Genomic DNA, 57,671 nt, shown 5'->3' with positions numbered 1-57,671 from the left:
CTTTTCCAGCTGGTGGTATTTGCCATCCTTGTCCCACTGGTAAACCACGTAGTCGGAGACTTTCAGGTCACCCTTGGCGTCCCAGGTCTTCTCGCCCATCACGGTTTTGACCGGATTTTTCTTCAGCCACTCGGCGGCTTTCTCGCCACTGTTGGATTTGGAACCATTGAAGGCTGCGGCCAGGGTCTGGACCGAAGCATAGGCGTACAGGGTGTAGCCTTCAGGCTCGGTGCCCTTCTTGCGGAACTCGTCCACTACGGTCTTGCTGTCTGGCAGCAGGCGTGGGTCGGCACCAAAGGTCATCAGTACGCCGTCAACGAATTGCGGACCGCCAGCGGTGGTCACCAGTTCGTCGGTTACGATACCGTCGTCGGACATGAACTTGACGTCTTTGAGGCCTTGCTCACGCAGTTGACGCACCAGAGGACCGGCTTCCGGGTGAAGGCCACCGAAGTAAACGACGTCGGCGCCAGCGCCGCGGATTTTGGTGACGATGGTGCTGAAATCTTTTTCGCCACGGGTCAGGCCTTCATACAGCACCGGCTTCACGCCGCGTTTCTCCAGCTGGGCCTTGGTAGCATCCGCCAGACCTTGGCCGTAAGTGTCCTTGTCGTGCAGGACCACCACTTTCTTGCCCTTGAGCACGTCGACGATGTAGTCGCCGGCGACGATGCCTTGCTGGTCGTCACGCCCGCACATACGGAACATGGCACTCAGGCCGCGCTCGGTAACAGCCGGGTTGGTGGAACCTGGAGTGATCGCGATGATGCCCGCTTCGTCGTAGATCTCGGAGGCCGGGATGGTCGACGAGGAGCAGAAGTGACCGACTACGCCAGCGACTTTCTGGTTGGTCAGGTCCTTGGCGACCGTCACAGCCTGTTTCGGTTCGCAGGCGTCATCGCCTTTGACCAGTACGATTTTTTCCCCGTTGACACCGCCAGCGGCGTTGACTGCATCAGCCGCTGCCTGCGCACCCTTCATGTACTGCTCGCCAAATGCCGCGTTGGCGCCCGTCATTGGACCCGCTACGCCGATCTTGATGTCAGCCTGAGCAAACGCAGAAACACCCAACGCAGTTGCCACTGCGAGGGCCAGAAAGCCTTTCTTGTAAAACGTCTGGGACATGAGGTGGTGCTCCAAGGTTTTTTTTAGTTGGCACTGCGACTTCACTGAATGCTCAGAGCAAGGGCCGTGCCATCGGTTTTTTATTCTGGGAAAAGTCGCTGCCTTATTGTTTTTTCGACTGTTTCGGGCCCATTTTCATTGGGCGTGCAACCGTCTAAACCGCGGGAGGTGAAACCTTTTCTATTTAAAGGCGCAACCCGCATGCGCCATCATTGCAACCGCAGCACCAAACAATGTGCAACCAGCCTGTAACAGCCCGCGTCACCGAACTGCACACTGCTGGTGCGGGGACTGCTACAACCCGCACCATTACAGGCTAGCCGCTTCGCTGAAAAGCGCCGCTTCCAGCAACATATTTCAACAATCAGATGACGATCCGCAGGCACTGGCCCGCGTGATACAGCGAAAATCCAGCCTCATACAGGCAGCTTCGCAGCCCCACACCCGCTAATGGCTGCATGGGCGCGAAAGGAATCGGCAGGGCCTGAGGATTTCCATTACACAAATAATCGGCAAAGGCTTTGCCGACGACTGTACCGGTGGTCACGCCTCGACCGTTGTAGCCGGTGACGGCCACCAGACCCGGTGCCGGCTCGAACAGGCGCATCAAATGATCGGGAGTGAAGGCGATACAACCGGTCCAGGTGCACTCCCACTCCACCGGCTTCAAGTACGGAAAGTAATGCTGCTGAACCCGGTCGGCCCAGGCTTTCAGGAACCAGGTCGGTTTCTGGTTGCCATTGCCGAGACTGCCGAGCAACAACCGCCCTTCAGCATCGCGACGGATGCTGCTGAGCACTTGTCGGGTATCCCAGGAACCCTGGCCGCCGGGCAGAATCTGCTGCGCGGCGTCTTCGGTCAGCGGCACCGAGGCCACTTGATAGTAATAACCGGGGAAAAAATTGCGCCGCAGCTCCGTCCAGTCACCTTCGGTATAGGCGTTGGAGGCGATGACCACCTGCTCGGCCAGCACCGAACCCTGGGCGGTTTGTACCGACCAGCGCTGGCCCTGACGTTCGAGTCGAGTCACCGGTGAATGATCGAACAGCTGACCGCCGAGGCTGATGGCCGCGTTGGCCAGCCCCGTGGTGTAAGCCATCGGGTTAATCGTGCCGGCGCGCCGATCGAGCAAGGCGGCGGCGATCTTTTTTGTGCCGGTGGCTTGTTCGCAGGCTTGACCGGTTAACAGTTCCACCGGTGCACCACGACGTTTCCATTGTTCTTCGCGACTGCGCAGATCCGCCTCGCCACGTGCGTTGTGCGCCATATGCAGCGTGCCTTCGCGGCGTAACTGGCAATCGATGTTGTATTTGTCGACCAGGCTGAACACCAGCGACGGCGCTGCACCGAGCATGCGGTTGAGCTGACTGCCAACCGCCTCGCCGAAACCGGCTTCGATTTCATCCGGTGGAATCCACATCCCGGCGTTGACCAGCCCGACGTTACGCCCCGAACCACCATGACCCGCGCGATGGGCTTCCAGCACACAGACACTTTTACCTTGTTCCACCAGATGCACCGCCGCCGACAGACCGGTGAAACCGGCACCGATGACGCAGACATCCACCGTCACCTCGCCCTTGAGCGCCACGTTGTCGGGCCTTTGCGGCGTCAGTTTTTCCCACAGACACTCTTCGCGTAACGGCATTGCCAGACTCCAACAGAAACCTAACCAACACACCATTCAATGTGGGAGCGAGCCTGCTCGCGATAGCGTCGGCACATCCAGTATCTATGTGACTGATAAACCGCTATCGCGAGCAGGCTCGCTCCCACAGGGGATCACTGCTTGGCTCAACCTCAGTCGAACGTAATCCCCTGAGCCAACGGCAACTCCAACGAATAGTTCACGGTATTGGTCTGACGACGCATGTACCCGCGCCATGCATCCGAACCGGACTCACGACCACCGCCCGTCTCCTTCTCGCCGCCAAACGCGCCGCCGATTTCCGCGCCGCTTGGGCCGATGTTGACGTTGGCAATCCCGCAATCGCTGCCCACCGCCGACATGAACCGCTCGGCTTCACGCACGTCGGTGGTGAAGATGCACGACGACAGGCCTTGTGGCACGGCGTTGTTCAGGCGCAATGCCTCTTCGAAATCGTTGTAACCGATCACGTACAGAATCGGCGCGAAGGTTTCGCTGCACACCACATCGCTCTGCTCCGGCATTTCGACGATCGCTGGCGAAACGTAGTAAGCGTTGGGGAATTTGTCTTCCAGCTGACGCTCGCCGCCGAACACCCGGCCGCCTTCGCTCAGGGCCTGCTCCAGCGCGTCCTGCATGTTTTCGAAACTGTGTTTGTCGATCAGCGGACCAACCAGATTGCCTTCTAGCGGATGGCCGATGCGCACTTTGGAGTAAGCGGCTTTCAGGCGGGTGATGATTTCTTCCTTCACCGACTCATGGGCGATCAGGCGACGTAAAGTGGTGCAACGCTGACCGGCGGTGCCGACGGCGCTGAATAGAATCGCCCGTACGGCCATGTCCAGGTCGGCGCTTGGGCCGAGGATCATCGCGTTGTTGCCGCCCAGCTCGAGAATGCTGCGGGCAAAACGCGCAGCGATTTTCGGCGCCACTTCGCGGCCCATGCGGGTGCTGCCGGTGGCACTGACCAGCGCGACACGTGGGTCATCGACCAGCGCTTCGCCGGCATCGCGGCCGCCGATAATCACTTGGCTCAGGTGCGGTGGTGCGTCGCTGAAATTTTTCAGGACGCGGTCGAACAGCGCCTGGCAGGCCAACGCGGTCAGCGGGGTTTTCTCCGACGGCTTCCAGATCACCGGGTTGCCGCAGACCAGCGCCAGCGTGGCGTTCCAGGCCCAAACGGCGACCGGGAAGTTGAACGCACTGATCACGCCGACGATTCCCAGTGGGTGCCAGGTTTCGCGCATGTGGTGGCCAGGACGCTCGGAGGCGATGGTCAAACCGTACAGCTGACGGGACAGACCGACCGCGAAGTCGCAGATGTCGATCATTTCCTGAACTTCACCCAAACCTTCCTGAGTGATCTTGCCAGCTTCCCAGGACACCAGCTCACCGAGGTCGGCCTTGTACTCGCGCAGGATGTCGCCCAATTGGCGCACCAATTCGCCGCGGCGTGGCGCCGGAACCTTGCGCCACAGTTCGAACGCATGATCTGCGCGACTGATGTGCTGCTCGACTTCAGCGGCGCCTTCCCAGTTCACGGCAGCGATACGGCTGCCATCGATCGGCGAATGCACCGGCACTTTGCCGTTCTGGTACAGGGCCGGGTTCACACCAAGACGATCAAGCAATGCGGCAACCATGGGTCACTCCTCAAGCAAAAAACAGAAAACGTTCAACCGAATTAACTCGGCTGATCAGGCCTGTAGTTTTAGCTCCCCGGAGGTTACCCAACAAACGACCTTTAAGAGAGATATCATTCCGTTTATTCATGCTGCGAATCTGCCGGTAAAAAAGAGCATAGAGAAACAAGAAAAAGGACCACCCATGCTGAATAAACGCTACTTGCCGTCGATCACCGCGTTGCAGTGCTTCGAGGCCGTGACCCGGCATTTGAGCTTCACCCGTGCCGCCGAAGAGCTGAACCTGACGCAGAGCGCCGTGAGCAAACAGGTCGCGCAACTCGAAGAGTTGTTGCAACACTTGTTGTTCCGCCGGGTGCGCCGACGCCTGCAAATGACCCCCGCCGGCGATTTGTACCTGGTGGAGGTGAGAAAGATCCTCACCCAAGTCGAAATGTCGACCCATTACCTACGTTCCTACGGCGGCGATACCGAAGTCTTGCGAGTCTCGACACCTCCGACCTTCGGTGCACGCTGGCTGGTGCCGCGCCTGAAAGGCTGGCGACTGCGTCATCCGTCGATCCATCTGGACCTGTGCAGCGAACAGGAAGCGGATGATCTGTTGCAAGGTCGCAGCGACCTGGCGTTCTACTTTGGCCAGGGCTCACGGCCCGGCACCGAATGCCTGAAGCTGTTTGGCGAGGAGCTGGTGCCGGTCTGCGCGCCGGGTAGTCTGCCGGATACGCCGTTTACCGACCCTACGCAACTCACCGACCTGGTCCTGCTGCAAAACGCTTCCCGGCCTCAAGCCTGGCACGACTGGTTCGACAGCCAGGGCTACCATACCGAACACAGTTACCACGGCCCGCGTTTCGAAACCTTCTACATGTGCATCCGCGCCGCCCAGGTCGGCTGCGGCGTGGCACTGCTGCCGAAGTTTCTGGTGGAAGAGGAATTGGCTGACGGCAAACTGGTCATTCCCTGGAAGCATGCGATGCCCAGCACCGACGCCTATTACCTGGCGTATCCGGAGCATTCGGCGGAAGTACCCAAGGTGCGGGATTTTGTGAAGTGGATGCTGGAGCAGATCGATAATCCAGACATACCGCAAATTTAGGGTTGCACCCAATACCTGTGGGAGCGGGCTTGCTCGCGAAGGGGCCGGCACATTCAACATCAATGTTGACTGGCATTACGCTTTCGCGAGCAAGCCCGCTCCCACAGGGATCTGCTGCGTTCTAAAAAATCGCTGGCAATCCTCACCGCTGATATGCGCCACTAGCCCCATTCATTGAAACAGCTGCAACGTCGCTGCCACGGGCCGCGGCCAGCCTGGAGAACCCGTTATGAGCGAGAGTGTGTTTGCCGATCGCATCGTGCAGAACCTGCTCGACACCGACTTCTACAAACTGACGATGATGCAGGCGGTGCTGCACAACTACCCGAACGTGGAAGTCGAATGGGAGTTTCGTTGCCGTAACAGTGAGGATCTGCGCCCGTACCTGGCGGAGATCCGTTTCCAGATCGAGCGCCTGGCCGAGTTGAGCCTGAGTGCCGATCAATTGAGCTTCCTGGAGCGCATCAGTTTTCTGAAGCCGGACTTCCTGCGTTTTCTCGGTCTGTTCCGCTTCAATCTTCGCTACATCCACACCGGCATTGAAAACGGTGAGTTGTTCATCCGTCTGCGCGGGCCGTGGCTGCACGTGATTCTGTTCGAAGTGCCGCTGCTGGCCATGGTCAGCGAAGTACGCAACCGTTATCGCTACCGGGAAATCATTCTGGAACAGGCCCGCGAACAGCTCTATCGCAAGTTCGACTGGCTGACCGCCAACGCCAGCGCGGACGAATTGTCCGAATTGCAGGTAGCCGATTTCGGCACTCGCCGTCGCTTCTCGTACCGTGTGCAGGAAGAAGTGGTGAACGTGCTCAAGCATGACTTCCCCGGTCGCTTCGTCGGTACCAGCAACGTGCACCTGTCCCGGGAGCTGGACATGAAGCCGCTGGGCACCATGGCTCACGAATGGATCATGGCCCACCAGCAACTCGGTCCACGGCTGATCGACAGCCAGATTGCCGCCCTCGACTGTTGGGTCCGCGAATACCGGGGTTTGCTGGGCATCGCCTTGACCGACTGCATCACCTCCGATGCCTTCCTCAACGATTTCGACCTGTTCTTTGCCAAGCTCTTCGACGGCTTGCGCCACGATTCCGGTGACCCGGTGCAGTGGGCGGAAAAAGCCATCGCCCACTATCACAAGCTTGGCATCGACCCGATGAGCAAAACCCTGGTGTTTTCCGACAGTCTGACGCTACCCAAATCTCTGGAGATTTTTCGGGCATTGCGCGGTCGGATCAATGTCAGCTTCGGTATCGGTACTAACCTGACGTGTGACATTCCGGGTGTCGAACCGATGAGCATCGTGCTTAAAATGACGGCCTGCAACGGCCAGCCAGTGGCCAAGATTTCTGATGAGCCTGGTAAGACTCACTGCAAAGACCCGAATTTCGTCGCCTACTTGCGACATGTTTTCCAAGTACCTGCCGCCATTTCCAGCCCATCTAGCAAGGAGTGAATTCATGCAAGCCGTACAGCGTGAGATTGCTGAACAGCTCAAGGTCCAACCGCCGTTCGCCGACCAGGCCGCCCTCGAGGCCGAAGTCGCCCGGCGGATTACCTTCATTCAGGACTGCCTGGTCGATTCCGGGCTCAAGACCCTGGTGCTCGGCATCAGCGGTGGCGTCGATTCCCTGACCGCCGGCCTGCTTGCCCAGCGTGCCATGCGTGAACTGCGCGAACGCACCGGGGACAGCAACTACAAGTTCATCGCCGTGCGCCTGCCATACGAAACGCAGTTCGATGAACACGACGCCCAGGCTTCGGTGGACTTCATTGCCCCGGATGAGCGCCACACGGTGAACATCGGCCCTGCAGTCAAATCCCTGGCCAGTGAAGTGGCGGCCTTCGAAGGCAAGCACGCGGTCTCGGTGGACTTCGTGTTGGGCAATACCAAGGCGCGGATGCGCATGGTCGCGCAATACACCATCGCTGGCGCGGCTCATGGCCTGGTGATCGGCACCGATCACGCGGCAGAAGCTGTGATGGGGTTTTTCACTAAGTTCGGTGACGGCGCCTGCGACCTCGCACCGCTGAGCGGCCTGGTGAAAAATCAGGTTCGGGCGATTGCCCGCAGCTTCGGCGCGCCGGAGTCGCTGGTGGAAAAAATCCCGACCGCCGACCTTGAAGACCTGTCGCCGGGCAAACCGGACGAAGCATCCCATGGCGTGACCTACGCCGAGATCGACGCCTTCCTGCATGGTGAGTCGGTGCGTGAGGAAGCGTTCAAGATCATCTGCGACACGTACAAAAAGACCCATCACAAGCGCGTGATGCCGTTTGCGCCATAAGGACGTCGGCGTCTGTACCGACGCCTTCGCGGGCAAGCCACGCTCCCACAGATTTTGTGTCGGATGCCGGTAATGGGCACGACGCAAATCCTGTGGGAGCGAGGCTTGCCCGCGAAGAACGATGACGCGGTCAACCGTCAGATACAAAAAAAGCGTCCCTAGCGGACGCTTTTTTTATGCGCTTGATTCGATTACTTCAGGGTAACCGTACCTTTCATCATCGAGATGTGGCCTGGGAACGAGCAGAAGAAACCGTATTTTTCAGCAGCATTGAGCTTCGACACATCGAATGTCACCGAGTCGGTTTCCTTCGCGCCGATGACTTTGGTGTGAGCAATGACGCGAGCATCACCTTCTTTCAGGTAGTTCTTGTCGATGCCAGCCGACAGGCCGTCAGTGGCGATCGGCTGCATGTCGGCTTCTTTGCTCAGCACCCAGTTATGACCCATGACGTTTTTCGGCAGGCTGCCAGAATGTTTCAATTCCACGGTGAACGTCTTGCAGCTCTTGTCGATGGTGATGTCCTTGGTATCGAAGGACATCTGGTCAGTGGAGTCGACAGTGACCTTGCATTCGGCGGCCATCAATTGGCTGCTGGCCAGTGTCAGCAGGGATACCGCAACAAGTTTGGCAAACATGGTGAATCTCCAAGGCAGGGTTAACAAAAGTGCTAATGGACAGAAGACTGCCTGAAATCTTCGCAAGTTCCTATGACCTGAATCAAAAATTGTATACAACTTTCGGGCTATGACACTCATCGAAACAATCTACCAGCCAGACGTCTGGCACGGCCCTATCATCAGGGCCGTCATCTCTCATCTGGAGCGTCTGTCATGTCTTTCAACAGCTTGTTGTGCAGTTTGCTCGCCGCCTACGCCTGCGGCGCCAGTGGCACCTGTGAAACACCAAAACGCGAGGTTTAACCCTTGGAACGATACAAGCCTGCCTTTACTCTGTGGCCCTGATGACCATGGAGTAAGGCATGTCTTTAGCGTCCGTTTGTGTATTTTGCGGTGCCAGCACTGGCACTAACCCGGCCTATCGTGAAGCCGCTGTCGCCCTGGGGCGAGCGTTGGCCGAGCGCAAGCTGACTCTGGTCTATGGCGGCGGCGCCGTCGGGCTGATGGGGATCGTTGCCGATGCCGCGCTGGCGGCCGGCGGTGAAGTAATCGGGATCATCCCGCAGAGCCTCAAGGACAAGGAAATCGGCCACAGCGGCCTGACTCGCCTGGAAGTGGTCGAGGGCATGCATGCGCGCAAAGCGCGAATGGCCGAGCTCAGCGATGCCTTCATCGCTCTGCCCGGCGGCCTGGGCACGCTGGAAGAGCTGTTCGAAGTCTGGACCTGGGGCCAGCTCGGCTATCACGGCAAACCGCTGGGTTTGCTGGAAGTGAACGGTTTCTACAGCAAGTTGACGTCTTTTCTTGATCATATCGTCGGCGAAGGCTTCGTTCGCGAAGCGCACCGTGACATGCTGCAAATGAGCGAATCGCCGCAAACCCTGCTCGATGCACTGGATGCCTGGCAACCCTCGGTGCCGCCAAAATGGACCGAGCAAAAACCCAGCTAACGGCTCGGTGCCGATACAGGGCAGAATATGCGCCGCTCAACCTCACCTTCGACCCCAGAGGATCGCCCATGGCTAAACCTAATTATTCCTTCGCCAAACGTCAGAGAGACTTGGCCAAGGAGCAGAAGAAAGAGGAAAAGCTTCAGCGCAAGAAAGCTACAGCTGAAGAAGAAGCAGCAGCACTGAACCCGGATACCGAAGGCGAAGTGGCTACAGACGAAACTGAAGCACCGAAAGATCAGGCGCCCGACGCCTGAGACCCTCAGGGCCCGATGATCTGATCAGGCCCACCGGATCTGTGTCCAGGGTCAGCAACGATGTTGCTGACCCTCACAGTCCCATCTGAAATCCCTCTCCAAAAATTGCACATTCCCTGTGGGAGCGGGCTTGCTCGCGAAGGCGGCGGCACATCCAACATCTAGTGGCTGACTGACTGCTTTCGCGAGCAAGCCCGCTCCCACACTGGATTTTCGTTACTCCAACGGCATTACCGTCACACGAACCTCCGGATCGTGGCTGCCACCGCCCAGGATCACCCCACGCAACGGCGACACATCGGAAAAATCCCGGCCCCAGGCCAGGGTGATGTGCTCCAGCGCCGGCTGCACATTGTTGGTCGGGTCGAAATCCACCCAGCCCAGCACTGGGCAAAACACCGACACCCAGGCATGAGACGCATCGGCGCCGATCAGCCGTGGCTGGCCCGGTGGTGGCTGGGTCAGCAGGTAACCGCTGATGTACCGCGCCGCCAATCCCCGGGAGCGCACACAAGCGAGCATCAGATGCGCAAAGTCCTGACAAACCCCGCGCCGCCTCTCCAGCACTTCCACCAGCGGCGTTGCCACTTGGGTCGCTTCGGCGTCGAAGGTGAATTCGCTGAAAATCTTCTCCATCAACGCCTGAACTCCCAGCAGCAATGGCCGGCCAGGAGGAAAGCAACTTTCGGAGAACTCGACGAAGTTGCGCTTCAAGTGCACGTAAGGTGATTCGAACCGGTAACGACAGGCTTCCAGCAGTTCAGGAGAGAGCGGCTGACTGCTGTAGGTCAGTGCGTTGCAGGTCTCTTCCCAGGCCGGCGATTGATTGAAATCCAACGATGGCCGGGCCAGCACTTCGACCGTCAGGCTGGCATTGACCAGCAACTCATCGTGCGGCCGCTCGAATGCCAACCGGGTCAGCGGATTACCAAACACGTCCAGCTCATCCCGGCGCGAGGTCGGATCGGGACTGATCTGCAATTGCTGATCGGTGCAGCGCTGCCAAACGCAAGCCCGCGGCCACAGGTGCGCCAGTTGCTGGGCCAGGGACACCGGGCTGTCATAGTGATAGTGGGTGTCGTGGAAAATCTGGTAACGGGCATTCATCAGACGGACACCGTACGTTGGCTGACATCATCGACATGGGCGAAATGGCGCAAGGCCAGGCGATCCGATACTTGTCCGCTGGCATCGGCGATCTCCTGCAACAGATCGGCTAGCCCCTCTATGGCGGCGCGAACACTGGCCTCGCCAAACAGTGGGTTTTCCAGGCAACCCAGATCGAAGCGCGCCAACCGCTCCACCAACTGCGGCAGACCTGTTTCGCGCGGCGCGCCAAAGTCGTCGTTCAAGCGTTTCAACGTGCGGGTCACCAGTTTCAACTGGAACAACACCGCGTGAGGGTTCTGCTCGTCGAGCAACAACAGGTCCAGCACCGGGATCAATTGCGCCACCGCCAGATACCGCGAGCGGTAGGTGATGCTGCTGTTGCCCAACTCCAGCAGCCACTCCAGCCCGGCCTGATCGAAAGCCCCGGCGCCCCGCAGAAACGCCGCCAGACTGCCGCTGAGAAACTGCAGCCGTTCGATCCGCCGACCGATCATCAGGAAACGCCAACCTTCGTCCCGAGTCATATCGTCAAGGGCAAAACCGGACAGCGCCGCCAGCGACATCACCAGTCGGTTGAGGAAATCCAGCAGCTCGCCGAAATCCGGCTCTTCGGTTTCCAGTTCCATGGCCTCGCGCTGCAATTCCACCAGCGCTTGCCAGTTCTCTCGCGAGAGCTTGCCGCGTACTTGCGAAGCGGCCCACTGCAAGCGTTGCAGGTTGGAGCGCAGGCTGAACGGCCAGTCATCGCCGAGCAGCGCCGCCAGCAACCGCTCCGGCAACTCGCCGTCCTCCGGCAACAGATTCAAGCGTTCACCGAGATTGACTGCCGCCTCCAGGGCTTGCGGATCATCGCCATCGACATAGCGCGCCAGCATGATCCGCAGCAGTCGTGCACTGTCATCGCAGCGCTCGCAGTAACGGCCGAACCAGAACAGGTTCTCGACCACCCGCGATGGCAGATACGGATCGCGTCGCACCAGATCGTGAACGCCAATATTGCGCTGGGCTTTCCATTGTTCGCCGCTGGGCGGGCGATCGCCCAACACCCAAGTGTCCTTGCTTGCACCGCCGCGCTGCATCGACACCACTTCGGCGTCGGCTTCGGCGGCAACCCGGGTCAGCCCGCCGGGCAGTACCCGATAGCCATCCCGACTGGCCACCGCATACACGCGCATGCCAATGGCCCGCGGTTGCAACTGACCACCTTCGGCCTGCCAGATCGGCGCCTGAGACAGTTGCGCCAATTCTTGCGCAACATAGGCGTAAGGCCGTGCCTGCATGCGCTCGGCCAGTGCCTGGCGCTGTTTTTCACTCAAGTCACGACCAAACACCGGGGCGAAGCTTTGCGACGGGAACGCCGGTTTGATCAACAGCTCCGGCAGTTTTTCGAGGGCCTGGGCCAGCACCGGCGCTTCGCCGCACCACCAGGTCGCGATGGACGGCAGAATCAGTTCTTCGCCGAACAGATACTGATTAATCTTCGGCAGGAAACCCAGCAACCCCGGTGACTCCAGCACGCCGCTGCCGAGGGCGTTGGCCACCAGCACCCGGCCCTGACGCACCGCTTCGAGCAGCCCTGGCACGCCGAGGGCCGAATCGGTGCGCAGCTCCAGCGGGTCGCAGAAATCATCGTCGAGCCGACGCATGATCGCGTGGACCCGACGCAGGCCGCTCAAGGTTTTCAGGTAGACCGTGGCATCCCGGACGGTCAGGTCGCCGCCCTCCACCAACGGATATCCGAGCTGGCGAGCCAGGTACAGGTGTTCGAAATAGCTTTCGTTGAAACGCCCCGGCGTCAGTAGCACCACCAGTGGCGCTTCGTCATCGCTCGGCGCCTGACGAGCGAGCGTTTCCTGGAGCGTGCGAAAGAATCCGGCCAGGTGCTGAACCTTCAAATCGCGGTACAGCTCGGGAAAGGCTCGGGACACGATGGTGCGGTTTTCCAGCGCGTAACCGGCACCGGATGGCGCTTGAGTCCGGTCCGCCGTCACCCACCAGCGACCGTCAGGGGTGCGCGCCAGATCCACGGCGTACAGATGCAAAAAGGCCCCGTCGGGCGGCGAAATGCCCTGACAGGGCCACAGGAAGTTGTTGTGACCGAACACCAGCTCAGCCGGCAGCAGGCCTTCGGCGATCAAGCGCTGAGGGCCGTACAAATCCGCCAGCACAGCATTGAGCAAGCGCGCCCGCTGGGCGATCCCGGTCGATAACTGTTCCCACTCATCGGCGTCAATCACATGAGGCAGCAGGTCCAGCTCCCATGGTCGGTCAGCGCCCTTGGGGTCGGCGTAGACGTTATAGGTCACGCCGTTTTCCTGGATCTGTCGGGTCAGCAGCGCCTGACGCTGCACCAGTTGCGCTGGCGTGCTGCGTTGCAATTGATCGAACAGCCGCCGCCAGTGCGGGCGCACGGCGCCGCTGTCGTCGAGCAGTTCGTGGTAAGTGCCCGCGGTCAGCGGGTAGCGGTCAAGCAGGTCAGGCATGGAAAGCTCGGCAGACAGCAAAGAACGGTCAGACTAACGCAGGCTCATGACGCCCGGATATACGAAAAATCCGAGCGTCGCGTACGGTTTAGAAACGTCGCAAATCGAGAGTCATCGGCAGCTCGTCGTTAATTTCCAGATTCGGTATAGGAAGTTTCCCTGGCGTGTGTCCGAGACGGAAGAAACGCGCCATCCGCCGGCTCTCGGCTTCATTGGCGTTCACCGGCAGGCTGTCGTAGTTGCGCCCGCCCGGGTGGGCGACGTGGTACTGACAACCGCCCAGCGAACGCCCCATCCAGGTGTCGAGCAAGTCGAACACCAGCGGCGCGTGGACCGGGATGGTCGGTTGCAGGCAATTGGCCGGTTGCCAGGCGCGAAAGCGTACGCCGGCGACGAACTCACCGACCCGACCCGTGGGTTGCAATGGCACCGGGATGCCGTTGCAGGTCAGCAGATAACGCTGGGGCGGCAGACCGCTGAGTTTGACCTGCAAACGCTCCAGCGACGAATCCACGTAACGCACCGTGCCACCCGCCGCGCCTTCCTCGCCCAGTACATGCCAAGGCTCCAGCGCCTGACGCAATTCCAGTTGGATGCCGCTGACGGCATAGTCGCCGACCTTGGGGAAACGGAATTCCAGATGCGCCGCGAACCACTCGGCCCGCACGGGGTAACCGGCGGCATTGAGGTCGACGATGACGTCAGCGAAATCCTGCTCGATAAAGTGCGGCAACAGGAACCGGTCGTGCAGCTCTGTGCCCCAACGCGCCAGTTTCGGCGGTGCATAAGGCTCGCGCCAGAACCGTGCCACCAGCGCCCGCAGCAACAATTGCTGAGCCAGGCTCATGCGCGCATGGGGCGGCATTTCAAAGGCTCGCAGTTCCAGTAACCCGAGGCGCCCGGTGGCGCCGTCCGGCGAATAGAGTTTGTCGATGCAAAACTCGGCGCGGTGGGTGTTGCCGGTCACGTCGATCAGCAAATTGCGCAGCAAGCGATCCACCAGCCAGGGTGGACACTCCTCGCCCGGCTTCGGCATCTGTGCGAAGGCGATTTCCAGCTCATACAGCGAATCGTTGCGCGCTTCATCGACGCGCGGCGCCTGGGACGTCGGGCCGATGAACAATCCGGAAAACAGGTAGGACAAGGACGGATGGTTGTGCCAGTAGCTGATCAGGCTGCGCAGCAGATCCGGACGGCGCAGAAACGGTGAGTCAGCCGGGGTCGCGCCACCCAAGACGAAATGGTTGCCACCGCCGGTGCCGGTGTGCCGGCCGTCGATCATGAACTTCTCGGTGGTCAGTCGAGTCTGGCGCGCCTCTTCATAAAGAAACTCGGTGCGCTCCACCAACTCATCCCAGGTGGCGGACGGCTGGACGTTGACCTCGATCACGCCCGGATCCGGAGTAATGCGAAAGTTGCTCAGGCGCGGATCGCTCGGCGGTTCATAGCCTTCCAGCAACACCGGGCAATGCAGCTCCTCGGCGGTGGCTTCGATGGCGGTGACCAGTTCCAGATAGTCCTCGACCCGCTCCAGTGGCGGCATGAACAGGTACAACCGGCCTTCTCGCGCTTCGGCGCAGAAGGCGGTGCGGGTCAGCCAGTCGGCGGACTCGTCGATCTTTGGCGCACGCTCGTCGGCGGTTTGCGGTTGAGCGTGATTCTGTAGCTGGTCGGTGCCCGGCAGCTCAGGGAAATCCTGATTCGGGTCGACCGGGTGAATGAACGGATACTCCGCTGCCTTCACCCAGGGCTGCGAACCGAGTGGCAAGCGATACCCCAGCGGCGAATCCCCCGGCACCAATCGGCAATGCTCTTCCCGCAGATACCAGCGACCGCTCTGCCACTGATCGCCCTTGGCGGTGCGCGCCAGCGGCAGGACCTGGCCAATCACCTTGTCCAGGCCCTGACTGAAGACTTTGCGCAGGCGCGCCCGCTCCAAAGGTTCTTCCAGCCGTGAGTCTTCGGCGGTGACGTTCTGCGGCAAAGCGCCTTCGCGCCAGAGGTAATAGAAATTGTCTTCGTAGGCTGGGAACACAAAGCGTGTCGGAATTTTCAAGCGTTCGGCGACACTCGCCAGAAAACGCCCGGCCAACTCGCCATCGGCACCGTAGTCTTCCTGCTCATCGGCGATCAGCGCGCTGTTGTGCCAGATCGGCACGCCATCGCGGCGCCAGTAGCTGTTCAGCGACCAGCGTGGCAGTTGCTCGCCCGGGTACCACTTGCCCTGACCGAAATGCACCAGGCCTTTGGGCGCGTAATGCTTGCGCATGCGCTGGAACAGTTCGGCGGACAGGCGACGTTTATTCGGGCCGAGCGCGGCGGTATTCCATTCGGCACCGTCCGGATCATCGATGGAAACGAACGTCGGCTCGCCACCCATGGTCAGGCGCACATCGCCCTCGAGCAGGTCGGCATCGATCTGCCGGCCCAATGCCTGAATCGCCAGCCATTGATCTTCGGTGTAGGGTTTTGTTACCCGCGGTGCTTCCCAAATCCGTTCCACGGACATCTCGTGGGTAAATTCGCACTCGCACGGTTCCACCAAGCCACTGATCGGTGCCGCAGAGGACGGATCAGGACTACACGCCAACGGAATGTGCCCTTCACCGGCAAACAACCCAGAGGTTGCGTCCAGGCCGATCCAGCCAGCACCAGGCAAATAGACCTCGCACCAGGCGTGCAGGTCAGTGAAGTCCACTTCGGTGCCCGAGGGGCCGTCGAGGCTTTTGACATCGGCGGTCAACTGAATCAGGTAACCTGACACGAAACGCGCCGCCAGGCCGAGGTTGCGCAGCAATTGCACCAGCAACCACGCGGAGTCGCGACAGGAACCGGAGGCATGCTCGATGGTGTATTCCGGGGTCTGTACGCCTGGCTCCATGCGAATCAGGTAGCCGATGTCTTCGCTGAGGCGCTGGTTGAGCGCAACCAGGAAATCCACGCTGGGTAGCGGCGTGCGATCGATGCCATCCAGATAGGCCTTGAATTTCGGCGTCAGGGGCAAGGTTTCCAGGTACGGCGCCAGCTCTTTGCGCTCATCCGCGGCGTAGGCGAATGGGATCTTTTCGGCGTAGGGCTCGAGGAAGAAGTCGAACGGATTGAAGACCGCCATCTCCGCCAGCAAGTCGACCTCGATCCGCAGCTCATCGGTTTTCTCCGGGAACACCAACCGCGCCAGGTAGTTGCCCTGGGGATCCTGCTGCCAGTTGATGAAATGCTGCTCGGGCGAGACTTTCAGCGCATAGGACAGTATCCGCGTGCGGCTGTGGGCAGCCGGGCGCAGGCGAACGATCTGCGGACCGAGCTCGACGGCGCGGTCGTAGCGGTAATGCGTGACGTGATGCAATGCGACATGAATCGACACGGCGTGCCTCCTGCGAGCCTGGACGTTATCGAAAGCGGCGCAAGACTTATGCCATACCGGCAGGTCTGACCCTTTCTTCGGTTACTCAAGGCAGTAGAGCACTAAAAGCGCGCATTGCTCGCTTTCGTGTGCACAGGGGCGCACATAAATGTGGCGGATCGATGGGCGAGTCGACTTAACGGCGGCGCGATGCCTTGAAGCTCTGTTTCATGCGCTCTCGCTCATGGCGAATATCCACCAGCTTGCTTCGCATTTCTCGTTGTCCGTTGCTATTGAGAAAAAGCAGCCCCAGTAAAGGGGACAGCAAGGCCAACACATAAATGGCTCTGGGGGGGGCGTAATAGATCATCGGCAATACGAACAGCAGGCATGCCACCAAAACCCCGACCACCACCCACACCCACCACGGCCTTCCACGCACAATCATGAAATTGCTATGAACAACCAGAAGCGTCAGTGCTGCGCCTGCCAGAAAAATGTGCAACCCGCTGTCAGCAAGCGGCGCATTCTGGAAATAGGTGACGAACGACAGTGCAACTGCAAAGGCGAGTGAAAAGTAGGCGGCAAAAATACCGCCAAGAAATGCCAGAAAGTAACGTCTGAAAAATGCCTTGAGTGTTAGTTGTTCGCTCACTCGTCGATCTCCTCATACAGGCCGATCGCAACAGTTTTGACATTGCCTGACAACGCACTTCCAGTAAGGCCGATCGCAGCCCCTAACGAATCTTTGATCTGGGTAACCGTGCCATGCTTGAGTTGAGTTGGCGTGAAGCGCTTAGGCAGTTCTCCCGCCAATTGCTTCAATTTCAACATTTCGATGTCAACCTTGGATCATTGATGCTCAGAAGTTCCTTGGTCAGCTTCGCCCGTTCCTGCCTGTTCAGCCCACGAAGTACATCGCGCAGGCTTTTCCCAGTAGTAGCTTTGGCGACCCTGACCAGCTTGATGGTGGTCAGAGCAGATGCCCCAACACCCACCAGTGAAGCGGCATCCAACCCGATAGATGCATTCTGGTACCACGCCTCGCTGTCCAGCCAATCGTTCACTTCAGGTTTGGCCACTTCAAGGGTGGTTCGTGCGATGCCATTGAGGCACTGAAGACTGCTTGCACCGGCGGCGGTATAAGCAATAGCTACAACGACCGAACTCGCACCCGCGCTGAACGGAACCAGGATCGTTCCGCTGGCAATGACAGCCCAACTGATCACCGCCCCGGCGCACGACAGTGTGGTATTCACTGCCTCTGCTACCAATCGCGATTCCCGCGGATTGTTCTGCACCTGATCAGCGAATTGAGCCGGCGCAATGTACTTCTGCGCCTCGCGCAAAATGATTCGCTTGGGCTTGATGCTGCAAATCGGCTTGAACTCGCGCAGGGTCACTACGTTGAACTCGGCGTCGACGTACACCACGCCCGCGCCGACGATTCCGGGGTCGGCGTCGATGGCGGCGAACAGGCGTGGCAAGTTGATCAGGCTTTCGATGCGTTGGCGGGCCATGAACCGGGAGGGGCTGTAATCCATGCCGATGCCCGGTAAGGGGTTGCTCATGTGAATCGTCCTTGAAGATCGGGGGGGAGAGATCTTTATTGCCTGTGCCGCCATCATCGCGAGCAAGCCCGGCTCCCACAGGGTTTGGCGTCGTATAGGGAAATCAGTTTCCCGGGCAGCCATTGAAGTGCGCGTCACCTTAGCAAACAGGCCGCACACTCGCTAGAAAACAAAACGCCAGCACTGAGGCTGGCGTTTTGCGATTTGGCACGCAGATTAACGCGGCACGACTGGCTTGCGGGCCGGTTTAGGCCCCTTGCCTTTGGCCGCGTCCTTGCGCTCCTTGGCCGCCTGCTGGTTGCGGGCGAATGCCGCAGCCTTGGCCTGTTCACGCTTGTCCCACGGGTTACCGCCATCACTGGCACGCGGTGGCAGGCCGGTGTGCTGGGTCAGGATCTTGGTGGTCTTTTCCCCTGCCACTTTATGGCTGCCGGCCGGTGTCGAGTTCTTGCGACGGGCGCTCTGGTAGCTGTCGGTCGCCGGCTGATGCAGCGGGATCAACTGGTTCTTGCCCGGCCCGATCAGGTCGGCGCGGCCCATGCGGGTCAACGCTTCGCGCAGCATCGGCCAGCCTTTCGGGTCGTGATAACGCAAGAACGCCTTGTGCAGGCGACGCTGTTCTTCGCTCTTGACGATGGTCACGCCGTCACTCTTGTAAGTGACCTTGCGCAACGGGTTCTTGCCCGAATGGTACATCGCGGTAGCGGTAGCCATCGGCGACGGGTAGAACGCCTGCACCTGGTCGGCACGGAAACCATTGCCCTTGAGCCACAGGGCCAGGTTCATCATGTCTTCGTCGGTGGTGCCCGGGTGAGCGGCGATGAAGTACGGAATCAGGTACTGCTCTTTCCCGGCTTCCTTGGTGTACTTCTCGAACATGCGCTTGAACTTGTCATAGCTGCCGATGCCCGGTTTCATCATCTGGTTGAGCGGACCTTCCTCGGTGTGTTCCGGGGCGATCTTCAGGTAACCACCGACGTGGTGAGTTACCAGTTCCTTGACGTATTCCGGCGACTCGACCGCGAGGTCGTAACGCAGGCCGGATGCGATCAGGATCTTCTTCACACCCGGCAAGGCACGGGCGCTGCGATAGAGCTGGATCAGCGACGAGTGATCGGTGTTGAGGTTTTCACAGATGCCCGGGAACACGCAGGACGGCTTGCGGCACGCGGATTCGATGACCGGGCTCTTGCAGGCGATGCGGTACATGTTCGCGGTCGGGCCGCCGAGGTCGGAAATCACCCCGGTGAAGCCTGGCACCTTGTCGCGGATCTCTTCGATTTCGCGAATGATCGATTCTTCGGAACGGTTCTGGATGATCCGGCCTTCGTGCTCGGTGATCGAGCAGAACGTACAGCCACCGAAGCAGCCGCGCATGATGTTCACCGAGAAGCGGATCATGTCGTAGGCAGGAATCTTTTCCTTGCCATACGCCGGGTGCGGAACCCGTGCGTAAGGCATGCCGAACACGTAGTCCATTTCTTCGGTGGTCATCGGAATCGGAGGCGGGTTGAACCAGACGTCCACTTCGCCATGCTTCTGCACCAGCGCACGGGCGTTGCCCGGGTTGGTTTCCAGGTGAAGCACGCGGTTGGCGTGGGCGTAGAGCACCGAGTCGCCACGGACTTTTTCCATCGACGGCAAACGGATGACCGTTTTCTCGCGGGTAAGGCGCGGGTTCGGCAGCAATTGCACGACCTTCGCTTCGTTCGGGTCTTCAACCGGCCCCTTTTCCTGCTCGATGGCACAAGCCTGGGTGTCTTGGGTGTTCACGTACGGGTTGATGATCTTGTCGACCTTGCCCGGACGGTCAATGCGCGTGGAGTCGATCTCGAACCAGTCTTTTGGCGTGTCACGACGAATGAACGCGGTGCCACGCACATCGGTGATGTCTTCGATCTTGTGACCGAACGACAGACGCTGGGCGACTTCGACAATCGCACGCTCGGCGTTGCCGTAGAGCAGGATATCGGCGCAAGCGTCGATCAGGATCGAGTTGCGCACCCGGTCCTGCCAGTAATCGTAGTGGGCGATGCGGCGCAGGGAGGCTTCGATGCCACCGAGCACGATCGGCACGTGCTTGTAGGCTTCCTTGCAGCGTTGGCTGTAAACCAGGCTCGCGCGGTCCGGACGTTTGCCCGCCAGGCCGCCGGGGGTGTAGGCGTCGTCGGAGCGGATTTTCTTGTCGGCGGTGTAGCGGTTGATCATCGAGTCCATGTTGCCGGCCGCGACGCCGAAGAACAGGTTTGGCTCGCCGAGCTTCATGAAGTCGTCTTTGGACTGCCAGTTCGGCTGCGCAATGATCCCGACGCGGAAGCCCTGGGCCTCCAGCAGCCGGCCGATGATTGCCATGCCGAACGACGGGTGGTCAACGTAGGCATCACCGGTGACGATGATGATGTCACAGGAATCCCAGCCAAGCTGATCCATCTCCTCCCTGCTCATCGGCAGGAATGGCGCTGGCCCGAAACATTCGGCCCAGTACTTGGGATAGTCAAATAACGGCTTGGCTGCTTGCATGTCGATAACCGGTGTTGGCTTTCATTGAATTTCGCGGGCGCGGAATATAGCACAAAATTTGATCAATTCCGACGGCTATGGTCGGAAATTGCGGCGACCGTTTCGCACAAAGATCCTGAGATCAGGCGCAACCCCTGTGGCGAGGGAGCTTGCTCCCGCTGGGCAGCGAAGCGGCCCCAAAACCTGCGACCGAATTTTTCCAGACGGACTGCATTTCTCAGCTTTGCGACTGCTGCGCAGTCGAGCGGGAGCAAGCTCCCTCGCCACAGGTTCTATCGGGTTACTCGTCGTCGAAATTGTAGCTGCCCGGCGCCAGGTTTTCGAAGCGGGTGTACTTACCGATGAACGCCAGTCGTGACGTGCCGATCGGGCCGTTCCGCTGTTTGCCGATGATGATCTCGGCGATGCCTTTATGCTCGGTTTCCGGGTGGTACACCTCATCCCGGTACACGAACATGATCACGTCAGCATCCTGCTCGATCGCTCCGGATTCCCGGAGGTCGGAGTTGATCGGGCGTTTGTTCGGTCGTTGCTCCAGGGAGCGGTTGAGCTGGGACAGCGCCACCACCGGGCAGTTGAATTCCTTGGCGAGGGCTTTCAAGGAACGGGAGATCTCGGAAATCTCGTTGGTCCGGTTGTCGCCGCCGGAACCTGGAATCTGCATCAACTGCAGGTAGTCGATCATGATCAGGGCGATGTCGCCGTGCTCACGCACCAGACGCCGGGTCCGCGCGCGCATCTCCGAGGGGCTGATACCAGCCGTGTCGTCGATGAACAGCTTGCGATCGTTCAGCAAGTTGACCGCCGAGGTCAGGCGCGGCCAATCGTCGTCGTCCAGGCGACCGGCCCGGACCTTGGTCTGGTCGATACGCCCAAGGGACGAAAGCATACGCATGATCAGCGATTCGCCTGGCATCTCCAGCGAGTAAACCAGTACGCACTTGTCGCTGCGCAACACGGCGTTTTCCACCAGGTTCATCGCAAAGGTGGTTTTACCCATGGACGGACGGCCGGCGACGATGATCAGGTCGGAAGGCTGCAAGCCGCTGGTCTTCTCGTCGAGGTCGGTGTAACCGGTGGACAGGCCGGTGATGGCGTTGTCGGTGTTGAACAACGTGTCGATGCGGTCAATAGCCTTGGTCAGCAGGTCATTCACGCTCACCGGGCCGCCGGTTTTTGGCCGGGCCTCGGCGATCTGGAAGATCTGCCGCTCAGCTTCGTCGAGAATCTCTTCAGCCGTTCGGCCTTCCGGGTTGAAAGCGCTGTCGGCAATTTCGGTGGCGATGCCGATCAGTTGCCGTAAGGTCGCCCGCGCACGAACGATCTGGGCATAGGCCTTGATGTTGGCGACGGACGGCGTGTTTTTCGCCAACTCACCCAGGTAGCCGAGACCACCGACTTGCGAGGTCTGACCTTCCTTGTCCAATTGCTCGGCGAGGGTCACGACGTCGATGGGGGAGTTCTGGTCGGCGAGCTTGGCGATCGCGCGGAAGATCAAACGGTGGTCATGCCGATAGAAATCGCCGTCGGAGACTTGATCCAACACGCGTTCCCAGGCGTTGTTGTCCAGCATCAAACCACCGAGCACAGCCTGTTCGGCCTCGATGGAATGCGGCGGCACCTTCAGGGCAGCGGTTTGCAGATCGTATTGCTCGGGAGCGGAAATATCGTTCATGGCCACTTGGAATTAGTTTGTAGAAAATCAGGAACCGCAGAAAGACAAAGGGCACGACCTGTAAACAGGATCGTGCCCGATGTTACCGGCAAGCACCCGAGGGTGCCAGCCGACAAGTGCTGCTTAAGCTGCTACCACGACAACGCGTACGGTGGCTTCAACTTCGGCGTGCAGGTGCACGGCTACGTCGAATTCGCCTACGTTGCGGATGGTGCCGTTCGGCAGACGAACTTCGCTTTTTGCAACTTCAACGCCAGAGGCGGTCAGTGCATCAGCGATGTCGTGGGTGCCGATCGAACCGAACAGCTTGCCTTCGTCACCAGCGGTGGCAGTGATAGTCACTTCCAGCTCAGCCAGTTGGGCGGCACGGCTTTCAGCCGAAGTTTTACGGTCTGCTGCGGCTTTTTCCAGCTCAGCGCGACGCTCTTCGAACGCAGCCAGGTTGGCAGCGGTCGCAGCGGTAGCTTTGCCGTAAGGCAGCAGGTAGTTACGACCGTAACCAGCCTTTACGTTCACTTTGTCACCCAGGTTGCCCAGGTTGGTGACTTTTTCCAGAAGGATCAGTTGCATGTGAAAATCCTCTTAACTTTTAACCTTCACCGTTCGCGTTATCGGCATCTTTCGGTGCCGAACGACCGCGAAAATCAATCAGGCTGTCGACGATGGCCAAGACCACCAGCAACGGATAGATCAGTTGCATGAACAGCAACAGCGTGACGTACAACCCCACCAGCCAGAATTTGGCCAGTCGCTTTTGCGCCACCAGCCCGTGAATCAGGGCCAGCCCGGCGAACACCAGCGGTACGCTGCACAACGGTGTCAACATGGCCATCTGCGAGCCTAAGTTAGGCCCCAGAAGCATCAACACCAGCAGCAACATCGCCGGTAAAAGCGGGATTCGGATGGCGCGAAACTCGCGACCAAAACCACCCGGGTTGTACAACAACGCCTGCCAGTAGCGCCCGACAATCAGGCTCAGCACACTGACGATTTGCAACAAGGCCGCAATCAGGCCGGTCAGGACCGGTGCAATCAGGGACGCGAAACGCGCTTGCTCGTCTACCGACAATTGCTGATAGACATCACCGAGTAGCGACGGCATGACTTTTATCAAAGCCTGCGCCAGCATCTCGATCTGGGGCGCAAAAGCCGCCCCCAGCACCACTGAAAACACCAACCCCATCGCTATGCTGACCAGCAGCACGCGGTTCCAGGACTCGCTTGCGCGCAAAACCAACGCAAGGCTCGAAGACCCCAGCAGCACCAGAAGTGCCCGTGGGTCGTCGGAGTAAAGCCACCAGATCAACGCCGGCAGCAGTCCCAGAGCAAGAACGCCCAAGGCGTCCTTCAATCCGCGCCGCAGGAGCACAAGGCATCCGGCGGCAGCACCCAACCAATACAACAACGGCAACGTTGCGCATCCGGCCACTACCAGAGTGGCCTGCATACGGCCGCGCATGATGAACTCAGCTAAGGCGCGCATGCATTCAATCCTTTGCTACGTGTCGACTGCCCGGTCTCAGCGGCCGTGGCTGTCGGTGTAGGCCAGCAGGGCCAGGAAGCGGGCGCGCTTGATAGCGGTGGCCAGCTGACGCTGATAACGAGCTTTGGTACCGGTGATGCGGCTTGGAACGATTTTGCCGGTCTCGGATACGTAAGCTTTCAGAGTGTTGAGATCTTTGTAATCGATCTCTTTCACGTCTTCAGCGGTGAAGCGGCAGAATTTACGACGACGGAAGAAACGTGCCATGTAATAGGCTCCTCAAAAGGTCCGTGGATTACTCGTCAGCGTTATCGCTGGCGTCGCTGTCATCACCATCAACGCCTTCGGCGTCGGAGTGCTCAGGACGGTCGCGACGCTCACGGCGCTCACTGCGGTTTTCTTCAGCCTTGAGCATCTCGGATTGGCCGGTAACGGCTTCTTCGCGACGGATGACCAGGTTACGGATCACTGCATCGTTGTAGCGGAAGTTGTCTTCCAGCTCGGCCAGGGCCTTGCCAGTGCATTCAACGTTCAGCATCACGTAGTGAGCCTTGTGAACATTGTTGATTGCGTAGGCCAGTTGACGACGGCCCCAATCTTCCAGACGGTGGATTTTGCCGCCGTCTTCTTCGATCAGCTTGGTGTAACGCTCAACCATGCCGCCGACTTGCTCGCTTTGATCCGGGTGGACCAAAAAGATGATTTCGTAATGACGCATGAATGCTCCTTACGGGTTGTAGCCTGCCGCTCAAAAGCGGTCAGACAAGGAGTGAATGACACTTATGGACTTGCTTGCGATAGACACATGCGTGCCTGCCGTCACAGCAAGGGGCGCAATTGTAGAGAAGGGACAAGAGAGGCGCAAGGCAATTGGTGATTATTTGAACAACCACGATTATTTGCCCAAAACACAAACCACTGTGGGAGCTAGCCTGCTAGCGATGAGGAAATAACATTCAACATTGATGCTGAATGCTACTCCGCCATCGCTAGCAGGCTAGCTCCCACAGGAGAGGTTTACCGCTGAATCAGGACTTCTTGGCAGCAACCTTGGCCTTGGCGCCACGCTGGCGCAGGGCCTCGAACAGGCACACGCCAGTCGCCACGGACACGTTGAGACTGCTGACACTGCCCGCCATTGGCAGACGCACCAGGTAATCGCAAAGATCGCGAGTCAGGCGGCGCATTCCGCTGCCTTCCGCGCCCATGATCAGGATGGTCGGGCCGGTCAGGTCTTGCTGATACAGATCCTGCTCAGCCTCGCCCGCCGTACCGACGACCCACAAGCCACGCTGCTTGAGTTTTTCCAGGGTGCGCGCCAGGTTGGTTACCGCCACCAACGGAATCACTTCTGCCGCGCCGCAAGCCACTTTACGCACCGTTGGGGTCAGCGTGGCTGACTTGTCCTTCGGCACGATCACCGCCAGCGCGCCCGCCGCATCGGCAGAACGCAGGCAAGCACCGAGGTTGTGCGGATCGGTCACGCCGTCGAGCACCAGCAACAGCGGCGCGCCTTCGGTACGATCGAGCAATTCGTCAAGCATCGCTTCGCCCCAGACCTGACTCGGACTCACGTCCGCGACCACGCCCTGATGCACGCCATCTACCCACGCATCCAGCTCACGACGCTCAGCCTGACCGACCGATACGCGATTTTCGGCAGCGAGTTCGATCAGCGTCTGCACCCGCGGATCACTGCGGCCTTCGGCCAGCCAGATCTGCTTGACGCGTTTTGGGTGGTGACGCAGCAACGCTTCTACAGCGTGCACGCCATAGATCTTTTCCAACTGACTCATGACTTGGCCTTAGGTTTGCGCGCCCCGCCGCTTCTGGCGGCTGGAGCGGAACCCGCTTTTGGCGGGCCTTTACGGTGTTTGCTCGGTTTCGCTGGCTTGCCGCCGGAGGCCTTGTCAGGCGCCGACCGCCCGGTCTTTCCCCCAGACGCCGCTTTACCGCCGCTTTTCGCTTCAGACAGCAACGCCTGTTTCAATTCACGACTTTTGCGCAACTCGGCATTTTTTGCCGCGGCATCGCTCGGGCGATAGGCTTCGACAGCCTTTTCCTTGGCAGGACGACGGCCGGTTTTCGCCGGTGCCGGTTCTGCGGCTGTTTTTGTAGAAGGGGCAGCCGGAGCAGCGGTTTCAGTGCCACGCTTCTTGCGGCCGATTGGCGCGCTGATGGTTTTTTCAGCCATCTCGAAGTCGATCTTGCGCTCGTCGAGGTCGACGCGCATGACGCGAACTTCAACGGTGTCGCCAAGGCGGAAGCTGCGACCGGTACGCTCACCGGCGAGGCGGTGGTGTACAGGATCGAAGTGGTAGTAATCGCCCGGCAGCGCGGTGACGTGCACCAGGCCCTCGACGTAAATATCGGTCAGTTCGACGAACAGACCGAAACCGGTCACGGCAGTGATCACCCCCGGGAACGACTCGCCCACACGATCTTTCATGAACTCGCACTTGAGCCAGTTCACGACATCGCGGGTCGCTTCGTCGGCCCGGCGTTCGCTCATCGAGCATTGCTCGCCGAGCTGCTCCAGGATCGCTTCGTCGTACGGGTAGATGCGTGCTTTCGGAATGGTCATCGCGCCGGCACGGCGAACGTGCGGGGTGTCCATTTTCGAATGAATAACGCTGCGGATCGCCCGGTGCGTGAGCAAGTCCGGGTAGCGGCGAATCGGCGAAGTGAAGTGGGTATAGGCTTCGTAATTCAGGCCGAAGTGGCCCTGGTTATCGGCGCTGTACACCGCTTGGCTCAACGAACGCAGCATGACGGTCTGGATCAGGTGGAAATCCGGACGGTCCTTGATGCCTGCCAGCAAAGCCTGGTAATCCTTCGGCGACGGACCATCCTTGCCTTTGTGCAGGGACAGGCCGAGCTCGCCAAGGAAGGCGCGCAGTTTTTCCAGACGCTCCGGTGGCGGGCCGTCGTGAACGCGATACAGCGCAGGGATTTCGTGCTTCTTCAGGAATTCGGCAGTGGCCACGTTGGCCGCCAGCATGCATTCCTCGATCAGCTTGTGGGCGTCATTGCGAACGGTCGGACGGATTTCGGCGATCTTGCGCTCGGAGCCGAAGATGATCCGGGTTTCCTGCGTTTCGAAATCAATCGCGCCACGCACGTGACGGGCCGCCAGCAGAACCTTGTACAGCGCATACAGCTGCTTGAGGTGCGGCAGGACGTCGGTGTACTCACCACGGAGCTGACGCGCTTCGGTAGCTTTCGGCGTCTCCAGCATGGCACTGACCTTGTTATAGGTCAGGCGGGCGTGGGAGTGAATCACCGCTTCGTAGAAGCAGTAGTCGGTCATTTCGCCGGATTTGGAGATGGTCATCTCGCAGACCATGGCCAGGCGATCGACGTGCGGGTTCAGCGAGCACAGGCCGTTGGACAGCTGCTCAGGCAGCATTGGCACGACGCGCTCGGGGAAGTACACCGAGTTGCCACGAACCTGGGATTCGTTATCCAGCGCCGAACCGATTTTCACGTAGCTGGAAACGTCGGCAATCGCCACGTACAACTTCCAGCCACCGGAGAACAGGCGCAGTTTGCCTGGCTTGGCTTCGCAGTACACCGCGTCATCGAAGTCGCGCGCATCTTCGCCGTCGATGGTCACGAACGGCAGGTGACGCAGGTCGATGCGCTTCTCTTTGTCTTTCTCTTCGACTTCCGGCTTGAGCTTGGCGGCTTCCTTGAGCACCGCTTCAGGCCAGACGTGAGGAATATCGTAAGTGCGCAGGGCGACATCGATTTCCATGCCCGGCGCCATGTAGTTACCCACGACTTCGACCACGTCGCCTTGCGGCTGGAAGCGTGGCGTCGGCCAGTGAGTGATCTTCACTTCGACGAATTGACCGATCTGGGCATTGGCGTTACGGCCCGGCGTCACCAGCACTTCTTGCTGGATCTTCGGATTGTCCGCGACGACGAAACCGATACCGCCCTCTTCGAAGTAACGACCTACGATGGTCTCGTGGGCACGGGACACCACTTCGACGATCATGCCTTCACGGCGACCGCGACGGTCGAGGCCGGAAACACGCGCCAGGGCACGGTCGCCATCGAACACCAGACGCATTTGCGCCGGGCTCATGAACAGGTCGTCACTGCCGTCGTCCGGGACCAGAAAGCCGAAGCCGTCACGGTGACCGCTGATGCGGCCCAGGATCAGGTCGAGCTTGTCCACCGGCGCATAAGTGCCGCGACGGGTATAGATGAGTTGAGCGTCGCGCTCCATGGCGCGCAGGCGGCGACGCAGGGCTTCGATCTGGTCTTCTGTGGTCAGACCAAACTCTTCGACCAGCTGCTCGCGGTTAGCAGGCGAACCTCGATCAGCAAGATGCTGAAGGATCAGTTCGCGGCTAGGAATAGGGTTTTCATATTTTTCCGCTTCACGAGCGGCCTCGGGATCGAGGGACTGCCAATCGGCCATTAGAGAGTTTTCACCTTGTCTATATGCGGGTTAGTTTGGCATAGGCGTAATGAAACGGGAAATTTCAGGCTATGACAGCCCATCTAAAGCCCTTTATCGACATCGCAAAGCTGATTTGAATACCACTGGAGAAATTTTCCAGGTTTTTTCGATGCCGGGGGTTTACAGTTAAAAAGACGCTCCGTATAGTGCGCGCCATCGACGACGCACACGCGCTGCCGATACTGCCCAGATGGTGAAATTGGTAGACACGCCAGCTTCAGGTGCTGGTGACCGCAAGGTCGTGGAAGTTCGAGTCTTCTTCTGGGCACCAATTTCGAGCTTGAGATTAGAACAATTTCAAGGCTCACACAAAAACCCGCGAAAGCGGGTTTTTGCATTTAAGGCTTCCGGTTTATTAAAATTAAATCAGGGGTTTACAGATCAAAATGCTCTCCGTATAGTGCGCCACATCAACAGCGGCAACGCTGAAGATTATGCCCAGATGGTGAAATTGGTAGACACGCCAGCTTCAGGTGCTGGTGACCGCAAGGTCGTGGAAGTTCGAGTCTTCTTCTGGGCACCAATTCAAATTCAAGGTCACGATCTTGAATTTCACAGAAACCCGCGAAAGCGGGTTTTTGCGTTTCTGGCTTTCGAAAACCCCAAGCCAATACTTCCCTGTGGCGAGGGAGCTTGCTCCCGCTGGAGTGCGAAGCGCTCCTCATCATTCCAACAGTTACACCGCACTCTCAGGGTTTACGACTGCTTCGCAGCCGAGCGGGAGCAAGCTCCCTCGCCACAAAAACTCGCCCCCCGCCCTTCTAGCAAACACTCCTCAGACCCGCAAGACGCACATGAGAAACAATATCGTTTATCATTGTTACAAGTTTTTGCAATGCGACAGCGAGGAACCCTGCGAATGATGTTTCGAAATACCCTGCGCCGCGGCCTGACCATCACCCTGCTCGGCCTGACACTCGCCACTCCCCTCACCCAAGCCGCCGATCCGGTTTCCCTGACACTCTATAACGGTCAACACAAGGAAGTCGGCGATGCCGTCGCCAAAGCCTTCGAAGCCAAGACCGGGATTCACGTCAATGTGCGCAAGGGCAGCAGCAACCAGCTCGCCAGCCAGATCGTCGAAGAAGGTGATCGCTCCCCCGCCGACGTGATCTACACCGAAGAATCCCCACCACTGAACAAACTCGGCGAACAAGGCCTGCTGGCGAAAACCGACGCCGCCACCCTCGCCGTTCTGCCAAAGGACTACGTCGCCGGCAACGGCACCTGGATCGGTATCACTGCGCGAGTCCGCGTGGTTGCGTTCAATCCCAAGTTGATAGATGAAAAAGACCTGCCCAAGTCGGTAATGGAGTTCTCCGATCCGAAATGGCAAGGCAAAGTCGGCTTCGTGCCCACCAGCGGCGCATTCCAGGAACAGGCCGTGGCGATCATTAAAGTCCACGGCATGGACGCCGCCGAAGAATGGCTCACCGGCCTGCGTGCATTCGGCAAGACCTACAGCAACAACATGGTCGCGCTGAAGGCTGTGGAAAACGGCGAAGTCGCCACCGTACTGGTGAACAATTACTACTGGTTCGCCTTGCAGCGTGAAAAAGGCCAGCTCGATTCGAAACTGCATTACTTTACCGGCGGCGACGTCGGTGGGTTGATCACTGTTTCCAGCGCCGCTGTACTGAAATCCAGCAAACATCCAAAAGAAGCCCAGCAATTCCTCGCCTACATGGCCAGCGAAGAAGGTCAGCGCGTGATCACCCAGACCACCGCCGAATACCCGCTGCACAAAGGCATGGAATCGGATCGCGGCCTCAAGCCGTTCAGCGAACTGCAAGCACCGAACGTCACGCCCGCCGATCTCGGCAACGCCGAAGAAGCCCTGGACCTGGAACGTGACGTTGGCCTGAACTGATGAGCGCATCGTTATCTGCCCCCGCCTTGCGTGGGGGCTACGTGCCACGGCGCAAGCGGCCGTCGATCTGGTTGTTGCTGCCGGTTTTGCTGCTGGTGGTGCTCAGCCTGTTGCCACTGGCTTATGTCGGCCTCAAAACCTGGCAAGCAGGCTGGGCCGAGGCGCTGCATCTGTTGTGGCGCCCTTACGTGCTTGGCCTGCTGCGTAATACGCTGGCGCTGATGGTGGGCGTCACGCTGGCCTGCGGCGTGATTGGCCTGTCGCTCGCCTGGTTGCTGGAACGCAGCACTCTGCCAGGTCGACGGCTATGGGGCGTGATCCTGTGCCTGCCGTTCGCGGTGCCGGCATTTGTCAGCAGCTTCACCTGGGTCTCCCTGAGCGCTCACTTCGAAGGGCTAGGCGGCGCGATTCTGGTGATGACCCTGTCCAAATACCCGCTGATTTTTCTGCCAGTGGCGGCAACCCTGCGCAATCTCGATCCGTCCCTGGAGGAGTCCGCACGAACCCTGGGGCAGAATCGCTGGGGCGTGTTCTTTAAAATCACCCTGCCTTTGCTCTGGCCGTCACTGCTGGCCGGTTCGCTGCTGATTGCGCTGCACATGCTGGTGGAGTTCGGCGCGCTGTCGATCATCGGGCTGCAGACTTTCACGACAGCGATCTACCAACAGTTCGAGCTGGAATTCAGCAACGCTAACGCAGCGATGCTCTCGGCGGTACTGCTGATGCTGTGCCTGGTGCTGCTATGGCTGGAGCTACGCGTGCGCGGCAAGGGCCGACATGTGCGTACCGGTCAAGGCGCGGCGCGGCATGCGGAACAGGTTCGCCTGGGGCCATGGACGACTGTCGGACAGCTTTACTGCCTGCTGCTGGCGATCATCGGCAGCGGCATTCCGCTGGGGATGCTGGCGTACTGGCTGATGGTGGGTTCGTCGGCGGCGTTCCCGGTCGCCGCGATCAGCGAGGCGTTGTTGTCGTCTCTGGCGCTGTCTCTCGGTGGTGCGGCGCTGTGCCTGGTGCTGGCGGTACCGGTGGGATTGTTGGTGGTGCGCCATAAAGGCCGACTGGCAATCTGGGCCGAGCGCCTGCCGTATCTGCTACATGCGCTACCGGGATTGGTGATTGCGCTGACTCTGGTGTATTTCGCCCTGCATTATGTGCCGGTGCTGTACCAGACCTCCGCGCTGCTGCTGATTGCTTATGCGCTGTTGTTTCTGCCGCTGGCGCAGGCACCGATTCGTACGGCGCTGAACAAGGCAGCACCGCAACTGGAAGAGGCCGCACGCACGCTGGGAGCATCGTCCTTCAGCGCGTTTTGTCGAGTAACGCTGCCGATCATCTTCCCTGCCTTGGGGGCCGCGTTTGCATTAGTGTTTCTGGATGCGATGAAGGAGCTGACGGCGACGCTGTTGCTGAGTCCGACCGGGCTGAATACGTTGGCGACGGAAGTCTGGGCGCATACCGCGAATGTGGAGTTTGCAGCGGCGGCGCCTTATGCGGCGCTGTTGATATTAGTATCGGGATTGCCGGTCTACCTGTTAACGACCCGAATGTATTTGAGCCGCTGAGATCGCTATCGCGGGCAAGCCAGCTCCCACAGTGTCTTCTGTTACGCACAAAATTGTGAGTTCACAGAAGTACCTGTGGGAGCAGGCTTGCCCGCGATGGCGTCCGCACAAACAATACAAAACTTAAGCCCGGAACTGCCCCAGGCTCGCCTTCAATTGCGCCGCCAAGCCATCCAGTACCTTGCCACTGGCCGTGGTTTCCACCACCGCCTGAGCAGCCTTCTCAGCCTGAGCATGAATGGTCTCAACCCGCCCACGCACGGCCTGCGCACCTTGCGCCTGATGCGCCGCAGCCTGTGTCGCCAGACCGATCGCCGCATGCACCTGCTCGACCGACACCTGCACCGACTGCTGCAACCGCGCACTGTCGCGCAACACCAGCAAACCTTCGCTGGCCTGACGCCCGGCCTGTCCGATTGCCGCAACAGCCTCTCGCGCGCCTTGCTGCAACGCAACGATGTGGGCCTGAATGTCGCCGGTTGAGCTCTGAGTCTTGCTCGCCAGTGCCCGCACCTCATCCGCCACCACGGCAAACCCGCGACCGGTCTCGCCGGCACGCGCCGCCTCAATGGCCGCGTTCAACGCCAGCAAGTTGGTTTGTTCGGCGATCCCGTGAATCACCGTCAGCACCACTTCAATCTGCTCACTCTGCTGCGCCAGGCGCTCGATGACTTTCGCACCGGTGTCGACTTGTCCGGCCAATGCCTCAATGAGACTGCCAACTTTCGCCGAGGTCCGAGTGTTTTCATCCGTAGCCTGACGAATGCCCACCACCTGCTGCAAAGCGGCCTGCATGGCGTGACTTTCAGACTGGGCTTCATCAGCCATTTGCGACAACGCGCGCAAGCTTTCGGCCACTTCATCGCGCTGCATGCCCGCCGCGGCATCGGCGCCGGCATTGCGCAGGGTCATGGCACCGATTTCCACGCCGGTCCGCTGGGCCACATCGCCTGCCTCCCGCACGATCGGCTGCAACTTATCCACAAAGCGATTGACCGCCGAGGCCATGTCGCCAATCTCATCCTGGCTGTTGATCTGCACACGCTTGGTCAGATCGCCCTCACCCGCCGCCAGGTCATCCATGGCAGCGATCAGCAGCTTCAAGCGATTGACCACTCGACGACCCAGCACCACCGCCAGCAACAGCAGCACACCAAAACCTACCAGCGCCAGGCCCATGCCGATGCGCCAGCGCAAAGTCCCTGCAGCTTCCTGCACGGCAGTGGTGGTATTGGCTTTCATTTCAGTGGCGGTAGACTGCGCCGATTGCAGACGCCCGCGCATCGCCGCTGCGCTGTCAGCCGCCGCGCCTTTGAGGCTGTCACCCACCAGTTGATCACTGCTGGCGATCAGCGCCGAGAATCGCTTGTCCAGCGCCGCCACATCGGTTTCCACGGAGGCGGTCGAGACGCCCATCAACACCTTGCCGATCTCCACCCCATTGGGATTGATCGAGGCTTCAAGGTAGTAGACCGACGGATCGTTCTTCGCCGCATCCAGTACCTTGTCCAGCGCCCGCTCGCCCTGGCCTTTTTCCAGAAGCGCCTTGTTGATCGGGTTCTCCCGGTTGAGGTAGCGCGTCAGGTGCTGGCCCGTGGCGTCGTCGTAGACCACGAACAACACATTGGGATTGCGCTGGGCACGGCGAGCGAATTCGGAAAGGGTGGGGATGTCGCTGTCCCACATGGCGCGGGGTGCGACCGAGGCCAGAAGCTGCGCCATATCGTTGGCCGAATCCTTCAGGTCCTTCTCCAGCGTCGCACGCAGTTGCGCCTGCTCGTCCTTCAGACGCGAAGACAGCCCGGCCGTCAGGCGCTGACGGGTACTGGTGGACAGGCTATCCAGGCTCGACGTGACTTCACGCCCTGCCTGCTCAAGTTCACCAGAGAGCTTTTGGCTGTCGGCGTCCAGTCGCACACCCAAATCAGCTTCCAGCGCAGTCACTGTGCTCCGGGTCAGAGCGACAGCCACCAGCACCTGCACCAAAAGGGCGATACCAAGGGTAACGAACACAGGCCGCAAGAGACGGCTTTGTAACAGTGAGAGAACGGCCGACACTGAAAATCCCTCTGCTTTGACGCCATCAAATTGATAGCACGTCAGAAACGATGCTTTTTAGATGTTCGCAGCAAAGGTCATGCCGTTCGACGGGCATAAACGACAAAGGCCCCAATTAAGGGGCCTTTGTGTTTTACATCAACGACTTATTAAGCGAACGGGTGACGCAGAACGATGGTTTCGTTGCGGTCCGGGCCCGTCGAAATAATGTCGATCGGCGCACCGACCAACTCTTCGACGCGTTTGATGTAGTTGCGTGCAGCCTGAGGCAGCTCTTCCAGGGTTTTGGCACCGACGGTGGATTCGGTCCAGCCTGGCATTTGCTCGTACACCGGCTCCAGGCCAACGTAGCTATCGGCGTCAGTCGGTGCATCGATCACTGCACCGTCCTGGTTCTTGTAGCCCACGCAGATATTGATGGTTTCCAGACCGTCCAGCACGTCCAGCTTGGTCAGGCACAGGCCCGAAATGCTGTTGACGTCGATGGCGCGACGCAGGATGACGGCGTCGAACCAGCCGCAACGACGGGCACGGCCGGTAGTAGCGCCGAACTCATGGCCACGCTTGGCCAGGAAAGCACCGACGTCGTCAAACAGTTCAGTCGGGAACGGACCCGAACCCACACGAGTGGTGTAAGCCTTGGTGATGCCGAGGATGTAATCCAGGTACATCGGGCCAAAACCCGAACCGGTGGCGATGCCGCCCGCGGTGGTGTTGGAGCTGGTGACGTACGGATAAGTACCGTGGTCGATGTCCAGCAGGGAGCCTTGGGCGCCTTCGAACATGATGTCTTTGCCAGCGCGACGCAGCTCGTGCAGTTCAGCGGTGACGTCGACCATCATCGGCTTGAGCAGCTCGGCGTATTCCATGCACTCGTCGAGTGTTTTCTGGAAGTCGATTGCCGGTTCTTTGTAGTAATTGACCAGTACGAAGTTGTGGTAATCCAGCAACTCGCCCAGCTTGGCGGCGAAACGCTCGCGGTGGAACAGGTCACCGATGCGCAGACCGCGACGGGCAACCTTGTCTTCGTAAGCCGGGCCGATGCCGCGACCGGTAGTACCGATTTTCAGCTCGCCACGGGCCTTTTCACGGGCCTGGTCCAACGCTACGTGGTAGGACAGGATCAGCGGGCAGGACGGGCTGATACGCAGGCGCTCGCGTACCGGTACGCCTTTCTCTTCCAGCTTGATGATTTCCCGCAGCAGGGCGTCGGGTGCAACCACCACGCCGTTACCGATCAGGCACTGCACGCCTTCGCGCAGCACGCCCGACGGGATCAGGTGCAAGACGGTTTTTTCGCCGTCGATCACCAGGGTGTGACCAGCGTTGTGGCCACCTTGGTAGCGCACTACGGCGGCAGCATGTTCGGTCAGCAGATCAACGATCTTGCCTTTGCCCTCATCACCCCATTGGGTGCCCAGGACTACGACATTCTTACCCATAACACTTGTCCTCATTCGCGCAAACTTGGTGCCGGCGGCGGCCGGCAGGAAAACTCAAGAAGCCAGCGGCAATACTTGCCAAAGCCCGTTCTGCTGAATCAATTGCCGGTCGCAGTCCGCTTCACGGGCGGCGGCCAAAAGCTGCCCAGGCAATGCCTGAACGACACGCTGACCCTCACTGCGCAACTGGCAAACCTGCTGCCAGAGTGCTGCATCCGTACTGTCAGGCATCCAGATACCGCCAGACGGTAGCTCGATTTCAGCACGCCCCAGGGTCACCAGGGTTTTCAAATCGGTAGAGAAACCAGTTGCCGGACGGGCACGACCGAAGTCGGCACCGATGTCGTCGTAACGACCGCCCTGAGCAATGGACTGGCCAACCCCCGGTACGAACACGGCGAACACTACACCGGTGTGGTAGTGGTAGCCGCGCAACTCGCCCAGGTCGAAATACAGCGGTAATTCCGGGAAACGCGTGGACAGACGCTCGGCAATTGCCAGCAAATCGTCCAGGGCCGCCAGCACGGGTGCCGGCGCATTGGCCAGACGCTCACGCGCTGCGCTGAGCACCTCACGACCGCCACACAGGTCGACCAGCGCTCGCAGCATGCCCGACAGATCGGCAGGCAGGCCTTCGGTCAAGGTAATGACCTCGTCGATGGCTTTACGTTGCAACGCATCGAACAACTGTTGCTCGACTTCGCCGGACAAACCGGCGGCGCGGGCCAGGCCACGATAGATGCCGACATGGCCGAGGTCCATGTGCACATCCGGCACATCGGCCAGTTGCAGCATGGCCAGCATCAGGCTGATGACTTCCACGTCGCTGCTCGGGCTGGCATCGCCGTACAACTCGGCGCCCAGTTGAATCGGGCTGCGCGAGGACGACAAGGCACGCGGTTGAGCATGCAGCACGCTGCCGGCATAACACAGACGGCTCGGCCCTTCGCGACGCAGGGTATGCGCATCGATGCGCGCCACTTGCGGCGTGATGTCGGCACGGAACCCCATCTGCCGGCCCGACTGCGGGTCGATGACCTTGAAGGTACGCAGATCGAGGTCTGAGCCCGCACCAGTCAGCAGGGATTCCAGGTACTCGATATGGGGAGTCACGACAAACTCGTAACCCCAGCTCTGGAACAGATCCAACACCTGGCGACGCGCTATTTCGATGCGCGCAGCTTCTGGTGGCAGTACTTCTTCGATGCCATCTGGCAGCAGCCAGCGGTCTACCGTTGCCATTACGCCATTCCCCTATGATCCGGGCGACAAGCCTTTGGGCGAGCCTTGAGTGAAGCAGAAAATGATCGGCCCATGCACACAAACCGCGCGCATGGACAACGGGGCGAAAAGCCTGAAACCGGCTTCGCCAACCACTTTCCTCGAAAAACCTGTCGAGTCATTCAACTCGAGTGCCTGCATAAAAACAGCAATCAAACGTGCAGACGCAAAAAAGCCGGGAATTTCCCGGCTGCCGCATCATACACACGTTTTCCCAAAGGATCACCCCGCCCGAGGTTTTAGCCGCCAGGCGGGGGATGATTCAGGTCAACGCCGTATCAAGGCTTGGCTTTTTCCAGGTAACGGAAGAAGTCGCTGCCCGGGTCCAGGACCATGACGTCGGATTTGTTCGCGAAGCTTTCACGGTAGGCACGCAGGCTACGGTAGAACGCGTAGAACTCCTGATCCTGACCGTATGCCTTGGAGTAGATAGCAGCAGCCTGGGCGTCACCGTCACCGCGAACCTCTTCAGATTCACGATAGGCTTCAGCCAGCAGCACGCGGCGTTGACGGTCGGCGTCGGCACGAATGCCTTCGGCCAGCTCGTTACCCTTGGCGCGGTGCTCGCGAGCTTCACGCTCACGCTCGGTGCTCATACGTTCGAACACGCTGCGGTTCACTTCCTTCGGCAGGTCGATGGTTTTGACCCGGACATCGACAACTTCGATGCCCAGCTCTTTTTCCGCCATCTTGTTCAGCGAGTTGGTGATGTCAGCCATCAGCGCATCACGCTCACCGGACACTACTTCGTGCAGGGTGCGCTTACCGAACTGGTCACGCAGGCCCGATTCCAGACGACGGGAAAGACGCTCGTCGGCAATCTGCTTGAGGCCGGAAGTCGCGGTGTAGAAGCGCTCGGCATCTTTCACGCGCCACTTGGCGTAGGCATCGACCATTACGGCTTTCTTTTCCAGCGTCAGGAAGCGTTGTGTCGGTGCATCCAGTGTCATCAGGCGTGCGTCGAATTTGCGCACCTTGTTCACGTAAGGCACTTTCACATGCAGGCCCGGCTGAACATCGGCCTGGACCACGCGACCGAACTGCAGCATCACCGCGCGCTCGGTCTGAGCCACGATGTAGAAGCAGTTCCAGGCAACGATCGCCACGACGACGCCGATAATAAGGGCGATCAGCGATTTATTGCTCATCAGCGACTCTCCCTGGTACGTGCTTGCTGTTGCTGCAGATCAGCTGCCGCACGCGCATTCACTTCATTGCTGCTGGCTGCCGCACCGGTCACCGGAGCGCCGGGGCTGCGACCACTGTCGATCATCTTGTCCAGCGGCAAGTAGAGCAGATTGTTCTGGCCATCCTTGTTGCCGGTCACGAGAACCTTGCTGGTGTTGCTGAAGATTTCCTGCATGGTGTCCAGATACAGACGCTGGCGGGTGACTTCAGGGGCCTTGCGATACTCGGCCACCAGCTTGGTGAAGCGATCGGCCTCACCCTTGGCGCGAGAGACGGTCTCGTCGCGGTAACCGTTGGCATCCTCGAGGATGCGCTGGGCCTGACCACGGGCTTCCGGCACGACACCGTTGGCGTAGGTTTCAGCCTGGTTTCGCGAACGCTGCTCGTCTTCACGGGCGCGGATCACGTCATCGAAGGCTTCCTGGACTTCACGCGGTGCAGCTGCGCTCTGTACGTTGACCTGGGTGACGGTGATACCGGTGCGGTAGGTATCGAGGAAGCGTTGCAGACGCTCCTTGATTTCGCTGGCCATCAACTCACGACCTTCGGTCAGCACCTGATCCATGGCGGTAGAACCCACCACGTGACGCAAGGCACTGTCGGTTGCATGTTGCAGGCTGATTTCCGGCTGATCGACGTTCAGTACGAAGTCTTGCAGGTTGCTGATCTTGTACTGCACGGTCAGCGGCACTTCGACGATGTTTTCGTCTTCAGTCAGCATTTGACCCTGCTTGGTATAGGCACGCTCACGCGTGACGTTTTCCATGTACTTGCGATCGATCGGCGGGAAATAGATGTTCAGGCCCGGGCCGACGGTTTCATAATATTTGCCGAAGCGCAGCACTACGGCTTGCTCCTGCTCGTCGACCACGTAGACAGCGCTGTACAGCCACACAGCCGCCAGCACGACCAGGCCGATGCCGAGCAGGCCGCCGAAGCCGCCACTCTTGCCCGGGCGACCGCCCTCGTCACCGCGTTTTTTACCACCACCGAACAACCCGTTCAGGCTTTCCTGCAGCTTTCGGAAGGCCTCGTCGAGATCCGGTGGTCCCTTGCGGTCGCCGTTATTGCGGCGCTTGCCACCCCAAGGATCCTGATTATTCGAGTTGCCACCCGGCTCATTCCAAGCCATAGCGCTCTCCATCTGATAAAGCAAAGACGCACCCACGGCGCGCCGACCAATGCTACAGAATGCCTGTCACTGCGGCACAACCGCTTTCTCAGGCTTTTATTGCAAAGTGTGTTGCTCGATGAATTCCATCGGTTGCAGACCTTCGCGGCTCACGAGTCGATTCAGTTCGATCCGTGGCAAGCGAACGGCCAGCAAGCTGATGCCTTCTTCGTCGTGTTCTTCTTTTTGCACCGCACCCAGTTCGAAAAACTGCGCACGCAGTCGAGCAAAACGTTGCGGCAAGCGCAAGGTGCCAACAAACAAATCACTGCCTAACAGTTCGGCCACGGCCTGCTTGAGCAGGTCAAGACCGGTACCATCCTTGGCCGATAACCAGACCCGCTGCGGTTTGCCATCGGCATCGCGCTGGATCTGCGGCTCAACACCCTCGAGCAAATCGAGTTTGTTGTATACCTCAAGGATCGGCAAGTCTTGTGCCCCGATCTCCCCGAGCACCACCATGACCTGTTCAATCTGGGCCATACGCTCAGGCTCATGCGCATCGATCACATGCAGCAGCAGGTCGGAGTTGCTCGACTCTTCGAGCGTAGCCCGAAATGCCTCGACCAGTTTATGCGGCAGGTGGCGAATGAAGCCTACGGTGTCGGCCAGCACGATCGGCCCGAGGTCGTCGAGTTCGAGTCGGCGCAAGGTCGGGTCGAGGGTAGCGAATAACTGGTCGGCGGCGAAGACATCGGAATCGGTGACCGAGTTGAACAGCGTCGATTTGCCGGCGTTGGTGTAACCCACCAGTGAAACCGTCGGAATGTCAGCACGTTTGCGCCCGCGACGAGATTGCTCGCGCTGGCTGCGGACCTTTTCCAGGCGCCCCTTGATCTGCCGCAGGCGAACCCGCAACAGGCGCCGGTCGGTTTCCAGCTGGGTTTCACCCGGGCCGCGCAGACCGATACCGCCCTTCTGCCGCTCAAGGTGAGTCCAGCCACGAACCAGCCGCGTACTCATGTGTTCAAGCTGAGCCAGTTCAACCTGGAGCTTGCCTTCATGGGTGCGGGCGCGTTGGGCGAAGATATCGAGAATCAAACCCGTGCGGTCAATCACGCGGCACTCGAAAATACGTTCGAGGTTACGTTCCTGACTGGGCGTGAGGATGTGATTGAAAATCACCAGATCGACCTGTTCGGCGCTGACCAGATCGCGTAACTCTTCGACCTTGCCGCTGCTAATCAGGGTTTTGGCGGTTGGCCGATGACGCGGCACGTTAAAAAACGCGACGGTCTCGGCGCCAGCCGAAATTGCCAACTCCTGAAACTCCTGCGGATCTTCGCGCGCCTCAGGGTCCTGACCATCCAAGTGAACGAGAATTGCCCGTTCACCACCACCGTGGCGCTCAAAGAACAAAGGAGACTCCTATCAGGCGTTACCTGGCTCAGCGTCACCTGCTTCGGATTCGGTTGCGCTAGGCAGACGAATTGGACGAACCGGCACCACTGTAGAGATAGCGTGTTTGTAAACCATTTGGCTAACGGTGTTTTTCAGCAGGATAACGAACTGGTCGAAAGACTCGATCGTACCTTGCAGTTTGATCCCGTTGACCAGGTAGATGGAAACCCCCACTTTCTCTTTACGTAAAGTATTCAAGTAAGGGTCTTGTAGCGAATGCCCTTTTGACATGTGCCGCACTCCTTTAAGGATTCAATATAAAAAATAGGTAAACAGATGGCTTGGGGCCGTCACACCCCCAAGGATAGACGGCAATTGCAAGGACTCAGCTCAATATGGAGATGGTCCCAAGGTATTTCAAGGCGCGCGGCAGATTGTCGCAATCGAGGCTGTCCAGCCAGTGTAAATCAGCCCAACTGCGTAGCCAGGTGAACTGGCGCTTTGCCAATTGGCGCGTGGCAATGATTCCACGCTCCTGCATCTCGGCTTGCGTCAGCTTGCCATCCAGGTAATCCCAGACTTGTCGATAACCTACAGCACGTATAGACGGCATCCCCGAATGCAGGTCACCTCTATCTCGCAGGGCTACGACCTCGTCGATGAATCCCTGTTCCAACATATTTGTGAATCTTTGTTTAATACGCTCGTGCAGTACCTGGCGATTTGCCGGGGCGATAGCCAAGTTCGCGACAGTATAGGGCAATTGTTGCAGTCCCGAAGCGGCTGCTTCAGTACTTTGCGCAGATTGTCGCAAGCGTAGCTCAGTCATGCTCTGACCACTGACGCGATAAACTTCCAGCGCGCGACTGAGGCGCTGCGGATCGTTCGGATGAATTCGCGCGGCCGATTGCGGATCGATGACCGCCAATTGATCGTGCAGGGCTTGCCAGCCAAGGCGTGCAGCTTCTTCTTCGATTTGCGCGCGCACCTGCGGATCGGCCGCCGGCATGTCGGCCAGACCTTCGAGCAAAGCCTTGTAGTAGAGCATTGTGCCGCCTACCAGCAGCGGAATTTTGCCCCGAGCGGTGATCTCTGCCATGGCCTCAAGCGCATCACGACGAAAATCCGCAGCGGAATAACTCTCGGCCGGGTCGAGAATATCGATCAACCGATGCGGAAATTCGGCCAACAACTCTTTGGAAGGCTTGGCGGTGCCAATGTCCATGCCACGGTAAACCAGCGCCGAATCGACGCTGATCAGCTCGCAGGGCAGGACCTTGGTGAGTTCGATGGCCAGGTCGGTCTTGCCGGCAGCCGTCGGCCCCATCAGGAAAATCGCAGGAGGGAGCTGGCTCATCAACGACCGCGCAAAAACAGTTTGTCCAGATCGTCCAGGCCCAGTTGGGTCCAGGTCGGTCGGCCATGGTTGCATTGACCGCTGCGTTCGGTGTTTTCCATGTCCCGCAGCAGACCGTTCATTTCCGGCAAGGCCAGACGCCGATTCGCTCGAATCGCGCCGTGGCAGGCCATGGTGCCGAGCAGTTCGTTCAGGTGTGCCTGAATCCGGTCGCTGGTGCCGTATTCCATCAAATCCGCCAGAACGTCACTGACCAATCGATTGGCTTGCGCCTGTTTCAGCAGCGCGGGAATCTGTCGGATCGCCAGCGACTCCGGGCCAAGACGCTGCAACTCAAAGCCCAGCCGCTGGAACCACGCGACGTGTTCTTCGGCGCAATCGGCTTCGCGCTGACTGACCGCCAGGGACTCCGGTACCAACAGCGGCTGACCGCTCAGGCCTTCGCTGGCCATGGCGATTTTCAGGCGTTCGTACATGATCCGCTCATGGGCGGCGTGCATGTCCACCAGCACCAGGCCTTGGGCGTTTTCCGAAAGAATATAGATGCCCTTGAGCTGCGCCAACGCATAACCCAGCGGTGGAATGTCGTCCTGCCCGGCTGGCAGCGCGACCGCGTTGGCCTCGGGCAACGGCGCAAAAAACTCACGGTAGGCCGCTTGAGCTTCGGCGACGGGTACGCCGGATTGAGGCCGCGGCGTGTATTGATACTGATAACCGGCGCCAGCGCCCGAGCCAGCCGGCGTGTTGAACGACGGTTGGGCCTGAGGTTGTTCCAGCAGCGCATTGGCCGCCAGACGCATTTCGCCCTGCGGACCAAACTCACCGGCTTCGATGCCGGTGGGCCGGACAATGGCCGTCGCAACAGGCGCGGCCAGATGATCCTCAGGCCGCACATCGCCGAGCGCGCGGTGCAACGTGCCATAGAGGAAATCGTGAACCATGCGCCCGTCACGGAAGCGCACTTCGTGCTTGGTCGGGTGCACGTTGACGTCGACGCCCGCCGGATCGACTTCGAAAAACAGCACGAACGTCGGGTGCCGACCGTTGAACAGCACATCGCGATAAGCCTGGCGCACTGCGTGGGCCACCAGTTTGTCGCGCACCGCGCGGCCGTTCACGAAGAAATACTGCAAGTCCGCCTGGCTGCGGTTGAAGGTCGGCAACCCGACCCAACCCCACAAGTGCAGGCCATTGCGCTCGATCTCGATCGGCAGCGCCTGCTCCAGAAAACCCGCCCCGCAGATCGCCGCCACACGCCGGGCGCGGGCCGCGTCATCGTGGGCTTCGTGCAGGCTGAGGATGGTTTTGCCGTTGTGGCGCAGGTGGAACGCCACGTCGAACCGCGCCAGCGCCAGACGCTTGATCACTTCTTGCAGGTGATCGAATTCGGTTTTTTCGGTCTTGAGAAACTTGCGGCGCGCCGGGGTATTGAAGAACAAATCGCGCACTTCCACCGAAGTCCCCACCGGGTGAGCTGCCGGTTGTACGCGCGGCGCCATGTCCCGGCCTTCGGTTTCCACTTGCCAGGCCTGATCGGCATCGCGAGTGCGGGACGTCAGGGTCAGACGCGCCACGGAGCTGATGGAGGCCAGCGCCTCACCACGAAACCCCAGGCTCATCACCTGTTCGAGGTCTTCCAGGTTGCGAATCTTGCTCGTGGCGTGACGGGCCAGGGCCAAGGGCAGGTCATCGGCAGAAATGCCGCTGCCATCGTCGCGTACCCGCAGCAGCTTGACGCCGCCCTGCTCCACATCGACATCGATGCGTTTGGCGCCGGAGTCGAGACTGTTCTCCAGCAACTCCTTGATCACCGAGGCCGGGCGCTCGACCACTTCACCGGCGGCAATCTGGTTCGCCAGCCGCGGGCTGAGCAGCTCGATGCGCGCAGTGTTGGTCAGCACCTGGTTCATTCTTTGGCCGCCAGTTCAGTGCCAGGAATGGTCAACGTCTGACCAATCTTCAGCTCGTCGCTCTTGAGGTTGTTAGCGCTGCGCAAGGTGGCCGGAGACACCTGATAGCGCACGGCGATCATCGCCAGGGTCTCACCGGGATTGACGCGATGGTCACGTGGGCCCTGGGCGATTTTGCCGGAATCGCGCAGCCAGGCAATGTAGGTGCCCGGCGGTGGATTTTGCTGGAAGAACTGCCGTACGCCGCTGCTGATTGAACGCGCCAGCGCCTGCTGGTGGTTCGCTGCGGCAAGCTTGGAAGCTTCATTGGCGTTGGAGATAAACCCGGTTTCCACCAGAATCGACGGGATGTCCGGCGACTTCAGCACCATGAACCCGGCTTGCTCTACGCGCTGTTTGTGCAGCGGCGTGACGCGGCCGATGTTGCTCAAGACTTTCTGGCCAACGTTGAGGCTCGACGTCAGGGAAGCGGTCATCGACAAATCGAGCAGCACGCCGGCCAGCATGCGGTCCTTGTCGTCGAGGCTGACGTTGCCGGCACCGCCGATCAAGTCGGAACGGTTTTCGCTGTCGGCCAGCCAACGGGCGGTCTCCGACGTAGCGCCGCGGTCGGACAGGGCGAACACCGACGCACCGAACGCGGCGGCCGAAGGCGCGGCGTCGGCGTGGATCGAAACGAATAGATCGGCGCCCTTCTTGCGGGCGATTTCGGTACGACCGCGCAACGGAATGAAGTAGTCGCCGGTGCGAGTCAGTTCGGCGCGGAAGCCTTTCATGCCATTGACCTGACGCTGCAGTTCACGGGCGATCGCCAGCACCACGTCTTTCTCACGCTGACCGCGAGAGCCGGAGGCACCCGGGTCTTCGCCACCGTGGCCGGCATCGATCACCACAATGATGTCGCGCTTGCCGGCCGGGGCGGGCGGCAATTTGATCGAAGGCTCGGAGGGTGCGACAGGGACCGCAGGCAACGTCGCCACGGACGGCGTTGGCGCAGGCGGTGGCGCGGCGTCGGCCGCGTTGTCGAACAGGTCGACGACCAGGCGATTGCCATATTGGGCGTTTGGCGCCAAGGTGAAGCTTTTTGGCGTGACAGCTTTTTTCAGGTCGATGACCACCCGCAGGTCGGTCGGCGTGCGCTGAGCCGAACGCATCGCGGTGATCGGGGTGTTCGAGGTATTAACGTTCAGTGGTGCGCCGAGAGTTGCACCATTAATGTCGATCACCAGCCGATCCGGGGAGGTCAGGGTAAAAACGCTGTGCTGGACAGACCCTGTCAGGTCAAACACCAGTCGCGTGTTGTCCGGCGCCCGCCACAGGCGAACACTGTTGACCTTCGTCTCGGCCACAGCGTCGACGGTCACCGCCAGAAACAACAATCCTACGGCAGCAACCAACGCGCGAAAGCGCATACCTAACCCCATCATTTAATTGGATTCCAATGCCAAAGCGGCACACCACGACTCGCCACGCGAGCCTTGCGGCAAAATTTTCAGCGTACGCCCGCTGTCTTGCGGGCTAATGGTAATGGTCAGGTCGGGCTTTGGCAAAAAGCCTGCACCGTTGCGGGGCCATTCGATCAGGCACAGTGCATCGTCTTCGAAATAGTCGCGGATGCCGAGGTACTCCAACTCCTCTGGATCGACCAATCGATACAGGTCGAAATGGAAGGCGCGGATGTCGCCGATCTCGTAGGGCTCGACCAGGGTGAAGGTCGGACTTTTTACTGCGCCTGCGTGCCCCAGCCCCCGGATAATGCCCCGGGACAGCGTGGTTTTCCCGGCGCCCAGATCTCCCTCGAGAAAAATCAGACCGTGCCCTTCAGTGGTTTGTGCGATGCGCGCACCAAACGCGGTCATCGCCTCTTCATCAGCCAGGTATAGGGTTACTTCAGACACGGTGCTTGCTCCTCCAACAACTGACGAATGGCTGGAATCAGATCACTGGCCGCCAGCCCACGGCCCGATTTACCTTCTTGCGCGCCAGCATTGGCGTGCAGCCAGACCGCCAGGCATGCCGCGTCGTACGCGTCCATGCCCTGAGCGAGCAAGGCGCCGACCAGCCCGGCCAGCACATCGCCCAAACCGGCAGATGCCATGGCCGGATGGCCCTGATGACACAGCGCCAGGCGCCCGTCGGGGCTGGCGATCAGGCTGCCGGCGCCTTTGAGCACCACGACAGCTGTAAACTTTTTGCTCAATGCATGGGCAGCGGCCGGGCGGTCGGCCTGAACATCGGCCGTCGATAGCCCCAGCAATCGCGCCGCCTCGCCAGGGTGCGGCGTGATGACACAACGTGCGGGCAAACTCACGCCACCTTCGGCCAACAGGTTCAACGCATCGGCGTCCCAGACTTGCGGCAACGGCGCATTGGCCGCGGCCGACAACAGACTGCGCCCCCAAGCGGCCTGCCCCAGCCCTGGGCCGACGACCAGCACCGTGACCTTCTCAAGCAGCCCCATCAATTGATTGGCCGACGAAGTGCCGAGCACCATAGCTTCTGGCAAACGTGCCAAGGCGGCTGGAACATGTTCGTTGCGGGTGGCCACAGACACCATGCCGGCGCCGCTGCGCAAAGCACTTTGTGCACCAAGCAGGATGGCGCCACCAAAACCGCGATCACCGCCGATCAGCAATACGTGGCCAAATTTGCCTTTGTGGGCAGTTGGAGCGCGACCGGTCAGACGCGGCACATTACCGGCCGTCAGGCGACGAGCACTGACCGTGGCCCCGATAAACGTCTCAGGGGGGGCTAGCAGATCATTGAATACCAAATCGCCAACCACATCCGCAGCGTCACCGGTGAACAGACCCAGCTTCAAACCGATGAACGTCACCGTGAGGTTCGCTCGAACCGCAATGCCGAGCTGGCGCCCCGTATCGGCGCACAACCCCGAGGGGATATCCACCGCTGCAACCGGCAGCCCACTGGCGTTGATCGCGGCAATGACACTGGCGTATGGCTCGCGTACTTCACCGGTCAGGCCGGTGCCGAGTAAGGCATCCAGCACAATGCCGCGTAATTCGCAGTGCGCGCTCCAGCCTTGAATGGCGACGCCTTCGGCTACTGCCTCGGCATGGGCCGACGCGGCATCGCCCTGCAAACGCCCGGGATCACCGGCGGCCAGCACCCGCACGTGCCAGCCGGCACGTCGGGCCAGCACGGCCACCAGGTAACCGTCGCCTGCGTTATTGCCGTGGCCGGCCACCACGCTCAATTCTTGCGCCGTCGGCCAATGACGAACCAGCGCGCGCCAGGTCGCCCGCGCCGCACGTTGCATCAATTCGAAGCCCGGTGTACCGGCCGCAATCAGGCTCGCATCGAGCCCTCGGACTTGCGCGGCGCTATACAGCGCGTCGGGTAATTCATCTTTAGTGTGCGGCATGCGTCTTCAGGCTCCGATGTCTGGCAGAATTATACGCACCTCAGCTCCGGTTTCTCTCGCCTCATGCCCGCTATTACCACAGACCTGCCCGCCCTCGCCCAATCCATCAAGGACTGGGGCCGCGAGCTGGGCTTTCAGCAAGTCGGCATCAGCGGCCTCGACCTGGCCGAGCATGAGCAGCACCTGGAGCGCTGGCTCGCGGCCGGCTACCACGGCGAAATGGAGTACATGGGCGCCCACGGCAGCAAACGCTCGCACCCGGAAGAACTGGTGCCGGGCACCTTGCGGGTCGTTTCCCTGCGCATGGACTACCTGCCGGGCGACACCGAAATGGCCAAACGCCTGGCCGAACCGGAAAAAGCCTACGTCTCGCGTTATGCCTTGGGCCGCGATTACCACAAATTGATCCGTAAACGCGTGCAACAACTGGCAGAAAAAATTCAGGCAGTGATCGGCCCGTTCGGCTACCGCGCCTTTGTCGACAGCGCCCCGGTACTGGAAAAAGCCATCGCCGAACAGGCAGGCCTTGGCTGGATCGGCAAAAACACGCTGGTATTGAATCGCAAGGCCGGCAGCTACTTCTTCCTCAGCGAACTGTTCGTCGACCTGCCGCTGCCGGTCGACCCGCCACACACGACGGAACACTGCGGCCGCTGCACCGCCTGTCTGGATATCTGCCCGACCAACGCCTTTGTCGGCCCGTATGTACTGGACGCTCGACGCTGCATTTCGTACCTGACCATCGAACTGAAAAGTGCGATTCCTGAAGATTTACGGCCATTGATCGGCAATCGGGTATTCGGTTGCGATGACTGCCAGATCGTCTGCCCGTGGAACCGCTTCGCTCGACCTTCCGGGGAAAGCGATTTCAAACCCCGGCATAACCTGGACAACGCCGAACTGGCCGAACTGTTCATGTGGGACGAAGAGAAGTTCCTCAGCAGCACCGAAGGCTCACCGCTCAGACGCGCGGGCTACGAGCGCTGGTTGCGCAATCTGGCGGTCGGCCTGGGTAATGCGCCGTCAAGCATTCCGGTGCTGGAAGCGCTCAAGGCACGGCGGGACTATCCGTCGGAACTGGTGCGCGAACACGTCGAATGGGCCCTGAAACAACACGGACTCCTGTAGCAGCTGCCGAAGGCTGCGTTCGGCTGCGCAGCAGTCGTCATTCCGCAAAGCGAGTCCTGCGGCCTCGAACGCAGCCTTCGGCAGCTGCTACAGAGACCGTGTCAAGCTTCGTCGTTATAAACGAACTTGGGCATTTCCCAGTGGAAACGAATCGCCAGCAAGCGCAGCAGGAAGCCGCCGAACAGGGTGATCAGGATCGCCTGTTCACCGGGTAATTGCAGGTAGATGCAGAGCAGATAGCACCATGCCGCGGCAAACGAGACGCTGGCGTAGAGCTCACGGCGGAAGATCAACGGGATGTCGTTGCAGAAGATGTCTCGCAGGATGCCGCCGAACACGCCGGTGATCACGCCGCTGACCGAGGCCACCAGCATGCCGTGGCCCATTTCCAGGGCCGTCATGCAGCCGATCAGGGTGAACGCTACCAGGCCCACGGCATCGAGCACCAGAAACAGCGAACGCAGGTGGCGCATCCAGCGAGCGATGAAGATCGTCAGCATCGCCGCGACCGAGGTCAGCACCAGGTATTCCGGGTGTTTGACCCAGGTCAGCGGGTAGTGGCCAAGCAGCACGTCGCGCACCGAACCGCCGCCCAGCGCCGTGACGCACGCGATCAGCACCACACCAAACCAGTCCATGCCGCGACGGCCCGCAGACAGGGCGCCAGTCATGGCTTCGGCAGTAATGGCGATCAGATAGAGCATCAGCAACATGGTGGCGGTCCTGGCAGAAAGGCGCGCAGTCTACTCACTTCACCGAAGCACCAAAAGAGGGCGCCGAAGCATTCACGCAGATCTGTGGCGAGGGGGCTTGCCCCCGTTGGGTCGCGTAGCGGCCCCAAAACCAGACACCATGTTTTGTCAGGCATACCGTGACCGACCGGTTTGCGACTGCTGCGCAGCCGAACGGGGGCAAGCCCCCTCGCCACAATGGCCCGCGAGCACCCAATCAGAACTTGATGAAGTTCTTGCGGTAGTGCTGCAGCTCGGCGATCGATTCGCGGATGTCGTCCAGGGCCAGGTGGGTGCTGCCCTTCTTGAAGCTGTCGCGTACGTCCGGCGCCCAGCGCGCGGCCAGTTCCTTAAGGGTCGACACGTCGAGGTTGCGGTAGTGGAAGTAGCTTTCCAGCGATTTCATGTGGGTATAAAGGAAGCGACGGTCCTGGCAGATGCTGTTGCCACAGATCGGCGACTTGCCCTTCGGCACCCATTTTTCCAGGAAGGCGATGGTCTCGGCTTCGGCTTCGGCCATGCTGATACGGCTGTCGCGAACCCGCTTGGTCAGACCGGAGCCGCCGTGCTGACGGGTATTCCACTCGTCCATGCCGGCGAGGATCTCGTCACTGTGATGGATGGCGATCACCGGACCTTCGGCCAAGGTGTTCAAATTACTGTCGGTGACGATAGTGGCCATCTCGATGATGACGTCGGTATCAGGGTTCAGACCGGTCATTTCCAGGTCGATCCAGATCAGGTTCAGCGGGTTTTGCATGAGTCGGCTCCTCGGCGTAGGTGCGCAGTTTAGCCTAGGGAGGCCACCGGGCGTGCTAAACTCGCGGCCGTTTTACCTAATCGCTGCATTCTCGATACGGAACACCCATGGCCAAACGCCAACTCAATCGTCGTCAAAACTGGCGCATCGAAAAGATTCAGGGCGAGCGCGCTGCCCGCGCCGCCAAACGCGAGTCCTCGGCTGTCGAGGCACTCGAAGGCGGCGACCTGGGTCCGGAACAGACGGGCCTGGTGATCGCCCACTTCGGTGTGCAGGTCGAAGTCGAGGCCCTCGATGGCGAATTGGCCGGCCAGGTGTTCCGCTGCCACTTGCGCGCCAACCTGCCAGCGCTGGTGACCGGCGATCAGGTGGTATGGCGTGCCGGCAACCAGGGCATCGGCGTGATCGTGGCGCAACTGCCGCGTAAAACCGAGCTCTGCCGTCCGGACAGCCGTGGCCAGCTCAAGCCGGTGGCGGCCAACGTCGACTTGATCGTGATCGTCTTCGCCCCGCTGCCCGAGCCTCACGCCAACCTGATCGACCGTTACCTGGTCGCTGCGGAACACGCCGGTATTCGGCCGTTGCTGCTGCTGAACAAATTCGACCTGATCGACGAGCAGAACGCCCCGGCGCTGAATGCCTTGCTGGCGGTTTACCGCACGCTCGGTTACCCGGTGCTGGAAGTGTCGGCCCACCACGGCAATGGCATGGAGCAGTTGCAGAAGCAGCTGGATGGGCACATCAGCGTATTCGTCGGCCAGTCCGGTGTCGGCAAGTCGTCGCTGGTCAACAGCCTGCTGCCGGAAGTCGACACCCGCGTCGGCCCGCTGTCCGAGCTGTCCGGCCAAGGCACCCACACCACCACCACCGCGCGATTGTTCCACTTCCCTGGCGGCGGTGAGTTGATCGACTCCCCGGGTATTCGGGAGTTCGGCCTGGGTCACGTCAGCCGGGCCGACGTCGAAGCCGGTTTCATCGAGTTCAACGATCTGATCGGCACCTGTCGCTTCCGCGACTGCAAGCACGACCGCGAGCCGGGTTGCGCCCTGCTCAAGGCCCTGGAAGAGGGCCGCGTGCAGCAGCAACGGATGAACAGCTACCGCTCGATCATCGCCAGCTTGCCTGAAAGCAGCTATTAAACAGACGTGCCAGCCGCCCCTGACTTGCGGGGCGGTAGGTCGTTCGTGGCGTCCTACAAAAACGCCCTCAATTAAACGTCAGACCTTTCTGTAAGGCTTCTTCGCGCCTGCCTGACGGACGCGTCTCTTTAACCGCCAAGGCCTTGTTGCGGCCACTCAAGTGCATACATTCGAGCCCTCATCGCATTTCAGGCGATACCGAGGGACAGCCATGCAAACCTATCATTTGTTCATCAGCCACTCGTGGAACTACTCAGACGCCCACGACAATCTGGTTCGCCTGCTCAATGCGAAGCCCGGCTTCACGTTCAAGAATTTTTCGGTGCCACCGGACAACCCGATCATCGGCGCGAAAACCGACAAGCAACTTGAAGAAGCCATCGAAAACAAGATTCGGCTCTGCTCGGCAGTGCTGATCATGGCAGGGATGTATTCGACCTACAGCAAGTGGATCAACAAGGAAATCGAGATCGCCAGGCGAATGGACAAGGTCATCATTGCGATAAAGCCGTTTGGTGCCGAACGGATTTCCACGGTGGTACGCCGGGCGGCGCACGCGGAGTGTGCGTGGAACACCAACAGCATCATCGATGCCATTCGCACTCACGCGGCGGGCTGAACCATGCGCAAGGGACTGTTCATCGGCATTAATAACTACAGCCATGTTTCGCAATTGAGTGGCTGCAACAATGACGCGATGGCCATGGCTTCGGTGCTGAAAACCGACGCCAATGGCGATCCGAATTTCAAGAACCTGGTCCTGACCTCCGCCGAAGATTATCTGAGCCGCGAAAAGCTCGAAGGGCATATCCAGGAACTGTTTTCAGGCGATTGCAGCGTTGCACTGTTGTACTTCGCCGGTCACGGCAACTTCGACGTCGATACGGACGAAGGTATGCTGATCCCCCAGGACTACAAATCCGCCAAGGATGGAATTCGCATCAGCGACATCCTGAATTGGGCGACCAAAGCCGTAAAAATCAAAAACAAAGTGATTATTCTCGACTGCTGCCAAGCGGGCTCGGCGGGCGAAGTGCGGGCGCTACGCAGCGAAAGCAGCATGGTCTGCGAAGGCATGACCATCCTCACCGCGTGCAAAAAGGAAGAGCCGGCTATGGAAGGCGCCAACCACGGCATCTTCACGGGGCTGCTGCTGCAAGCATTGCACGGCGGCGCCGCAAACATATTGGGAAAGATTACCCCCGGCAGCCTCTATTCATTCGTCGACAACGCTCTAGACGCGTGGGAACAGCGCCCGGTGTTCAAGACTAATGTGTCGCAGTTCATTTCATTGCGAGAAGTCTCGCCGCTGATCCCCAAAGAGATTCTGCGCAAACTGCCTGATTGGTTCGAAGAGGCGGAGTCAATGTTTGCCCTCGATCCGAGCTACGAACCTACCGAAGCCACGTTCGACCCAGAGCACGGCGAAGTCTTCGCCCAACTGCAAAAGTGCAATCGCCACAGCCTGATCGAACCGGTGGACGCCGAGCACATGTACTACGCGGCCATCAACTCCACCGGTTGCCGCCTCACCGCCCTCGGCGCCTATTACCGCGAACTCGCGATCAAGGGACATTTCTGATGCCAGTGTTTATCAGCTACCGCCATACCGATCGGTCCCACGCCATCGCCATCAGCACCCGCCTGATTCGGGCCAACATCAAGACCTACTTCGACGTGCTGGATCCGGAATCACAGACCACTGACGACATCACCGGGGTCATCACCCGCAACATCACCGAGTGCACGCATCTGCTGGCGATAGTCTCGGACAAGACCGCGCTGTCGTGGTGGGTGCCGTTCGAAATCGGTGAAGCGACCATCAGCAACCGGCGGATATGCTCATTCAAGACCGGACCGGCGGAACTGCCGCTATATCTCGATAAATGGCCAAAGCTCAGCACCGACAAGGATCTGGAGTTTTTCATTGATGCCTATCGTGAAGAAGTGGCGACCAAGCGCTCAATGACGCTGGGCTCGATCAACGAATCCCTTTACCGCACCTACAGAGGTAACGCCGAGTTGTTCCACGACCAACTCAAGAACCGCATCCGACGCGGTTTCTGACAGGCGCAAAAAAGCGGCGATGATTGCAATGCTGCTCACTTAAGCGAGACTCTTCAGTCAAGCCTACCTTTGTGGCGAGCGAGCTTGCTCCGCGCTGCGTTCCGATGCAGGGCTGCTTAGCAGCCCCAAAATCCGATAACAATCGCCGAATTTTGTGAGTCCGCACTCAAGCGGGAGCGAGCTCCCTCGCCACAGGTTTCTCACTGACTAAAGCCCCTCTTAAGTGCCTTCTGAACGGCCAAAAACAGGATTTACGCACGCTATCAACGCTAGTGATACTGTGCGAAAAAAATGAATTAATTGAGGCCAAAGGCTTCTTGAATGATCTTGATCAAGCGGTCACCATCCACCCTTTTGTAACCTTGAGGGTTTGACGCAAGCTCAGCGGGCACCTGGCTGAGAAATAACGTCAAATCGAGAGCCATTCGTTCAGGAAGCTTGGCCATTCCTTCTGTAAGACCGACAGACAGTAAGATCACATCTCTGAAGTGCTTATTGATATCACGACTGTCCACTCGAGCGCCGTTCTCGACCTGTGCCTTCTTGTTAAGCCAAGCATGGGCCTTGAGCGGAACGAGCCTGTCGGCCCCGATGTGACTGATTTCCTGAGTGTGGTCGACGCCGGCCAGGAGAAAGTTGTAATACTCATCATCAAGGATGATCGCAGAAAGGCTTGCGGCTTGCTCTTCTACGGGGACTTTGGTCATTCGTGCCGCTTCTTCGTGCTCCAGGCCATCTGGAACCCGAGAAAAAAGCTCGATCTGAACTGGAAAGGATTTGTCCTGAGGATCCTGGAAGCGATAGAAAACAGGGGAGTCCCCTCCGCTGTCGCCATTTTGGCGAATGGCGTACCCGCCGTCCTTGATGAACGTCCAGAACTGCCCTACGAACTCACGATTGAGGGCCTCAACGACCAGCACGACATCCAGATCCTTGGTGGCTCGAAATGGCTCATCCAGAAGCTCCATGGTAATGGATGCTGCCACCCCGCCAATCAGAACGTAGCTACCTTGGTAGTCTTTGAAATACTCTCTAAACCGGTCGATACCCACTACCATTTCACGTTCTCCATCATTTCATCCAAACACATTTGCACCCGGTCATCATGCTCATCCTTGAGACTCAGGTAGAGAGAAAAGGGGTCTACAGCCCCAGTAGCTGTGTTGCTATACAGAGGGTCATAGCTCCAAAACTGGATGCAACACGCTGCATGGTTTTGCGGCACCTCATAATAGGGAGATGTGGTTTCGAATTTCGATTTGGCCGTCTTTGAGGTTGAACCCCAAAGGCTGATCTCTACCCCATATGCCGTATTCACTTTTTGACGGTGATCAGACTGAGCTAGCCCTCGAATGTTATCGAACTGCGCAGTCGTCATTGCAAAGCAAGGCACTTTGGGACTGGCGAGAAGGCTCATTTCTGCCAGGGCTGCCTCCCCCGCCAGCAGCATTGGGGTGTCAAACGCCTCAGGAATTGCATTTAACCAAAGCGTTTTTTTGACCGGCGTACGCATATAGTTTTTCGCCATTTCCCAAGTCGCCCTGGGGGACAAGTGAAAAAATATCGCGGCTTCACCCATTTCCTTTCCAGGCCGAACGATGTCCAAGTCGGTCAGCTCTTTAATGGCTCTGGTGACGGTCATTTTCGCGTAGGTAAAGGTTTTTTCAAAAGTGGAGCGAGTGATCAGTAGCTGGTGCTGCCATCCTTTAATCAAGAATTGAATAAGCATGGATTGGGTGGCGGGACTCAGAACCTGAGGTTTTTCCAGACGCTGCCTGTAGTACTCCCGCAAATCCATTCCAAACGCAGGAAGGTAAAGCTGGTTTCCTGGCACGATGAATTGGACGCCTTTCTCGACCAGTCGCTTTCTGTCATAGCTCGGAAGTGTGTCTGTGACGAAGATCATGAGGTCGCCGGTTTCGGGCGATTTCTTCGCCAGCAGGTTGTTGATTGCCTGCATATGCTTGGCGACATCTGCAACGCTAACTTCCCGCTGCGGACGTTCCTTGAGGATGAGGCACTCGGCGCCCAAGATTTGCGTGACGAAAAACTCGTATCGGTCACGCAGCGCATACGGAAGGATTTTGATGTGTTCCCACGGTTTTAATCGCAGCTTTAGGCCAAGCACACTCTCTACATAGACCTTGAGCTCGATCAGGTCACGCCTCTCATGGAGGTCGTCGCTGGTAAAATCAACCATGGTCATTCTTCCGCATCACGATTTCATCACGATATCAGAAGGCCTGATAGCGTGCAAAATTCTTGATATTCCTCCGTGAATTTTGATGCAGAGTCTCTGAGAAGCAAGATAAAAGGTAATGGCCGGGGAGCGAGTGACAGTCGCGGCAGGGATGTAGTTATCTACAACCCCTACCGCGATCAGATTTTTTGGGCCCCTACGCCGCCCAGTGCCGGAACGCCGCCTGGAGCAATCACTCGCCACAAATTAGTGAACTGCATTGCACGACGATCGCCATTTCTGGTTTCAGCGTGCAGCTTTTTCCAGCTTCCAGCCCAGCGCATCCAGGGCGTCACAGCCGTCCTGAATCAACACGTGTGCAGCATTGGCGAAATGCTCCAGGTCGTGACCTTCGGCGTCCTTGATGCACAGGCAGGTAATGCTGTTGAGCAGATTGCGCGCGGCTTTGATTCGGTGAGTGGCGGTTTCGAGGAGATCCGATACTTTGGCTTCGGTATCTATGTACAGCGTCGGGCCGACGCTGAAATTGCCTTGCAGAGGGTGGTACTGGGTCATGTTTATATCTCATCTGATAAGTGAAACTCCCACCCTTTCGCGGCTAAACGAATTGGGTGGTAGCTGTACGCGGGTTAGCCGACCGGACAGATGAACCCGGCACACCCGAAGGTGTCCCACGCACAGCCACCATAGACATGCAGATGCCAGGCAGCAAAAAGCGCCACGATTATACGGGCGCTTGTGCATCATCTGTTACGACCGGCTAAAGTCGATCACCGAAACGTCGGCGACGGGCGAACTATAGGCGAGCAACCTAGGGAAGTAAAACCCGGCCAATACGCCTCAGAACGGTCCTACGCCAATCTCGGAAGAAAGCCATGTTCTTTATTTTTGCTGCTGGCAGTGTCAGTCCCGTGCCCGGTGAGTAGAGACAAAAAAGCCGCGATCATTCGCGGCTTTTTCATGGGTCACTGCTTGGGCGGCTCACCCGGCTTCGGCACCGGATCATCAAACAGATTCAACCGCTCACGAAGCTCATGTGCCGGCAGCGGTTCCTTATCCGCCGGCAAGGCGTTCGGATCGGCTGGCGGCGTGGGCACTTCGCCCGGGCCGCCCTGCCCTTGCGTCGGCACTGGCGCAGGTTCGGCACCTTGCGAACCTTCGATGGCACGCTGGGCTTTCTTGGTCAGCACGATGATATCGATGCGGCGGTTGACCGGGTTGAACGGATTCTCCCGGTCGAACAGCGCCGACGAGGCATAACCCACGACTCGCGCTACTTGAGCGTCCGGATAGCTGCCGGCGATCAATGCACGACGAGCCGCGTTGGCGCGGTTGGCCGAGAGTTCCCAGTTGCCGAAATCGCCGGTGCCCGAGTACGGCTTGGCATCGGTGTGGCCGCTGATGCTGATCTTGTTTGGCACCGCTTTGATGGTGTCGGCCATGGCCAGCAGGATGTCTTCGAAATACGGCTTCAGACGTGCACTGCCTGAGTCGAACATCGGGCGGTTTTCGGCGTCCACAATCTGGATGCGCAAACCGTCCTGGGTAATCTCGAAGAGGATCTGATCCTTGAACTTCTGCAACTGCGGGTTTTCTTCGACCTTGTTCTGCAACTCTTGCAGCAGCAATTCCAGGCGCTCTTTCTCAACCTGCTCGGCCATGCCTTCGACCTGTTCGGCGTCGATAGTCACCTTGTCCGGCTGAGGCTGGGATTTCACCTCGGGGTTGAGGGTGTTCTCCGGTGCCAGGGTCGGCGAGCCGCCCAGATCGATGATGTATGGCGTGCCGCTTTCGCTGAAACCGACCGGGTCCTTGAAGTAACCGGCGATGGCGATCTTCTGTTCCGGCGTTGCCGTGGACAACAGCCACAACACCAGGAAGAACGCCATCATCGCCGTCGCGAAGTCCGCGAAGGCAATTTTCCAGGAGCCCCCGTGATGCCCGCCCGCGTACTTTTTGACGCGTTTGATGATTATCGGCTGGTTATTTTCCATGACTTAGCGACCGCGAACCGCTTGTTCCAGCTCAGCGAAGCTAGGACGGTGCGCCGGGTACAGAACCTTGCGACCGAATTCCACTGCCAGCGATGGCGGCATGCCGGAAGCCGAAGCCACCAGCGAGGCCTTGATGGCTTCGTAGACGTTCAGTTCTTCCTTGGCATCGTGGCCCAGAGCGTGGGCCAGCGGGCCAAAGAAACCATAGGCCGCGAGAATACCGAAGAAGGTACCTACCAGAGCCGCACCTACGTGCAAGCCAATCATTTTCTGGTCGCTTTCACCCAGCGAAGCCATGGTCACCACGATACCCAATACCGCCGCAACGATACCGAAACCCGGCATGGCATCGGCGATGCCGTTGACTGCGTGGGAGGGGTGATCCAGGTCTTCCTTGAGGCTGGTCAGTTCCATGTCGAACAAGCCTTCAAGCTCATGGGGAGCCATGTTGCCGGAGGACATGATGCGCAGATAATCGCAGATGTACGCAGTCATGCGGTCATCTTTCAGGACTGCCGGGTACTTGGCGAAGATCGGGCTCGCGGCGGCATCTTCGATGTCGCCTTCGATTGCCATCATGCCTTCGCGACGGCTCTTGTTAAGAATCTCGTAAATCAGCCCCAACACTTCAAGGTAGAAGGTGTGGTTGAAACGCGAACTGAACATGCCCAAAGACTTCTTGAGCACGTGCATCGTCATATGACCGGGGTTGGCCTGCAGGAATGCACCAAGGGCCGCGCCACCGATAATCATCACCTCGAAAGGCTGAATGAGGGCGGCAATCTTGCCGTGGGAAAG

The 57,671-nt window shown here is 59.4% G+C and carries 47 protein-coding genes, 2 tRNA genes and 1 pseudogene (2 of these 50 cut by a window edge); 14 read left to right on the top strand and 36 right to left on the bottom strand.

Features of this window, described 5'->3' with window-relative positions:
- From ACQKPC_RS13975 to amaB, 3 genes are all read right to left on the bottom strand, one after another.
- Window positions 1-1,125, bottom strand: partial view of an ABC transporter substrate-binding protein gene (locus ACQKPC_RS13975; RefSeq protein WP_427625141.1) — the 5' portion only. 9 nt of this gene lie to the left of the window's left edge; only the first 1,125 of its 1,134 coding nucleotides appear in the window; its start codon is at window positions 1,123-1,125; the stop codon falls past the left edge of the window.
- A gap of 364 nt (window positions 1,126-1,489) precedes the next feature.
- Window positions 1,490-2,773, bottom strand: a complete 1,284-nt coding sequence (gene amaA, locus ACQKPC_RS13970; RefSeq protein ID WP_427625140.1) for an L-pipecolate oxidase — start codon at window positions 2,771-2,773, stop codon at window positions 1,490-1,492.
- A 152-nt stretch (window positions 2,774-2,925) separates the two neighbouring features.
- Window positions 2,926-4,416: an L-piperidine-6-carboxylate dehydrogenase gene (gene amaB, locus ACQKPC_RS13965; RefSeq protein ID WP_427625139.1), complete on the bottom strand. Its 1,491-nt coding sequence runs from the start codon at window positions 4,414-4,416 to the stop codon at window positions 2,926-2,928.
- A gap of 184 nt (window positions 4,417-4,600) precedes the next feature.
- Between amaB and ACQKPC_RS13960 the strand changes: the two genes are divergently transcribed.
- From ACQKPC_RS13960 to nadE, 3 genes are all read left to right on the top strand, one after another.
- On the top strand, window positions 4,601-5,512 hold the full coding sequence (locus ACQKPC_RS13960) for a LysR family transcriptional regulator (RefSeq protein ID WP_063341733.1): 912 nt from the start codon (window positions 4,601-4,603) through the stop codon (window positions 5,510-5,512).
- A 229-nt stretch (window positions 5,513-5,741) separates the two neighbouring features.
- A complete protein-coding gene (pncB, locus tag ACQKPC_RS13955; protein WP_123499820.1) occupies window positions 5,742-6,968 on the top strand; it encodes a nicotinate phosphoribosyltransferase in 1,227 nt (408 codons plus the stop codon).
- 4 nt (window positions 6,969-6,972) lie between these two features.
- Window positions 6,973-7,800 carry an ammonia-dependent NAD(+) synthetase gene (gene nadE, locus ACQKPC_RS13950; protein ID WP_427625138.1) on the top strand — a complete coding sequence of 276 codons (828 nt, stop codon included), beginning with the start codon at window positions 6,973-6,975 and terminating at the stop codon, window positions 7,798-7,800.
- A 191-nt stretch (window positions 7,801-7,991) separates the two neighbouring features.
- Here nadE and azu read toward each other — a convergent pair whose 3' ends face one another.
- Window positions 7,992-8,438 (bottom strand): azurin, encoded by a 447-nt coding sequence (gene azu / locus ACQKPC_RS13945; protein ID WP_052965931.1) that lies wholly within the window; start codon window positions 8,436-8,438, stop codon window positions 7,992-7,994.
- Window positions 8,439-8,782: 344 nt separating this feature from the next.
- Between azu and ACQKPC_RS13940 the strand changes: the two genes are divergently transcribed.
- Both ACQKPC_RS13940 and ACQKPC_RS13935 read left to right on the top strand, forming a co-directional pair.
- Window positions 8,783-9,370, top strand: a complete 588-nt coding sequence (locus ACQKPC_RS13940; RefSeq protein WP_427625137.1) for a TIGR00730 family Rossman fold protein — start codon at window positions 8,783-8,785, stop codon at window positions 9,368-9,370.
- Window positions 9,371-9,438: 68 nt separating this feature from the next.
- Window positions 9,439-9,627, top strand: a complete 189-nt coding sequence (locus tag ACQKPC_RS13935; protein ID WP_007902706.1) for a hypothetical protein — start codon at window positions 9,439-9,441, stop codon at window positions 9,625-9,627.
- A gap of 216 nt (window positions 9,628-9,843) precedes the next feature.
- Here ACQKPC_RS13935 and ACQKPC_RS13930 read toward each other — a convergent pair whose 3' ends face one another.
- From ACQKPC_RS13930 to rnr, 13 genes and pseudogenes are all read right to left on the bottom strand, one after another.
- Window positions 9,844-10,734 (bottom strand): transglutaminase family protein, encoded by an 891-nt coding sequence (locus ACQKPC_RS13930; protein ID WP_427625136.1) that lies wholly within the window; start codon window positions 10,732-10,734, stop codon window positions 9,844-9,846.
- On the bottom strand, window positions 10,734-13,220 hold the full coding sequence (locus ACQKPC_RS13925) for a circularly permuted type 2 ATP-grasp protein (RefSeq protein ID WP_427625135.1): 2,487 nt from the start codon (window positions 13,218-13,220) through the stop codon (window positions 10,734-10,736). The genes ACQKPC_RS13930 and ACQKPC_RS13925 overlap by 1 nt, the downstream gene beginning before the upstream one ends.
- An 88-nt stretch (window positions 13,221-13,308) precedes the next feature.
- Complete coding sequence (locus tag ACQKPC_RS13920) at window positions 13,309-16,584, bottom strand: DUF2126 domain-containing protein (RefSeq protein WP_427625133.1); 3,276 nt, start codon at window positions 16,582-16,584, stop codon at window positions 13,309-13,311.
- Window positions 16,585-16,759: 175 nt separating this feature from the next.
- Window positions 16,760-17,218: a hypothetical protein gene (locus tag ACQKPC_RS13915; RefSeq protein ID WP_427625132.1), complete on the bottom strand. Its 459-nt coding sequence runs from the start codon at window positions 17,216-17,218 to the stop codon at window positions 16,760-16,762.
- A pseudogene (locus ACQKPC_RS13910) lies at window positions 17,215-18,134 on the bottom strand (NAD synthetase). The gene ACQKPC_RS13915 and the pseudogene ACQKPC_RS13910 overlap by 4 nt, the downstream one beginning before the upstream one ends.
- Before the next feature lie 216 nt (window positions 18,135-18,350).
- The gene (locus tag ACQKPC_RS13905; protein WP_008068886.1) at window positions 18,351-20,654 is read right to left on the bottom strand and encodes a YgiQ family radical SAM protein; all 2,304 of its coding nucleotides are present in this window, start codon (window positions 20,652-20,654) and stop codon (window positions 18,351-18,353) included.
- A gap of 280 nt (window positions 20,655-20,934) precedes the next feature.
- Complete coding sequence (dnaB, locus tag ACQKPC_RS13900; RefSeq protein ID WP_007902695.1) at window positions 20,935-22,329, bottom strand: replicative DNA helicase; 1,395 nt, start codon at window positions 22,327-22,329, stop codon at window positions 20,935-20,937.
- A gap of 123 nt (window positions 22,330-22,452) precedes the next feature.
- Window positions 22,453-22,899 (bottom strand): 50S ribosomal protein L9, encoded by a 447-nt coding sequence (gene rplI / locus ACQKPC_RS13895; RefSeq protein WP_003197251.1) that lies wholly within the window; start codon window positions 22,897-22,899, stop codon window positions 22,453-22,455.
- Between the two features lie 19 nt (window positions 22,900-22,918).
- Complete coding sequence (locus ACQKPC_RS13890; RefSeq protein ID WP_007902692.1) at window positions 22,919-23,812, bottom strand: hypothetical protein; 894 nt, start codon at window positions 23,810-23,812, stop codon at window positions 22,919-22,921.
- A gap of 36 nt (window positions 23,813-23,848) precedes the next feature.
- Window positions 23,849-24,079 (bottom strand): 30S ribosomal protein S18, encoded by a 231-nt coding sequence (rpsR, locus tag ACQKPC_RS13885; protein ID WP_002551829.1) that lies wholly within the window; start codon window positions 24,077-24,079, stop codon window positions 23,849-23,851.
- Window positions 24,080-24,107: 28 nt separating this feature from the next.
- Complete coding sequence (gene rpsF, locus ACQKPC_RS13880; protein WP_007902678.1) at window positions 24,108-24,530, bottom strand: 30S ribosomal protein S6; 423 nt, start codon at window positions 24,528-24,530, stop codon at window positions 24,108-24,110.
- A 310-nt stretch (window positions 24,531-24,840) separates the two neighbouring features.
- On the bottom strand, window positions 24,841-25,608 hold the full coding sequence (gene rlmB / locus ACQKPC_RS13875; protein WP_427625131.1) for a 23S rRNA (guanosine(2251)-2'-O)-methyltransferase RlmB: 768 nt from the start codon (window positions 25,606-25,608) through the stop codon (window positions 24,841-24,843).
- Window positions 25,605-28,244: a ribonuclease R gene (gene rnr / locus ACQKPC_RS13870; protein ID WP_427625130.1), complete on the bottom strand. Its 2,640-nt coding sequence runs from the start codon at window positions 28,242-28,244 to the stop codon at window positions 25,605-25,607. Before rnr ends, rlmB begins: the two co-directional genes overlap by 4 nt.
- A 226-nt stretch (window positions 28,245-28,470) precedes the next feature.
- On the opposite strand from rnr, the gene ACQKPC_RS13865 reads away from it, so the two are divergent.
- From ACQKPC_RS13865 to ACQKPC_RS13850, 4 genes are all read left to right on the top strand, one after another.
- A tRNA-Leu gene (locus ACQKPC_RS13865) sits at window positions 28,471-28,557 on the top strand.
- A 165-nt stretch (window positions 28,558-28,722) separates the two neighbouring features.
- Window positions 28,723-28,809: transfer RNA gene (locus ACQKPC_RS13860), tRNA-Leu, on the top strand.
- A gap of 336 nt (window positions 28,810-29,145) precedes the next feature.
- On the top strand, window positions 29,146-30,156 hold the full coding sequence (locus ACQKPC_RS13855) for an iron ABC transporter substrate-binding protein (RefSeq protein ID WP_427625129.1): 1,011 nt from the start codon (window positions 29,146-29,148) through the stop codon (window positions 30,154-30,156).
- Window positions 30,156-31,721: an ABC transporter permease gene (locus tag ACQKPC_RS13850; protein ID WP_427625128.1), complete on the top strand. Its 1,566-nt coding sequence runs from the start codon at window positions 30,156-30,158 to the stop codon at window positions 31,719-31,721. Before ACQKPC_RS13855 ends, ACQKPC_RS13850 begins: the two co-directional genes overlap by 1 nt.
- Before the next feature lie 123 nt (window positions 31,722-31,844).
- On the opposite strand, the gene ACQKPC_RS13845 is transcribed toward ACQKPC_RS13850, so the two are convergent.
- The 12 genes from ACQKPC_RS13845 to ACQKPC_RS13790 all read right to left on the bottom strand — a co-directional run bounded on the left by ACQKPC_RS13845 (window position 31,845) and on the right by ACQKPC_RS13790 (window position 46,854).
- Window positions 31,845-33,779, bottom strand: coding sequence for a methyl-accepting chemotaxis protein (locus ACQKPC_RS13845; protein WP_427625127.1), 1,935 nt, complete (start codon window positions 33,777-33,779; stop codon window positions 31,845-31,847).
- Window positions 33,780-33,928: 149 nt separating this feature from the next.
- Window positions 33,929-35,221 (bottom strand): adenylosuccinate synthase, encoded by a 1,293-nt coding sequence (locus ACQKPC_RS13840; protein WP_427625126.1) that lies wholly within the window; start codon window positions 35,219-35,221, stop codon window positions 33,929-33,931.
- A gap of 54 nt (window positions 35,222-35,275) precedes the next feature.
- Window positions 35,276-36,463 carry an ATP phosphoribosyltransferase regulatory subunit gene (locus tag ACQKPC_RS13835; protein ID WP_008068877.1) on the bottom strand — a complete coding sequence of 396 codons (1,188 nt, stop codon included), beginning with the start codon at window positions 36,461-36,463 and terminating at the stop codon, window positions 35,276-35,278.
- A gap of 317 nt (window positions 36,464-36,780) precedes the next feature.
- The gene (hflC, locus tag ACQKPC_RS13830) at window positions 36,781-37,650 is read right to left on the bottom strand and encodes a protease modulator HflC (protein ID WP_038978712.1); all 870 of its coding nucleotides are present in this window, start codon (window positions 37,648-37,650) and stop codon (window positions 36,781-36,783) included.
- Window positions 37,650-38,822, bottom strand: coding sequence for an FtsH protease activity modulator HflK (gene hflK, locus ACQKPC_RS13825; protein WP_007902662.1), 1,173 nt, complete (start codon window positions 38,820-38,822; stop codon window positions 37,650-37,652). Before hflK ends, hflC begins: the two co-directional genes overlap by 1 nt.
- Before the next feature lie 96 nt (window positions 38,823-38,918).
- A complete protein-coding gene (gene hflX / locus ACQKPC_RS13820; RefSeq protein ID WP_008009827.1) occupies window positions 38,919-40,220 on the bottom strand; it encodes a ribosome rescue GTPase HflX in 1,302 nt (433 codons plus the stop codon).
- A gap of 12 nt (window positions 40,221-40,232) precedes the next feature.
- Entirely contained in the window at window positions 40,233-40,493 is a 261-nt protein-coding gene (gene hfq / locus ACQKPC_RS13815) for an RNA chaperone Hfq (protein WP_007902656.1), read from the bottom strand.
- A 94-nt stretch (window positions 40,494-40,587) separates the two neighbouring features.
- Window positions 40,588-41,559, bottom strand: coding sequence for a tRNA (adenosine(37)-N6)-dimethylallyltransferase MiaA (gene miaA, locus ACQKPC_RS13810; RefSeq protein WP_007902653.1), 972 nt, complete (start codon window positions 41,557-41,559; stop codon window positions 40,588-40,590).
- Entirely contained in the window at window positions 41,559-43,469 is a 1,911-nt protein-coding gene (gene mutL / locus ACQKPC_RS13805) for a DNA mismatch repair endonuclease MutL (protein WP_427625124.1), read from the bottom strand. The genes miaA and mutL overlap by 1 nt, the downstream gene beginning before the upstream one ends.
- Window positions 43,466-44,896 carry an N-acetylmuramoyl-L-alanine amidase gene (locus ACQKPC_RS13800; RefSeq protein ID WP_192345973.1) on the bottom strand — a complete coding sequence of 477 codons (1,431 nt, stop codon included), beginning with the start codon at window positions 44,894-44,896 and terminating at the stop codon, window positions 43,466-43,468. The genes mutL and ACQKPC_RS13800 overlap by 4 nt, the downstream gene beginning before the upstream one ends.
- Entirely contained in the window at window positions 44,897-45,367 is a 471-nt protein-coding gene (gene tsaE / locus ACQKPC_RS13795; RefSeq protein ID WP_427625123.1) for a tRNA (adenosine(37)-N6)-threonylcarbamoyltransferase complex ATPase subunit type 1 TsaE, read from the bottom strand.
- Window positions 45,355-46,854 (bottom strand): NAD(P)H-hydrate dehydratase, encoded by a 1,500-nt coding sequence (locus ACQKPC_RS13790; RefSeq protein WP_427625122.1) that lies wholly within the window; start codon window positions 46,852-46,854, stop codon window positions 45,355-45,357. The genes tsaE and ACQKPC_RS13790 overlap by 13 nt, the downstream gene beginning before the upstream one ends.
- Before the next feature lie 63 nt (window positions 46,855-46,917).
- Here ACQKPC_RS13790 and queG point away from each other — a divergent pair, with 63 nt between their 5' ends.
- The gene (queG, locus tag ACQKPC_RS13785) at window positions 46,918-47,982 is read left to right on the top strand and encodes a tRNA epoxyqueuosine(34) reductase QueG (RefSeq protein ID WP_427625121.1); all 1,065 of its coding nucleotides are present in this window, start codon (window positions 46,918-46,920) and stop codon (window positions 47,980-47,982) included.
- Between the two features lie 101 nt (window positions 47,983-48,083).
- Here the strand turns inward: queG and ACQKPC_RS13780 are convergent, their stop codons facing one another.
- Window positions 48,084-48,695, bottom strand: coding sequence for a trimeric intracellular cation channel family protein (locus tag ACQKPC_RS13780; RefSeq protein ID WP_030128339.1), 612 nt, complete (start codon window positions 48,693-48,695; stop codon window positions 48,084-48,086).
- Between the two features lie 235 nt (window positions 48,696-48,930).
- Complete coding sequence (orn, locus tag ACQKPC_RS13775; RefSeq protein ID WP_427625120.1) at window positions 48,931-49,473, bottom strand: oligoribonuclease; 543 nt, start codon at window positions 49,471-49,473, stop codon at window positions 48,931-48,933.
- Window positions 49,474-49,580: 107 nt separating this feature from the next.
- Between orn and rsgA the strand changes: the two genes are divergently transcribed.
- The 4 genes from rsgA (at window position 49,581) to ACQKPC_RS13755 (ending at window position 52,679) form a co-directional block, all read left to right on the top strand.
- Entirely contained in the window at window positions 49,581-50,612 is a 1,032-nt protein-coding gene (gene rsgA, locus ACQKPC_RS13770) for a small ribosomal subunit biogenesis GTPase RsgA (RefSeq protein WP_007902636.1), read from the top strand.
- Between the two features lie 211 nt (window positions 50,613-50,823).
- Entirely contained in the window at window positions 50,824-51,231 is a 408-nt protein-coding gene (locus ACQKPC_RS13765; protein WP_427625119.1) for a TIR domain-containing protein, read from the top strand.
- 3 nt (window positions 51,232-51,234) lie between these two features.
- Window positions 51,235-52,194 carry a caspase family protein gene (locus ACQKPC_RS13760; RefSeq protein WP_427625118.1) on the top strand — a complete coding sequence of 320 codons (960 nt, stop codon included), beginning with the start codon at window positions 51,235-51,237 and terminating at the stop codon, window positions 52,192-52,194.
- The gene (locus ACQKPC_RS13755) at window positions 52,194-52,679 is read left to right on the top strand and encodes a toll/interleukin-1 receptor domain-containing protein (RefSeq protein WP_218397191.1); all 486 of its coding nucleotides are present in this window, start codon (window positions 52,194-52,196) and stop codon (window positions 52,677-52,679) included. Before ACQKPC_RS13760 ends, ACQKPC_RS13755 begins: the two co-directional genes overlap by 1 nt.
- A 296-nt stretch (window positions 52,680-52,975) precedes the next feature.
- Here ACQKPC_RS13755 and ACQKPC_RS13750 read toward each other — a convergent pair whose 3' ends face one another.
- The 5 genes from ACQKPC_RS13750 to motA form a co-directional block, all read right to left on the bottom strand.
- Window positions 52,976-53,737 carry a hypothetical protein gene (locus tag ACQKPC_RS13750; protein ID WP_427625117.1) on the bottom strand — a complete coding sequence of 254 codons (762 nt, stop codon included), beginning with the start codon at window positions 53,735-53,737 and terminating at the stop codon, window positions 52,976-52,978.
- Complete coding sequence (locus ACQKPC_RS13745) at window positions 53,731-54,879, bottom strand: hypothetical protein (protein WP_427625116.1); 1,149 nt, start codon at window positions 54,877-54,879, stop codon at window positions 53,731-53,733. The genes ACQKPC_RS13750 and ACQKPC_RS13745 overlap by 7 nt, the downstream gene beginning before the upstream one ends.
- A 285-nt stretch (window positions 54,880-55,164) precedes the next feature.
- The gene (locus ACQKPC_RS13740; protein ID WP_427625115.1) at window positions 55,165-55,434 is read right to left on the bottom strand and encodes a hypothetical protein; all 270 of its coding nucleotides are present in this window, start codon (window positions 55,432-55,434) and stop codon (window positions 55,165-55,167) included.
- Window positions 55,435-55,844: 410 nt separating this feature from the next.
- The gene (gene motB / locus ACQKPC_RS13735) at window positions 55,845-56,873 is read right to left on the bottom strand and encodes a flagellar motor protein MotB (RefSeq protein ID WP_427625114.1); all 1,029 of its coding nucleotides are present in this window, start codon (window positions 56,871-56,873) and stop codon (window positions 55,845-55,847) included.
- Between the two features lie 3 nt (window positions 56,874-56,876).
- Window positions 56,877-57,671, bottom strand: partial view of a flagellar motor stator protein MotA gene (gene motA, locus ACQKPC_RS13730; protein ID WP_008009851.1) — the 3' portion only. The gene runs 57 nt beyond the window's last position; the window shows 795 of its 852 coding nt (coding positions 58-852); the start codon falls outside the window, past its right edge — the gene reads right to left on this strand; it ends in the stop codon at window positions 56,877-56,879.

It is taken from the genome of Pseudomonas sp. NPDC089918 (assembly GCF_050280605.1).
Lineage (GTDB): Bacteria > Pseudomonadota > Gammaproteobacteria > Pseudomonadales > Pseudomonadaceae > Aquipseudomonas.
This window is presented reverse-complemented; position numbering and strand designations above follow the sequence as displayed.

Bases quoted from the DNA above. Each gene is read 5' to 3' on its own strand.
- queG (WP_427625121.1), top strand. From the start codon at position 46,918: ATGCCCGCTATTACCACAGACCTGCCCGCCCTCGCCCAATCCATCAAG.
- hflC (WP_038978712.1), bottom strand. From the start codon at position 37,650: ATGAGCAATAAATCGCTGATCGCCCTTATTATCGGCGTCGTCGTGGCG.
- ACQKPC_RS13755 (WP_218397191.1), top strand. From the start codon at position 52,194: ATGCCAGTGTTTATCAGCTACCGCCATACCGATCGGTCCCACGCCATC.
- ACQKPC_RS13790 (WP_427625122.1), bottom strand. From the start codon at position 46,854: ATGCCGCACACTAAAGATGAATTACCCGACGCGCTGTATAGCGCCGCG.
- mutL (WP_427625124.1), bottom strand. From the start codon at position 43,469: ATGAACCAGGTGCTGACCAACACTGCGCGCATCGAGCTGCTCAGCCCG.
- ACQKPC_RS13765 (WP_427625119.1), top strand. From the start codon at position 50,824: ATGCAAACCTATCATTTGTTCATCAGCCACTCGTGGAACTACTCAGAC.
- pncB (WP_123499820.1), top strand. From the start codon at position 5,742: ATGAGCGAGAGTGTGTTTGCCGATCGCATCGTGCAGAACCTGCTCGAC.
- motB (WP_427625114.1), bottom strand. From the start codon at position 56,873: ATGGAAAATAACCAGCCGATAATCATCAAACGCGTCAAAAAGTACGCG.
- ACQKPC_RS13935 (WP_007902706.1), top strand. From the start codon at position 9,439: ATGGCTAAACCTAATTATTCCTTCGCCAAACGTCAGAGAGACTTGGCC.
- ACQKPC_RS13840 (WP_427625126.1), bottom strand. From the start codon at position 35,221: ATGGGTAAGAATGTCGTAGTCCTGGGCACCCAATGGGGTGATGAGGGC.
- ACQKPC_RS13745 (WP_427625116.1), bottom strand. From the start codon at position 54,879: ATGGTTGATTTTACCAGCGACGACCTCCATGAGAGGCGTGACCTGATC.
- ACQKPC_RS13855 (WP_427625129.1), top strand. From the start codon at position 29,146: ATGATGTTTCGAAATACCCTGCGCCGCGGCCTGACCATCACCCTGCTC.
- ACQKPC_RS13780 (WP_030128339.1), bottom strand. From the start codon at position 48,695: ATGTTGCTGATGCTCTATCTGATCGCCATTACTGCCGAAGCCATGACT.
- rplI (WP_003197251.1), bottom strand. From the start codon at position 22,899: ATGCAACTGATCCTTCTGGAAAAAGTCACCAACCTGGGCAACCTGGGT.
- rpsR (WP_002551829.1), bottom strand. From the start codon at position 24,079: ATGGCACGTTTCTTCCGTCGTCGTAAATTCTGCCGCTTCACCGCTGAA.
- ACQKPC_RS13750 (WP_427625117.1), bottom strand. From the start codon at position 53,737: ATGGTAGTGGGTATCGACCGGTTTAGAGAGTATTTCAAAGACTACCAA.
- ACQKPC_RS13940 (WP_427625137.1), top strand. From the start codon at position 8,783: ATGTCTTTAGCGTCCGTTTGTGTATTTTGCGGTGCCAGCACTGGCACT.
- ACQKPC_RS13835 (WP_008068877.1), bottom strand. From the start codon at position 36,463: ATGGCAACGGTAGACCGCTGGCTGCTGCCAGATGGCATCGAAGAAGTA.
- ACQKPC_RS13850 (WP_427625128.1), top strand. From the start codon at position 30,156: ATGAGCGCATCGTTATCTGCCCCCGCCTTGCGTGGGGGCTACGTGCCA.
- amaA (WP_427625140.1), bottom strand. From the start codon at position 2,773: ATGCCGTTACGCGAAGAGTGTCTGTGGGAAAAACTGACGCCGCAAAGG.
- rsgA (WP_007902636.1), top strand. From the start codon at position 49,581: ATGGCCAAACGCCAACTCAATCGTCGTCAAAACTGGCGCATCGAAAAG.
- ACQKPC_RS13890 (WP_007902692.1), bottom strand. From the start codon at position 23,812: ATGCGCGCCTTAGCTGAGTTCATCATGCGCGGCCGTATGCAGGCCACT.
- ACQKPC_RS13760 (WP_427625118.1), top strand. From the start codon at position 51,235: ATGCGCAAGGGACTGTTCATCGGCATTAATAACTACAGCCATGTTTCG.
- nadE (WP_427625138.1), top strand. From the start codon at position 6,973: ATGCAAGCCGTACAGCGTGAGATTGCTGAACAGCTCAAGGTCCAACCG.
- rnr (WP_427625130.1), bottom strand. From the start codon at position 28,244: ATGGCCGATTGGCAGTCCCTCGATCCCGAGGCCGCTCGTGAAGCGGAA.
- ACQKPC_RS13960 (WP_063341733.1), top strand. From the start codon at position 4,601: ATGCTGAATAAACGCTACTTGCCGTCGATCACCGCGTTGCAGTGCTTC.
- miaA (WP_007902653.1), bottom strand. From the start codon at position 41,559: ATGAGCCAGCTCCCTCCTGCGATTTTCCTGATGGGGCCGACGGCTGCC.
- ACQKPC_RS13930 (WP_427625136.1), bottom strand. From the start codon at position 10,734: ATGAATGCCCGTTACCAGATTTTCCACGACACCCACTATCACTATGAC.
- azu (WP_052965931.1), bottom strand. From the start codon at position 8,438: ATGTTTGCCAAACTTGTTGCGGTATCCCTGCTGACACTGGCCAGCAGC.
- rlmB (WP_427625131.1), bottom strand. From the start codon at position 25,608: ATGAGTCAGTTGGAAAAGATCTATGGCGTGCACGCTGTAGAAGCGTTG.
- orn (WP_427625120.1), bottom strand. From the start codon at position 49,473: ATGCAAAACCCGCTGAACCTGATCTGGATCGACCTGGAAATGACCGGT.
- ACQKPC_RS13925 (WP_427625135.1), bottom strand. From the start codon at position 13,220: ATGCCTGACCTGCTTGACCGCTACCCGCTGACCGCGGGCACTTACCAC.
- ACQKPC_RS13800 (WP_192345973.1), bottom strand. From the start codon at position 44,896: ATGATGGGGTTAGGTATGCGCTTTCGCGCGTTGGTTGCTGCCGTAGGA.
- amaB (WP_427625139.1), bottom strand. From the start codon at position 4,416: ATGGTTGCCGCATTGCTTGATCGTCTTGGTGTGAACCCGGCCCTGTAC.
- rpsF (WP_007902678.1), bottom strand. From the start codon at position 24,530: ATGCGTCATTACGAAATCATCTTTTTGGTCCACCCGGATCAAAGCGAG.
- ACQKPC_RS13740 (WP_427625115.1), bottom strand. From the start codon at position 55,434: ATGACCCAGTACCACCCTCTGCAAGGCAATTTCAGCGTCGGCCCGACG.
- hfq (WP_007902656.1), bottom strand. From the start codon at position 40,493: ATGTCAAAAGGGCATTCGCTACAAGACCCTTACTTGAATACTTTACGT.
- hflK (WP_007902662.1), bottom strand. From the start codon at position 38,822: ATGGCTTGGAATGAGCCGGGTGGCAACTCGAATAATCAGGATCCTTGG.
- ACQKPC_RS13905 (WP_008068886.1), bottom strand. From the start codon at position 20,654: ATGCAAGCAGCCAAGCCGTTATTTGACTATCCCAAGTACTGGGCCGAA.
- dnaB (WP_007902695.1), bottom strand. From the start codon at position 22,329: ATGAACGATATTTCCGCTCCCGAGCAATACGATCTGCAAACCGCTGCC.